The organism is Enterobacter sp. 725m/11 (genome assembly GCF_011683705.1).
Classification (GTDB): domain Bacteria; phylum Pseudomonadota; class Gammaproteobacteria; order Enterobacterales; family Enterobacteriaceae; genus Enterobacter; species Enterobacter bugandensis.
Map to the genome: position 1 here is coordinate 112622 of NZ_JAAQOK010000003.1, position 48541 is coordinate 161162.

Here is a 48541-nt window from a genome sequence, read left to right on the forward strand (position 1 = left end):
CCTTTTTCAACGAAAATAGCCGGAATGTGACTGTTTGGTTAGGTTGCGAACAGCGTGACCGAATATTCGGCAATTATTGGTTATTAATCGGTTTTTGGTGGTGAAATGTGAGGCAAAAAAAACAGGCCCCTGAGGGGCCTGTTTGAAATCGTTGTGATTATTTGTAGGCGGACTGGTGAACGCCTACCGCACGCCCCGATGGATCGTTCATCGCCTTGAAAGATTCATCCCATTCAATGGCTTTTGCGGATGAACAGGCTACTGACGGACCGCCAGGAACACACTCGGCAGCGCTCGGCACCGGGAACAGCTCTTCAAAGATCTCACGGTAGAGGTACGCTTCTTTCGAGCCCGGCGTGTTGTACGGGAAGCGGAAGCTTGCGGTTTCCAGCTGTTGGTCAGAAACCTGCTTCGCTGCCACCTCTTTCAGGGTGTCGATCCAGCTGTAGCCAACGCCATCAGAGAACTGCTCTTTCTGACGCCATGCCACGCTCGCCGGCAGGTAAGATTCAAAACATTCACGCAGGATATGTTTTTCCATTTTGCCGTTGCCGCACATTTTATCCTGCGGGTTGATGCGCATCGCCACGTCGAGGAATTTCTTATCCAGGAACGGCACGCGCGCTTCCACGCCCCAGGCCGACATCGCTTTGTTGGCACGGGCACAGTCGAACATATGCAGCGCCTGCAGCTTACGCACGGTCTCTTCATGCAGCTCTTTGGCGTTTGGCGCTTTATGGAAGTACAGGTAGCCGCCAAACACTTCGTCAGAACCTTCGCCGGAGAGCACCATCTTGATGCCCATCGCCTTGATCTTACGCGACATCAGGTACATCGGCGTGGAGGCGCGAATGGTGGTCACGTCATAGGTTTCAATGTGATAGATCACATCGCGGATCGCATCCAGGCCTTCCTGCACGGTGAAGTGAATTTCATGGTGCACGGTGCCGAGGTGGTTTGCCACTTCCTGCGCGGCTTTCAGATCCGGTGCCCCTTCCAGGCCCACGGCAAAGGAGTGCAGCTGCGGCCACCAGGCCTCGGAGCGCTCCTGATCTTCCACGCGACGAGCCGCGAACTTCTTGGTGATCGCGGAGATCACGGAGGAGTCCAGACCGCCGGAGAGCAGTACGCCGTAAGGCACGTCTGACATCAGGTGGCTTTTCACGGAATCTTCCAGCGCCTGACGCAGCTCGGCTTTATCCGTCACGTTGTCTTTCACCGCGTCATAATCGAACCAGTCGCGCTGGTAGTACGAACGGATTTCACCGTCTTTACTCCACAGATAGCTGCCCGCCGGGAACTCTTTGATGGTGCGGCAGACCGGCACCAGGGCTTTCATCTCTGAGGCAACGTAGAAGTTGCCGTGTTCGTCGTGGCCCATGTACAGCGGGATAATGCCGATATGGTCACGGCCAATCAGGTAAGCGTCTTTTTCGCTGTCGTACAGGGCAAAGGCAAACATACCCTGCAGGTCGTCCAGGAACTCGGGGCCTTTCTCCTGATACAGCGCCAGGATCACTTCACAGTCAGAGCCGGTCTGGAACGCGTAGCGGTCGCCGTACTCGGCGCGCAGCGCCTGATGGTTGTAGATCTCACCGTTGACAGCCAGCGCGTGCGTTTTTTTCTCGTTATACAGCGGCTGTGCACCGGCGTTGACGTCAACAATAGACAGACGTTCGTGAGCCAGAATCGCTTTGTCGCTGGCGTAAACGCCTGACCAGTCCGGGCCGCGATGGCGCATCAGGCGGGACAATTCGAGTGCTTTTTTACGCAGTTCGCCCGCGTCAGTTTTAATATCCAGTACGCCAAAAATTGAACACATAACCTTCTCCGTTAACCCTGTTGCATTGTGATGTTGCTTGCTTATGAAAATGCCGCAAAAGGGGGGAGGGGCGCAAGGGTTTTACGGGCCAAAACGGAAATAGTGCAATAGTGATTGCGGAATAGTGAAAAAAGAGTACGTCACGCATCCTTTTATTGATGATTATGCAATGAAAATGGTTTTTTGTTAGATGGTGTTTTGTTTATATAAGCTGAAAATGAAAAACCACGCCCTGGGACGTGGTTCAGAATCAAATAACGTCGATTTCGTCGACAGAGGGGTAAATCCAGCTAGGTCGGAAGGGCATCGTATCGATGTCATCAAGCTGCGAGACGCCAGAAAGTACCAGGATGGTTTCAAGCCCTGCCTGGAAGCCAGCCAGAATATCGGTGCGCAGGTTGTCGCCAACAATGACGGTTTCTTCTGAGTGTGCCTGCATCGTATTCAGCGCGGCGCGGATGATCCACGGGCTCGGTTTGCCGACAACAAAAGGCTTACGGCCCGAGATTTTTTCAATACCGGCGCACAGCGCGCCGCAGGCCGGATAGAAACCACGGCCGTGCGTATCCGGGTTGGTGGCGATAAAGCGTGCACCGTTGGCGACAAAGTAGGCTGCTTTATGCATCATCTCCCAGTTAAAGGAGCGCGTTTCACCCACGATCACAAAGTCCGGGTTCACATCGGTAATGGTAAAGCCTGCTTTATACAGCTCGTGGATCAGCGCGCCTTCACCGACCACGTAGGCTTTTTTTCCTTCCTGACGCTTCAGGAAATCCGCCGTTGCCATTGCGGAGGTATAAAACACGCTGTCCGGCACGTCGACGCCTGCGGTGGCAAAGCGGTTCGCCAGATCCTGACCGGTTTGGGAAGGGTAGTTCGTGAGTAGAACCAGTGGCATTCCTTTGTCGATGATGCGGTGAAGAAACTCCGCAGCACCCGGCACGGCAACGTTGTCGTGCATCAGCACGCCGTCGATATCACAAATTACATTCTTAATGGTCATGGACATTCCGACATCAAAAAAAGAAGGCGTTACTATAAGGTCCGATCAGGATTCCAGCAAATGCTGGAGCAGGATCCCGTTGAGCATGGCGCGCTTGACCAGCGCAAACGCGCCAATCGCCGAGCGATGGTCAAGCTTCGAACGAACCACCGGGAGGTTCTGTCGGAATGCTTTCAGCGCCTGGGTGTTGATACAGCCTTCGATGGCGGGCAGCAGCACCTTTTCCGCTTCAACAATCTCTCCGGCGATCACCACTTTCTGCGGGTTAAACAGGTTAATGGCGATGGCGATGGTTTTCCCCAGATGGCGACCTACCTGCTCGATCACCTCACAGGCCAGCGCGTCGCCTTTATTGGCGGCTTTGCAGATGGTGCCTATCTTGCAATCGTCCAGCGTGACGCGGCTTTGATAACCCTGCTCAAGCAGGTGGCGAACGCGCTGCTCGATGGCCGTGTTGGCGGCGATGGTTTCAAGGCAGCCGAAGTTGCCGCAGTGGCAGCGTTCGCCGAGCGGTTCAACCTGGATGTGGCCGATCTCGCCAACGTTACCGTTACGACCAATAAAAATACGGCCATTGGAGATAATGCCTGCGCCCGTACCGCGGTGTACGCGCACCAGAATAGAGTCTTCACAGTCCTGACTCGCACCAAAGTAGTGCTCAGCCAGCGCTAAAGAACGAATATCATGGCCGACAAAGCAGGTCACCTTAAAGCGTTTTTCCAGCGCGTCGACCAGCGCCCAGTTCTCAACCTGAATATGCGGCATGTATCGGATCACACCGCTTTCCGGGTCGACCAGGCCCGGCAGAATGACGGAGATGGCGATCAGTTCGCGGATCTTGCGCTGACAGCTTTCAATAAAGTGCGCGATAGTATTCAGCAGCGCGTGTTCCAGCGTCTCCTGGGTGCGCTCGGGCAGTGGGTAGTGCTCTTCCGCAATGGCTTTGCTGCTCAAATCGTACAGCGTGAGCGTGGTGTCATGACGACCAAGCCGGACGCCAATGGCCTGAAAGTTACGGGTTTCGGTAATGATGGAGATGGCGCGGCGGCCCCCGGTGGAGGCCTGCTGATCGACTTCTTTGATCAAACCGCGCTCAATGAGCTGGCGGGTAATTTTTGTCACGCTGGCGGGAGCAAGCTGGCTTTGTTCGGCTATCTGGATCCGCGAGATTGGACCATGTTGGTCAATCAGGCGATAAACCGCCGCACTGTTAAGTTGTTTAACGAGATCGACATTACCGATTTGAGCTTGTCCGCCTGGTGTCATACTTTTACTTACTCAGTGACGACCTCGTTACCATTAACGATGGTCTTAATAATTTTATAATCGTGTGTGAATGCCGTCAGGTTTGCAACCATACCTGGTGCAATTCCGCCGAGCTGTTTATCCACGCCGATGGCGCGAGCCGGATAAAGGGTGGCCATACGCAGGACTTCATCAAGCGCAATCCCACAATGCTCCACCAGATTACGCACCCCTTCAATCATGGTCAAAGAGGAGCCACTCAGCGTACCGTTTTCATCCACACACAGTCCATTGCGGTAGTATATTGTTTTACCAGCAAAAATGAACTGCTCAATATTTGCACCTGCTGGCGCAGTGGCATCGGTGACCAGGCAGAGCTTGTCACCTTTCAGCCGTTTGGCGTTGCGAATGTTGGTGTAATCAACGTGCATGCCATCAGCGATAATGCCGCAGTAGACGTCTGGTTCGTCGAGAATCGCCCCGACCAGACCCGGTTCACGGCCGGTAATATACGGCATGGCGTTGTAAAGGTGGGTCGCAAAGGTAATGCCGGCACGGAAGCCTGCTTTGGCTTCTTTCAGCGTGGCGTTTGAGTGGCCTGCTGAAACCACAATCCCGGCGGCAGCCAGTTTGCTGATGACCTCAGTACCGGTCATTTCAGGCGCCAGCGTCACTTTAGCGATCACATCAGCATTGGCACACATGTAGTCGACCAGTTGAGCATCCGGCTTGCGCACGTAATCCGGGTTATGCGTGCCTTTTTTCACTATGTTCAGCCATGGCCCTTCCAGATGCAGACCCAGCGCCTGGTTCGGGTGTTTGGCGAGGTATTCGCGCATCACGCGGATACTCTGTTTCATCAGGTCATCACTGCTGGTGATGAGCGTCGGCAGATAGCTGGTGCAGCCTGATTTCTCGTTAGCTTTCTGCATGATTTCCAGCGTTTCAACCGTCACCGCCTCGGCGGTGTCATTGAACTGCACACCGCCGCAGCCGTTAAGCTGCACGTCGATGAAACCGGGGGAGATTACTGCTCCATTGAGTGAGCGCTGTTCTATCTCCGGCGGCAGTTCCGCCAGCGGGCAAACACGTTCAATCAGGCCATTGGCGATAACAATCGCATGGTCATCCAGAATTTCATGGCCGGTATAAATCCGACCGTGGGTTAAAGCGTACATATCGATCCCCGGTTAAAAAAAGCGACCGCCTCTGACAGAAGAGGCGGTTATTCAATTACAGACCTTTGATGTTCTCAGCTTCTAACTCGTTGAAGTATTTCAGCGTTTTCACCTTCAGCTCCATCGTGGACGGTTCGTCGCAGACGATGACTGATTTTGGATGCAGCTGCAGGCAGCTGATGGTCCACATGTGGTTAACGTTGCCTTCAACGGCTGCCTGGAGCGCCTGCGCTTTCACGCCGCCCAGTACCAGAATCATCACCTCTTCGGCATCCAGCAGGGTGCCTACGCCAACGGTCAGGGCGTATTTTGGAACCTGGTTCACATCACCGTCAAAGAAGCGGGAGTTTGCCACGCGGGTGTCATGGGTCAGCGTTTTAATACGGGTACGGGAAGCCAGAGAAGAAGCTGGTTCGTTGAACGCGATATGACCATCGTTGCCCACGCCACCCATGAACAGGTGGATTTTACCGTAAGAACGGATTTTTTCTTCGTACTGACGGCATTCTGCGTCAATATCAGGCGCATTTCCATTCAGCAGGTTAATATTTTCAGCTGGGATATCAACGTGATCAAAGAAATTGCGGTGCATGAAGCTATGGTAGCTTTCAGGATGCTCCTTTGGCAGGCCGACATATTCGTCCATGTTGAAGGTCACAACGTGTTTAAAGCTAACCTGGCCCGCTTTATGCATTTCAACCAGCGCTTTGTACGCGGTCAGTGGGGTACCACCCGTTGGAAGGCCAAGAACGAAGGGACGATCGGCAGTAGGCTTGAAGGCATTAATACGGTTAACGATATGGCGAGCGGCCCATTTACCGACTTGTTCAGCAGTTGCCAGGGGAATCAGTCTCATTGTTCACCTCAAAGTTTAAGTAGAAGAGTGGGCGGATGGGTATCGGAACCTGATGCTTAAGCGTAACCTGGAACCTTTCAGGCCGGATCAATCCGTCTTGATTTTTTGAATGATAAAATAAGTTTTGGCTGTTAGCCAGTGAAAGGGAGGAGGGAATACGATATTTGGTGACAATAATCACAAAAAATAGGTGTTTAATTTGCGATACGAATTAATTTTTCACACACTCAGACTGCCAGTGAATCATCAACTGTATCTATCGTTCGTGACACAATAAAAACATAGTTTATGCGCGAGTCTTAATAATGGGTCTCGTAGGGGGAATAGGATGAATATTTTAGGTTTTTTCCAGCGCCTCGGTAGGGCTTTGCAGCTCCCTATCGCCGTGCTACCGGTTGCAGCGTTGCTGCTGCGATTCGGGCAACCCGATCTTCTTAACGTGCCGTTTATTGCCCAGGCAGGCGGCGCCATTTTTGACAACCTTGCGCTGATCTTCGCCATCGGCGTGGCGTCAAGCTGGTCAAAAGACAGCGCCGGTGCTGCGGCACTGGCAGGGGCGGTAGGTTACTTCATCCTCACGAAAGCGATGGTAACCATCAACCCGGAAATCAACATGGGTGTACTGGCGGGTATCATTACCGGTCTGGTCGGTGGTGCCGTGTACAACCGCTGGGCGGGTATCAAACTGCCTGACTTCCTGAGCTTCTTCGGCGGTAAACGTTTTGTGCCAATTGCGACGGGCTTTTTCTGTCTGATCCTGGCAGCTATCTTTGGCTACGTCTGGCCGCCGGTGCAGCATGCTATCCATGCGGGCGGCGAGTGGATTGTTTCAGCGGGTGCAGTGGGCTCAGGTATCTTTGGTTTTATCAACCGTCTGCTGATCCCAACCGGTCTGCATCAGGTGCTGAACACCATCGCCTGGTTCCAGATTGGTGAGTTCACCAATGCTGCGGGCACCGTATTCCACGGCGACATCAACCGCTTCTATGCGGGTGACGGCACCGCGGGTATGTTCATGTCTGGCTTCTTCCCAATCATGATGTTTGGTCTGCCGGGCGCTGCACTGGCAATGTACCTGGCTGCGCCAAAAGCGCGTCGCCCAATGGTTGGCGGCATGCTGCTGTCCGTTGCGATTACCGCGTTCCTGACCGGTGTAACCGAGCCGCTGGAATTCCTGTTCATGTTCCTGGCGCCGGTGCTGTACCTCATGCATGCGGTCCTGACCGGTATCAGCCTGTTTGTGGCGACCCTGCTGGGCATCCATGCTGGCTTCTCCTTCTCTGCAGGCGCGATCGACTACGTGTTGATGTACAACCTGCCGGCGGCAAGCAAAAACGTCTGGATGCTGGTGGTAATGGGTCTGGTCTTCTTCGTCATCTACTTCGTGCTGTTCACTGCGGTTATTCGTATGTTTAACCTCAAAACACCAGGCCGCGAAGATACCAAAGACGAAGTGGTCACCAACGAAGCCAACAGCAATACCGAAGAGGGTCTGACTCAGCTGGCGACCAGCTATATCGCTGCCGTCGGTGGGACTGACAACCTGAAAGCGATTGACGCCTGTATCACCCGTCTGCGTCTGACGGTGGGTGACTCGGCGCGCGTAAGCGACGCAATGTGTAAACGCCTTGGTGCATCGGGCGTGGTTAAACTGAACAAACAAACTATCCAGGTTATCGTAGGCGCCAAAGCGGAATCCATTGGCGACGAAATGAAGAAAGTGGTTGCCCGTGGCCCGGTCGCGGCGGCATCAGCCGATAGCGCACCTGCGTCGACGGCTGCGCCAGTTGCTAAGCCGCAGGCCGTGCCGAACGCCGTGACGGTGGCCGCGCTGGTCTCTCCGGTAACGGGTGACGTGGTTGACCTTGAGCAGGTGCCTGACGAAGCGTTCGCCAGCAAAGCGGTCGGTGACGGCGTGGCGGTGAAACCAACGGACAAAACCGTTGTGTCTCCGGCGGCAGGCACCATCGTGAAAATCTTCAACACCAACCATGCGTTCTGCCTCGAAACCGAAAAAGGCGCGGAGATCGTTGTCCATATGGGGATCGATACCGTAGCGCTGAACGGTCAGGGCTTTACTCGCCTGGTGGAAGAGGGGGCCGAAGTGGTGGCAGGTCAGCCGATTCTGGAAATGGATCTGGACTTCCTGAACGCCAACGCGCGCTCGATGATTAGTCCGGTCGTGTGCAGCAACATCGACGACTTTAGCGGTCTGGTACTCCAGGCTAAAGGTCAGGTGGTTGCGGGTCAGACACCGCTGTATGAGATTAAAGGCAAGTAATCGCTCCTGAGTAGAGTCATGCCTTAAGCGGCGGGGGATATCCTCCGCCGCTTTTTTTATGGGTAACGTTTTTTCCGTGACATAAAGGTTGTCTCTTCGTCCGGCTTATAAGATCATATGTCGTTATACGTTGTTTACGCTTTGAGGAATCCACGATGAGTGAGGCAGAAGCCCGCCCGAGTAACTTTATTCGTCAGATCATCGATGAAGATCTGGCCAGTGGTAAGCACACCACGGTACATACGCGTTTCCCGCCGGAGCCGAACGGCTACCTGCACATTGGTCACGCGAAATCGATCTGCCTGAACTTTGGCATTGCGCAAGACTACCAGGGGCAGTGCAACCTGCGTTTCGATGACACCAACCCAGTAAAAGAAGACATCGAATACGTTGAGTCCATTAAAAACGACGTGCAATGGCTGGGCTTCAACTGGTCTGGCGATGTCTGCTACTCCTCTGACTATTTTGATCAGCTGTATGCCTACGCGGTGGAGCTGATCAACAAAGGTCTGGCCTACGTTGATGAGCTGTCTGCGGACGAAATCCGCGAGTATCGCGGTACGCTGACTGCACCAGGCAAAAACAGCCCGTTCCGCGATCGCAGCGTGGAAGAGAACCTGGCGCTGTTTGAAAAAATGCGTGCCGGTGGCTTCGAAGAAGGTAAAGCGTGCCTGCGTGCCAAAATCGATATGGCGTCGCCGTTTATCGTGATGCGCGATCCGGTGCTGTACCGCATTAAGTTCGCAGAACACCACCAGACCGGCAACAAGTGGTGCATCTACCCGATGTACGACTTCACCCACTGCATCAGCGATGCGCTGGAAGGCATCACCCACTCGCTGTGTACGCTGGAGTTCCAGGATAACCGTCGTCTGTACGACTGGGTGCTGGATAACATCACCATTCCTGTGCATCCGCGTCAGTACGAGTTCTCTCGTCTGAATCTGGAATACACCGTGATGTCCAAGCGTAAGCTGAACCTGCTGGTGACCGACAAGCACGTTGAAGGCTGGGACGACCCGCGCATGCCGACCATCTCCGGCCTGCGTCGTCGTGGTTACACTGCCGCTTCTATTCGTGAGTTCTGCAAACGTATCGGCGTGACCAAGCAGGACAACACCATTGAAATGGCGTCTCTGGAATCCTGCATTCGTGAAGATCTTAACGAAAACGCCCCGCGCGCGATGGCTGTTATCGATCCGGTGAAACTGGTGATTGAAAATTACCCGCAGGGTGGAAGCGAGCTGGTCTCTATGCCTAACCATCCGAATAAACCGGAAATGGGAAGCCGCGACGTGCCGTTCAGCGGTGAGATCTGGATCGACCGTGCTGACTTCCGTGAAGAAGCCAATAAGCAGTACAAGCGTCTGGTGTTGGGTAAAGAAGTTCGTCTGCGTAACGCCTACGTCATCAAAGCCGAGCGCGTAGAGAAAGATGCTGAAGGTAACATTACCACCATCTTCTGTTCGTACGATGCTGAGACGCTGAGCAAAGATCCGGCAGACGGCCGCAAGGTGAAAGGCGTGATCCACTGGGTGAGCGCTTCCCACGCGCTGCCGGTAGAAATTCGTCTGTACGATCGTCTGTTTAGCGTACCTAACCCGGGTGCGGCGGAAGACTTCCTGGCGACCATCAATCCGGAATCTTTGGTGATCAAGCAAGGTTATGCGGAGCCATCGCTGAAAGCCGCTGAAGCGGGCAAAGCGTTCCAGTTCGAGCGTGAAGGTTACTTCTGCCTGGACAGCCGTTATAGCACGGCAGAAAAACAGGTATTTAACCGTACCGTAGGTCTGCGTGATACCTGGACCAAGATCGGCGAATAATAACGCTTCACTGGTCAATGAGAAACAAACGCCGCTTATAGCGGCGTTTTTTTATTTAATGATCATATCGTTAAAGTAGGCCCATAATTAGGCCAGCTAAAATTTTTGGTCAATGCGGTGCTACTTATTTTTCTAAAGAAAGTTTGTCTGTTTCATAAAAAAGAGAATTAAGACAAATACGGGTTTTATTACGATCTAATACGCCGAAATTACCTGCTCTACCCCCGCCACACCTCGCATCCGGCCAAATGTTACAAAGCACTACCAATTATGTGCACTTCGTCATAATCCTGACTTTTGCCAGCTGAAAAGCATTGATAATTCGCGTCGCGAAAAATAACCTAAAGACGGTAGTTAATTCGAGGGTATTTATAACTACCCCTGGCCTTTTGGTCTTTTATATTTTCGCCGTTTAAGGCGGTTTAATTCGTCAAAGAGGAATAATCTATGCGTACGTTCAGTGGCAAACGTAGTGCGCTGGCGCTGGCTATTGCCGGTGTGACAGCAATGTCGGGCCTGGTGGTGACACCAGAGGCAAAAGCAGCAGGTTTCATCGAAGATTCTACCCTCACTGGCGGTATTTATTACTGGCAGCGTGAACGTGACCGTAAAGATGTCACAGAAGATAAATACAAAACCAACCTCTCTCACTCCACCTGGAACGCCAACCTGGACTTCCAGTCAGGCTACGCCGCCGATATGTTCGGTCTGGATATTGCCGCGTTTACGGCGATTGAAATGGCTGAAAATGGCGACAGCGGCCACCCGAACGAAATTGCCTTCTCCTCCAGTAATAAAGCCTATGACGAAGACTGGTCGGGGGATAAAAGCGGTATCAGCCTTTATAAGGCCGCAGCGAAATTCAAATACGGCCCGGTATGGGCGCGTGGGGGCTATATTCAGCCAACCGGCCAGACGCTGTTAGCGCCGCACTGGAGCTTTATGCCTGGTACCTATCAGGGGGCAGAAGCCGGGGCTAACTTTGACTACGGTGATGCAGGTGCGTTGAGCTTCTCCTATATGTGGACCAACGAGTACAAAGCGCCGTGGCACATTGAGATGGACAAGTTCTACCAGAACGATAAGAAAACCAAAGTCGATTACCTCCACTCGCTGGGCGCGAAGTACGATTTCAAAAACGATCTGGTTCTGGAAGCTGCATTTGGTCAGGCGGAAGGCTATATCGATCAGTATTTTGCTAAAGCCAGCTACAAATTTGATATCGCCGGTAGTCCGCTGAGCACCAGCTACCAGTTCTACGGTACGCGCGATAAGGTCAGCGATGGCAGCGTAAATGACATTTATAACGGTACCGCGTGGCTGCAGGCGTTAACCTTCGGCTATAAGGTCGGTCAGGTTGATTTGCGTCTGGAAGGCACATGGGTGAAGGCGGAAGGGCAGCAGGGCTACTTCCTGCAGCGTATGACGCCGACCTATGCCTCATCCAACGGTCGTCTGGATATCTGGTGGGATAACCGCTCAGACTTCAACGCCGACGGCGAGAAAGCGGTCTTCTTCGGCGCCATGTATGACCTGAAAAACTGGAACCTGCCGGGCTGGGCGGTGGGCGCTTCTTACGCTTACGCCTGGGATGCAAAACCAGCAGACATGGCGACGCCGGATGCGTACTACGATCCAAACTATCGCCTGAAAGAGTCCTCCTACAGCCTGGATGCTATCTACACCCTGCAGGATGGCCGCGCGAAAGGCACGATGTTCAAGCTGCACTTTACGCAGTATGACAATCACTCCGATATCCCAAGCTATGCGGGCGGTTACGGCAACATCTTCCAGGATGAACGTGACGTCAAATTCATGGTTATCGCCCCATTCACCATCTTCTGATGAGCACACCGGCGGGCTGAGTCCCGCCGGTCTGGAGACTGCATATGATGAAAAAAATCGTAATCGTCGCGCTGATGGCATCAGGGCTGGTGGCGTGTGTTCAGACTCAGGCACCGAAAGAGGACGCCCGTCTGAAGGAGGCGTATAGCGCCTGTATTAATACCGCGGAAGGATCGCCTGAGAAAATTGAAGCCTGCCAGAGCGTGCTAAATGTGCTAAAGAAAGAGAAAGCGCATGAGGCGTTCGCGACGCAGGAGAATGTTCGCGTGATGGATTATCAGGCCTGCATCCAGGCACGTAAAACCGGTAACGATCAGGAAGTGGCGAAGCGTTGCGATAAAATCTGGAACGAGATACGCAATAACAACAAATAAGTTGCTCTACGCCCGGTGGCACTTTGCTGACCGGGCTTTTTTCAGGCAAAAAAAAGCCAACCTTACGGCTGGCTCAGAGTATGAACGCTAACTTATTTTGTGTCGTGAGCGTGTTCATTCTCGCGGCAATCCCCTTCAGCGCAGTGACCGTAAAGGTACAGGCTGTGGTTGGTCAGGCGAATGCCATGACGAGCTGCGATTTCACGCTGACGCGCTTCGATGGAATCATCGCTAAATTCAATGACCTTGCCGCAATCGAGGCAGATCAGGTGATCGTGGTGATGCTGCTGGGTCAGTTCGAATACAGATTTACCGCCTTCGAAATTATGACGGGTAACAATGCCCGCGTCATCAAACTGGTTCAGCACGCGATATACGGTGGCCAGCCCAATCTCTTCACCCATGTCGATAAGACGTTTATAAAGGTCTTCCGCACTGACATGGTGATTGTCTGGACCCTGAAGCACTTCCAGGATTTTTAACCGAGGAAGCGTTACTTTCAGGCCAGCCTTCTTTAATGCGGTATTGTTGTCAGTCATGCGGAATCTGTCCTGTTGCTAAACGATTCACTTCTCTGGGAAGTGACAGAAAATGCACCTGGGATAATGCGTCTCATTATAGAACTGCCATGCCTAAATGAAAACTGCAAGTCTCAGGCAAAGTATGCTTATAAAAACGTGGTATCACCTACAAACTTGCTCAAAGGAAACCACATTTTGCCAGGGAGACATTGTACAGGTCTGGGCGAAAAAGTTAAAAGTTTGTAGCAATTAATTTAATCGGTTTTACCTGGAAAAGGGGCGCAACCCGCGTTGCGCCGTAAAAAATCAGGCGTTGAGAATATCGTCCAGATGCAGTTCTTCGCGGATCTGCTTAACCCACTTCTCTACACGCTCTGCGGTCAGTTCTGGCTGACGGTCTTCGTCAATGGCAAGTCCGACAAAATGATCGTCATCGGCCAGGCCTTTAGAGGCTTCGAAGTGGTAACCGGCAGTCGGCCAGTGGCCCACAATAACCGCGCCATTAGGCTCAATGATGTCGCGAATCGTCCCCAGCGCATCACAGAAGTACTCGGCGTAATCTTCCTGATCGCCACAACCGAACAGGGCAACCAGCTTGCCGTTGAAGTCCACCTCTTCCAGCGTCGGGAAGAAATCGTCCCAGTCGCACTGGGCTTCACCATAGTACCAGGTTGGAATACCCAGCAGCAGAATGTCATAGCCCTCGAGATCTTCTTTGCTGCTCTTGGCGATGTCATGCACATCAGCAACGTCTTTACCGAGCTGTTTCTGAATGTTTTTTGCGATATTTTCGGTATTGCCGGTATCACTGCCGAAGAAAATGCCGATGATTGCCATGAGTAAAATAACCTCTTGAAACTTAATGGTATGGTGGCGCAATTCGGCCACGGATAAGGGCAATAATAGCAGAACTGGCAACCCTGCGGAAACCGCTATCGCGCAGGACTGCACTCTGTGCTACATGAAAAGGGCGATAAAGGGGTTTTTCAGACTTATGCCTGGCTGCGCAGCGTCTCAAGTTGGGCGATGAGCATCTCTTCAATAAGCTCGCTGCGGCTGATATTACGCGCCTCTGCCAGCTCGTTAAGCGCATCGACCGCGTCGGCGTTGAGCTTCAGTTCGACACGCTTAAGCCCACGATTTTTATCGCGTTTAAGCTGATTGCGTTTATTGATACGCAGCTGTTCATCGCGCGAAAGCGGATTCGTTTTCGGTCGTCCCGGTCGACGCTCATTCGCGAACAGATCTAGTGTCGTACGGTCCGTTTGTTCTTTGGCCATGATTATGAGACTTCGGGGGAAACACGCCGCCCTGCTAAAGCCCGGGCGATAAGCGCGCCATCATACATCACCAAAAACGGCACGCCAACGACTGGAAGCCCGTCATCTTCCAGTCGCTCTCTTTTTAATCAATTTGCAGTATCAGCGAGATAGCGGCGAATGGCGCGCAGTACAGCATCCGGTTTTTCCGCATGCACCCAGTGTCCGGCACCGGCAATGACGTGGGCGCGCGCCTGCGGGAATTGTGCCAGCAGCGTGTCGCGGTACGCGTCGGTAATATAAGGAGAGTTACCGCCGCGAATAAAGAGGGCAGGATGCGGCCAGGCGGGAACGGTTTCCCAGCCCACGATGTGGTTGTACTGGTCCCACAGCACCGGCACGTTAAAACGCCACTGCCCGTCAACAAACGACTTCAAAAGGAACTGCACCACGCCTTCTTCATCAAGATGCTCACGCATAACCGCTGCAGCCTGCTGACGAGTGGAAACGCCAGCTTCGGTTACGGCATTGATCGCCGCGAAAATCTCATCGTGACGGCGAACGTCGTAATCCACAGGCGCAACGTCAATCACCACAAGCCCGGAAATTCGTTCTGGCGCCAGCGCGGTGAGCGCCATAACCGCTTTACCGCCCATTGAATGCCCGATGAGGGTCACCTTCTGCAGGTTGTGCGCGTCCAGCGTATCCAGCAGATCCTGCGCCATTGCCGCATAGGTCATCTCGTCTGAGCGGCCGGAAAGCCCGTGGTTGCGCATATCGACCTGCAAAATATCGTGATCGGTAACCAAATCACGGGCCAGCACGCCCAGGTTATCCAGGCTGCCAAAAAGTCCATGAACCAGCACGATGGGGGAATTATTGTTCGGCGATTGTGCAGTTTGCGCTCGGGTATTCAATTTCATGGCAAAGTTCTTTTTTTACGTATGTCAGGTTAGGGTATCATGTTGACCATTCTGCCGCCCGGCTGCAAGGTTCCAGTTTAATCTGACTTTTGCCGCCAACCTGGTTTGACGCTATCCGCTGTTGGGATTTGACCTTATAATCCCAATGACTTGTATTCAGATAAGATATCGCACTGGATTAAGATGAAAACAATCGAAGTTGATGACGAACTCTATCAGTATATTGCCAGCCAGACGCGGCATATCGGGGAGAGCGCGTCCGACATTTTACGGCGCATGCTTAAAATTTCCGCCGCTTCACAGCCTGCCACCCCAGTTACCAAAGATGTCGTGTCTCAGCCGAGCGTTGCTGCACAAGCAAAACCTGCCGTGACGCCGGTAAAAGATAAAGTGCGCGCGATGCGCGAACTGCTGCTCTCCGACGAATATGCGGAGCAGAAAAAGGCGGTTAACCGTTTTATGCTGGTGCTGTCTACACTTTACTCCCTGGATAACAAAGCGTTTGCTGAAGCGACCGAGTCGCTGCACGGCCGTACCCGCGTCTATTTCGCGGGCGACGAGCAGACGCTGCTGCAAAATGGCAATCAAACCAAACCTAAACATGTCCCTGGCACTCCGTACTGGGTGATCACCAATACCAATACGGGCCGCAAGTGCAGCATGATTGAACACATCATGCAGTCCATGCAGTTCCCGGCGGAATTGATTGAAAAGGTTTGCGGTACAATTTAACCCTTGCATCATAAGGACCCGGTAATGGCAAATCACAGCCGTGCAGGCCAACCTGCACAACAAAGCGATTTGATTAACGTCGCTCAGCTGACCGCGCAGTATTACGTGCTGAAACCGGTCGTGGGCAACGCAGAACACGCAGTGAAGTTTGGTACATCTGGTCACCGCGGCAGCGCGGCGCGCCACAGCTTTAACGAACCGCACATTCTGGCCATTGCTCAGGCCATTGCGGAAGAGCGCGCTAAAAACGGCGTTACCGGTCCGTGCTACGTGGGCAAAGATACCCATGCGCTGTCTGAACCGGCGTTTATTTCCGTGCTGGAAGTGCTGGCGGCGAACGGTGTGGACGTGATTGTTCAGGAGAATAATGGGTTTACTCCAACACCAGCGGTATCAAACGCGATCCTTGTGCACAACAAAAAAGGTGGCGCGCAGGCTGACGGTATCGTCATCACGCCATCCCACAACCCGCCGGAAGACGGTGGTATCAAATACAACCCGCCTAACGGCGGCCCGGCTGACACTAACGTCACCAAAGTGGTGGAAGATCGTGCAAACGCGCTGCTGGCCGACGGTCTGAAAGGCGTTAAACGTATTTCTCTTGATGAGGCGATGGCCTCCGGCCACGTGAAAGAGCAGGATCTGGTTCAGCCGTTTGTGGAAGGGCTGGCGGATATCGTCGATATGGCGGCGATTCAGAAAGCCGGCCTGAAGCTGGGCGTGGATCCGCTGGGCGGCTCCGGTATTGAGTACTGGAAGCGCATCGCCGAGCACTACAAGCTGGATCTGACCATCGTGAACGATCACGTCGATCAGACCTTCCGCTTTATGCACCTGGACAAAGACGGCGCGATCCGTATGGACTGCTCCTCCGAATGCGCGATGGCGGGCCTGCTGGCGCTGCGCGATAAATTCGACCTGGCGTTTGCTAACGACCCGGACTATGACCGTCACGGCATCGTCACCCCTGCCGGGCTGATGAATCCGAACCACTATCTGGCTGTTGCAATCAACTACCTGTTCCAGCACCGTCCGCAGTGGGGCAAAGAGGTGGCTGTCGGTAAAACGCTGGTCTCTTCTGCGATGATCGACCGCGTGGTGGACGCGCTGGGCCGCAAGCTGGTGGAAGTGCCGGTAGGCTTCAAGTGGTTCGTTGACGGTCTGCACGACGGCAGCTTTGGCTTCGGCGGCGAAGAGAGCGCAGGCGCGTCCTTCCTGCGTTTCGACGGCACCCCGTGGTCAACCGATAAAGACGGCATCATCATGTGCCTGCTGGCGGCGGAGATTACCGCGGTCACCGGTAAAAACCCGCAGGAACACTACAACGAGCTGGCTGCACGCTTTGGTGCACCAAGCTATAACCGTATTCAGGCTGGCGCGACCTCTGCCCAGAAAGCGGCTCTGTCCAAACTCTCTCCGGAGATGGTCAGCGCAAGCACCCTGGCAGGCGATCCGATCACCGCGCGTCTGACGGCGGCACCGGGTAACGGTGCGTCTATCGGCGGCCTGAAAGTGATGACCGAAAATGGCTGGTTCGCCGCGCGTCCGTCCGGTACGGAAGATGCGTACAAGATCTATTGCGAAAGCTTCCTCGGCGCTGAGCATCGCCAGCAGATTGAGAAAGAAGCGGTAGAGATTGTCAGCGAAGTGCTGAAAAACGCATAACTGCGGTTTGTGTGCCGGGCGGCACTGCGTTTGCCCGGCCTACAACAGCGATCGTAGGCCCGGTAAGCGTTAGCGCCACCGGGCTTTTTTTTAGCTGTGTTTGTTCTTCAATTCAAATCTCGGCGACACCAGACCGTACAGCGTCCAGCCCATAAAGGTCACTATCGCCCCGTACAGCATCGCTTCCTGGCCGGACGAGTAGAGCGCATAGAAACTGTATATCGCCCCAACCAGCGCCACGATATTCGCTACTCGCGCTTTGTGCGGATCCACCTTCGCCACCTTCTGAATGATCGCCAGCGCCGCCATCGACAGAATATACGGGATGATGTTCGTCACCACCGCCAGGTTGACCAGCACGTTGAACTGGCTGTTCAGCGACGGGCTGATGGTCATTAGCGATAATCCGCTCTGGAAGATGACAATTGCCAGCATCCCCTGCACCGGCGCATCGGCTTTGGTCACGCGGGAGAAGATTTTCGGGAAATAGCCTTCATCTGCCGAAGATTTAAAAACCTGTGCAATGGTGAACTGCCAGCCAAGCAGCGATCCGCAGCAGGACATCACCATCAACCCCATGATCACTTTCCCGACTTCCGGGGTGAACATCTGCGCAAAGGCCAGTCCGAACGGTGCCGTGGAGTTAGCCAGATCCATGTTTGGCACGATCCCCGCTATCACGTTGGTTGAAACGATATAGATCACCGCCGCGCCCAGCGTCCCGCCGAGAACCGCAATCGGCACGTTCTTCTCCGGGTTTTCCACCACTTCCGCATTTGCGCAGGCGGATTCCAGGCCCAGGAAAGCCCAGAGCGTCATGGCGATAGACGAGCCCACGGCGGTGAAGAACGGCACATGGTGCGGGTTCCAGGAGTTGGCGTACAGCGTCGGGCTAAACCAGAACCAGCCGATGATGCACAGACCGACCACCGGGATGATCACGCCCCAGACGGTGATGCTGCTGAGTTGTCCGGTGATGCGCGCGCCGCCAAAGTTAGCGACGGTACAGATCCACAGCACGCCGATGGTCGCCAGCCCAATTTGCACCGGGCTGAGCGTCGCGCCAAACAGCTCCGTACCGTAGCCCACGGCGGAGATGGCAATCGCCACGTTGGCGATCAGCAGCGATACCCCATAGGTATAGTTCGCCATAAAGTTGCCGGACTTGCCGAAGGCGTACTCGGCATAGCCGCCCATGCCGCCTGACTTGCGGCTGAACATCCCGCACTTGGCAAACGCCCACGCCAGCGCCATCGATCCGACAGCCGTCACCAGCCAGGAGATGATAGAGATGGTCCCCACCTCGGCAAGCTTGGTGGGCAGCATAATAATCCCGGAGCCCATCATGTTAACCATGGTGAGGATAGTCAGCTGCACCACGCCCATCTTATTGGACTTGCTCATAATTTTTCTCCTTTCAGCAGCGATGGCTGAGCAGCGGATTGTTTGATGACGTAGCAGCGAACCTGTTTACGACCCTCACACTCCTCGACGTACACGCCCTGCAGCTCCGGCGCGAAGCCCGGCAGCAGGTTGATGCCTTCTTCCAGCGCGGCAAAGTAGCGCAGCACGGAACCGCCCCAGACTTCCCCTGGAACCACGCACAGTACCCCCGGTGGGTAAGGGAGAGCGCCTTCGGCGGCGATGCGGCCTTCCGCGTCGCGCAGGGAGACCAGTTCGACCTCACCGCGCAGGTAGGCGTAGTTCGCCTCTTGCGGGTTCATCATCACGCGCGGGAAGTGAGACTTGCGGAACATCTCTTTTTGCAGCTGCTTCACGTTGTGACGGGCGTACAGGTCGTGCATCTCCTGGCAGATCTGGCGCAGGGTGTAACCCGCGTAACGTTCCGGATGCTGTTTGTAGAGGGAGGGCAGGACGTCTTTCAGCGGCACATCGCTCTCAAGCAGTTTTTCGAAGCGCACCAGCTGGGCGACCAGCTGCTGCAGCTTGCCCATGTCCTCCGCAGGGGTGAGCAGGAACAGGATCGAGTTGAGATCGCATTTTTCCGGCACGATGCCGTTTTCACGCAGGAAGTTGGCGAGAATGGTGGCAGGCACACCGAAGTCGTCATACTCCCCGGTGCGGGCGTTAATGCCCGGCGTGGTCAGCAGCAGCTTGCACGGGTCGATAAAATACTGATGCTCAGCGTAGCCTTCAAAAGCGTGCCAGCGTTCACCCGGTACGAAATGGAAGAAGCGCAGATCGGTTGCAATCTCTGCCGTGTCCCAGCTTTCCCACGCGCGGCCATCCACCGTCTCGGGCACAAATGGACGAATAAATCGGCAGTTCTCCAGGATCAGCTTGCGCGCCTCAATGCCCGTCACCACGCAGTCCATCCACATGTTGCGGCCGCTTTGCCCCTCATGCATGCGGGCGTTAATGTCCAGCGCGGCAAACAGCGGATAAAACGGGCTGGTGGAGGCGTGCATCATAAAGGCATTGTTGAGCCGCTTATGTGGGACATAGCGCTGCTGGCCTTTGATGTGGCTGTCCTTCTTGTGAATTTGCGAGGTCTGCGAGAAGCCAGCCTGCTGTTTATGCACGGACTGGGTGACCAGAATCCCCGGATCGTTTTCGTTCAGCTCCAGCAGCAGCGGCGAGCAGTCGGCCATCATCGGAATAAACTGCTCGTAACCCACCCAGGCCGAGTCAAACAGGATGTAGTCGCACAGGTGCCCAATCTTATCCACCACCTGACGGGCGTTGTAGATGGTGCCATCGTAGGTGCCCAGCTGGATCACCGCCAGGCGGAACGGACGCGCATCGCGTGCACGGCCAGGCGCCACCTCTGCCACCCGTTCACGCAGGTAGCTCTCCTCAAAGCAGTGCGCGTCAATGCCGCCGATAAAGCCGTACGGGTTGCGCGCGGTTTCCAGATAGACCGGCGTTGCCCCAGCCTGAAGGAGGGCACCGTGGTGGTTAGACTTGTGGTTATTACGGTCAAACAGCACCAGGTCGCCCGGAGTGAGCAGGGCGTTAAGCACCACTTTGTTGGACGACGAGGTGCCATTCAGCACGAAGTAGGTCTTATCGGCGTTAAAGACTTTTGCCGCATGCTGCTGGGCAATGCACGGTGCGCCTTCGTGGATCAGCAGATCCCCCATCGCCACGTCGGCGTTGCACAGATCGGAGCGGAATAACGTCTCGCCAAAGAAATCGACAAACTGATTGCCGGCAGGATGACGGCGGAAAAACTGCCCGCCCTGATGCCCCGGGCAGTCAAACGCGCTGTTGCCCTGCTTCACGTAGTCGACAAGGGCGCGGAAAAACGGCGGGCGCAGCTGGGTTTCATACTTCTGCGCGGCCGCTTCCAGCTGGCGTCCATAAAAGTCTTTGCTGGTGTCTGAATGCTCAAATACGCTGTGAATGCGCGATAAATAATCTGCCGGGATGATCTCTTCTTTGTGCGTCGCCACAAATACGGGAATGCCAAAACCGGTAGCTTCTATTTCTTCCAGGATACCGCTGGCAATATCCGTGACCGCCAGAACAATGGCGGCAACATCAATATAATCAGAAGCGCGGACATCCACCACTTCACGCTGGGTAGTAAAGCAGTCCGGACATGCACGGCTGGCTGCGATTTTTAAATTTTTCATCTTTCTCTCTTTATTTTAGGTAATAAGCGTCCCTCGATTTCTTGCAAGAAAGAAATCGATAATTTTCCGGAAAAAAAGCAATGGGTAGCCGCTGATTAAAATCAGTGAATTGCTTTTTTGATGATTGAAATTCAGTCCGCCCGGTGCGGATGAGTCTGAATCAAGATGAATGAGCGCACGAGTTCACAGGCAATTGCCTGTAAGTTAAGGTTTTTCAGGATAACCTGTAAGCGAGTGCGCCAGAAGTCGAAGGACTACCGGGCATTAAAGAGATGAAAGTCAAAGCAGTTTCGGTGGGCAAACATCATAATATGTGTTGTCCGCCTTATATGGGGCATTAAGCGATTGTTGTTTTCCATGTTTCATTTTCCTTTCAGTAATTGAAAGCATGGTCATTTTATCCAGGCAAAGGCGATTAACCGTGAAGCAGATCACCATTAACCGATCATTTCAGAAATAATTAGTCGCTTTTGATGAATAATGCAGATCAAAATTCTGAATTGTTAGTGTCACGTTAATAGATTGTGTTGTGAATGTTTGATGCGAGCGTAAATAATCAAAAAAATAACGGTTGGGATATTTATGAAATATTTTCTGAGAGGTTTCGTTTTTATTTAAAAATAAATTGAATAGTTATTCAAAGCATAAACCGATAACCGATACCGGTTTCAGTTAATAAATGACGGGGGCGCGCGGGGTCAACTTCAAGTTTCTGGCGAAGATGTCCCATATATATGCGTAAATAGTGACTATGCTCCACCGCGTTGGGTCCCCACACCTGACTTAACAGCTGGCGCTGGGTAAGAACCTTGCCGTGATTATTAAGCAGCACGGCGAGCAGGCGAAACTCGATTGGCGTGAGATGGATTTCTTCTTCACCGCGCACAATACGCCGCGCGGCCAGATCAACCCGGATATCCCCAAACGTGTAGGTTGGGTCAGCAGGCGTGGTTGCGCTGTGGCGGCGCAGGGCCACGCGCAGGCGAGCCTGTAGCTCGCCGATACCAAAAGGTTTTATCAGATAGTCGTCCGCCCCGGCATCCAGCGCGGCGATTTTATCCGTCTCTTCAGTACGGGCGGAGAGCACCAGAATCGGCATCTGGCTCCACTGACGTACCTCGCGGATAAAATCGATGCCGTCACCGTCCGGCAGGCCAAGATCGAGGATTACCAGGTCCGGCTTGCGGGTTGCGGCTTCAATTAACCCCCGCTGAAGCGTACCCGCATCATGAACGCGCAGACCATCGCCTTCCAGCGCTGCGCGCAGAAACCGGCTAATGGCGATCTCATCTTCAACAATCAGAACGTTGATCACAAATCCTCTGGTAATTCATTCAGTTCCGGCGGGGTTTCCAGAGGAAGTGTAACACAAAAACGCGCGCCGCCTTCCGGACGATTCTCCGCGAAAATGGTTCCGCCATGAACATCAATTATTGCCTGACAAATCGCCAGCCCCAGCCCCACGCCCGGGATGGCAGACTCCTTATTGCCGCGTGCGAATTTTTCGAAAATAGCCATCTCCTGTCCGGCAGGAATGCCCGGCCCGGTATCCCAGACGTCAAGACGAAGCGTGTCGTCGTCCACCGTCGCATCCACACCAATCCGGGCGCTGGGACCCGCATATTTGCCGGCGTTTTCCAGCAGATTAATTAACACTCGTTCAAACAGCGGACCGTCGACGTGAATTAACGTCAGGGGCTCGGGCATGTTCAGCGCAATATGCCGCCCACCGAGGCCGGGTTCGAGCATTTTCAGCGCGCTGCCCACCACCTCTTCAAGCGTAAGCCACTCTTTTTTGAGGTTAAAACCGCCCGACTGGATACGCGCCATATCGAGCAGGTTATTCACCAGGCGCGTGGTATTGAGCACGTGCTGACGGATTTCGCTGGCCTGCATGGCGTGTTTTGAACCTTCCGCTGCCAGGTCCAGCGTCAGGATTTCCGACTGGCCAAACAGGACGGTAAGAGGTGTGCGCAGGTCGTGTGATAGCGCCGCCAGCAGCGAGTTACGAATGCTTTCGCGCTCGCTTGCCAGCCGGGCCTGCTCTTCGCTGGCGGTGAGGGCCAGCCGTTCCAGCGCGCTGGCAACCAGCAGCGTAAAGGTCTCCAGCAGTCGCTGTTGTTCGGGGATCATCAGCTGGCGCAGATTAGTGGGCTCCACGATAACCAGCCCCAGGTTTTTATCGGCGCTGCGAAGGGGCAGAATTTGATAGGGCACGCCGGGCAGGGTGTCGGTCCCTGCACCCGCCGGTAGCCCTTTATCAAAGCTCCAGCGGGCGATGGCTTCGTCCCAGGGCGTCATGCCCGAGGCCGACGTCAGCGGGCGCAGCTTGCCGTGCTCGTCCGGGAGTAAAATCAGGTTGCTGGCATGAAAGGTCGAGCGAATAAACTGCTCGCTGGTCTGCACAATATCTAGCGGCGTGCGGCCTACCGCCAGCGATTTCGACATCTCATAAAGATGCCGCGTGCGCTGTTCGCGATAGCGGGCGATACGCGCCTGGTAGCGCACGCCAGCCGTTAAGTTCCCGATCACCAGCCCGACGGTAAGCATCACGGCGAAGGTGAGGATGTACTGTACGTCCGAGACGGCGAGCGTCCCGCGGGGGGCAATAAAGAACAGATCGAAGCTGATGACGTTAATAACCGTCGCCAGTACCGACGGCCAGCGTCCGTAAAAGAGCGCCACCACTACCACGCCCAGCAGGTAGATCATCACCAGGTTGGCCGCGTCGAAGGCAATCAGCCATTTGCTGGCGATTATAGTGATCAGGGCGCAGAGCACGACGGCGACAAGGCAGCCGCGGAGCTGAATGCGCCATTTATCGCTGAAGGCCCGGCTGTCCGGCGCGCGGCTGGGGAGGGGAGCAGGTTTATCATCCAGCGCCACGATCACCAGGTCCAGATCCGGCGCGCGGCGGGCCAGCTTGTCGGCAAAGGATTCGCGGCTAAACCAGCGGCGATGCTGGCGGCGGCCAATGACAATTTTCCCCAGGTTATGCTCCCGCGCGTAGCGCAGAATGGCTTTATCTTCCTGCGGATCGGAAAGGGTAGCGGTTTCGGCACCCAGCTCCTGCGCCAGGCGCAGCGAGCTCAGGATCGCGCGGCGCTGGTTTTCGGGCAGAGCGTGCAGCTGCGGCGTTTCGACATACACCGCATGCCAGACGCTGCCAAATTTGGCCGCCAGGCGCGCAGCGGTGCGGACCAGTTTTTCATTGCCGCTGCCGTGGCCCACGCACAGCAGAATAGCATCCCGCGTGTGCCAGACGCGCTCCTGTCCTTGCAGGTCACGCCAGGCGCGCATCTGATCGTCAACGCGGTCGGCAGTGCGACGCAGGGCCAGCTCGCGCAGGGCAATCAGGTTACCTTTGCGGAAGAAATGTTCGATGGCGCGCTCGGCCTGGCCGGCAATATAAACCTTGCCTTCGTGCAGGCGCTGGCGCAAATCGTCAGGAGGCAGGTCAACCAGCACCACCTCATCGGCAGAATCAAAGAACGGGTCGGGCACCGTCTCGCGCACCTGAATGCCGGTCACGCCGCTGACTACGTCGTTCAGGCTTTCAAGATGCTGAACGTTAACCGTTGTGAACACATCAATGCCGGCCTCGAGCAGCTCTTCAACATCCTGCCAGCGTTTGGGATGGCGTGAGCCTGGCGCATTGCTGTGCGCCAGTTCGTCCATCAGGATAAGGGCGGGACGGCGGGCGAGGGCGGCATCAATATCAAACTCCGTAACTAAACGACCACGGTGGCTGATGCGGCGGGGCGGCTGGGTAGCCAGCCCCTTCAGCAGCGACGCCGTCTCTTTGCGTCCGTGGGTTTCGACCACGCCGATCAGAATATCGAGCCCCTGCGCCCGAAGCCGCTGGGCTTCCGTCAGCATGGCGAAGGTTTTCCCGACGCCCGCGCAGGCGCCAAAGAAAATTTTCAGTTTGCCGCGATGGGCTTCAGCCGTCTGTTCAAGCAGCCTGTCCGGATCCGGGCGCATGGGCTCGTCGGTCATTTAGTTTTTCCTTAGCGCGTCCAGCGCCAGATTCAGCTCAACAATATTTACCACGGGCATGCCGATGAAGCTGACCAGCGGCTTTTGCGTGTGCTCTGCCACCAGCTTGCTCACCTGTTCGACGGTCAACTGACGGGCGGCGGCGACGCGCGGGATCTGCCAGGCCACCGCTGCCGGCGTCAGGCTGTAGTCCAGCCCGCTGGCCGAGGCGGTCACCAGCTCTACGGGCACCTCGCGGCTGGCCTGAGGATTGGCGGCACGCAGGGTTGCCACGCGTTCAGCGACGGCTTTGTCCAGCTCCGGGTTGCTGCCCGCCAGGTTACTGCCGCCGGATGCCATCGGATTATACGGGCTTTCGGCAGTGGCGGAAGGGCGTCCCTGGAAGTAGCGAGCATCCGTAAAGTTCTGACCAATCAGGCGTGAACCGCGGTTTTCGCCGTTTTGTATAATCAGCGAGCCGTTGGCCTGATCCTTAAACCACCACTGGCCCAGCGCGGTGGTTACCAGCGGGTACAGCCCGCCGGTAATGAGAGACAGCAGAATAAACAAAAGTATAGCGGGGCGTAACATCGTCATTTGATTCACCTTTTAAACCAGCCCGAACAGGGTCAACAGCAGGTCGATAGCCTTGATACCGATGAAAGGCACCACCAGCCCCCCCAGGCCGTATATCCACAGGTTGCGGCGCAGCATGGCAGCTGCGGTCAGCGGCTTATAGCTCACGCCCTTCAGCGCCAGCGGAATAAGAAAGACAATGATCAGGGCGTTGAAAATCACCGCGCTCAGAATGGCCGATGCCGGAGAGTGCAGGTGCATCACGTTCAGCGCATTGAGCTGCGGGTAGGTGGCCGCAAAGGCCGCCGGGATAATGGCGAAATACTTCGCCACGTCGTTGGCGATACTGAAGGTGGTCAGCGAACCGCGCGTCATCAGCATCTGTTTGCCGATGTGCACTACCTCAATTAGCTTGGTCGGGTTAGAGTCGAGGTCGACCATGTTGCCCGCCTCTTTTGCCGCCTGGGTACCGGAGTTCATCGCCACCGCCACGTCGGCCTGCGCCAGGGCAGGGGCATCGTTGGTACCGTCACCCGTCATCGCTACCAGACGACCTTCCGCCTGATACTGACGAATCAACGCCAGTTTCGCTTCCGGCGTGGCTTCGGAAAGGAAATCATCCACGCCCGCTTCGGCGGCAATCGCCGCGGCGGTAAGACGGTTATCCCCGGTGATCATCACCGTTTTAATGCCCATTTTACGCAGCTGGGCAAAGCGCTCTTTAATGCCGCCTTTGACGATATCTTTCAGGGCAATTACGCCCAGCACGTTCGCGCCTTCTGCCACCACCAGCGGCGTGGCCCCCTGACGGGCTACGCTTTCGACCAGGTTGTCCACTTCAGGCGGGAAGTGGCCATTGTTGGCCTCAATGTGGCGACGGATGGCGTCAACAGAGCCTTTACGGATCATGCGATCCTGAATGTTAATCCCGCTCATTCGGGTTTGCGCCGTAAACGGCACGAAGGTGGCATGCAGGCTCTGAACGTCGCGCTGGCGCAGGTTAAAGCGCTGCTTGGCGAGAACAACAATGCTTCGGCCTTCCGGGGTTTCATCGGCAAGCGAGGAGAGCTGTGCCGCATCCGCCAGCGTTTTTTCATCCACGCCCGGGGCGGGTAAGAATTCGGATGCCTGGCGGTTACCGAGGGTAATGGTCCCGGTTTTATCCAGCAGCAAGACATCCACGTCACCGGCGGCTTCAACCGCGCGCCCGCTGGTGGCGATAACGTTAGCACCGAGCATACGGCTCATGCCGGCCACGCCGATGGCCGACAGCAGGCCGCCGATGGTGGTAGGGATCAGGCAGACCAGCAGCGCCACCAGCACGGTGATGGTGACCGGAGTGCCGCCATAGGCGGAAAATGGCCACAGCGTCGCGGTTGCCAGCAGGAAGACGATGGTCAAAGCTATCAGCAGGATGGTCAGGGCAATTTCGTTCGGTGTTTTACGGCGCTGAGCGCCTTCCACCATGGCGATCATCCGGTCGAGGAAGGTTTCGCCCGGGTTGACGCTGCACTGGATCACCAGCCAGTCGGAAAGAATGCGCGTCCCACCCGTTACGGAGGCAAAATCACCGCCGGATTCACGGATCACAGGTGCGGATTCCCCGGTAATGGCGCTTTCATCTACCGATGCGCCACCTTCAATGACTTCTCCGTCGCACGGGATGATGTCGCCAGCTTCCACCAGCACCACATCACCTTTACGTAGTTCATCCGCCGGAACGTGGTCCATCTGCGCGCCGTATTTCGGTTCACGTAATTTCCGCGCAAACGCCGTTTTTTTCACCCCTTTCAGGCTGTTGGCCTGCGCTTTACTCCGGCCTTCCGCCAGCGCTTCGGCAAAGTTGGCGAATAGCACGGTAAACCACAGCCACAGGCTGATGGCCCCGGTGAACATCGCGTTTCCCGGCATGTGACCCGTCCCCATGGCAATCGCCAGTGCGGTGGTCAGGACGCTGCCGGCCCAGACGATAAACATCACCGGGTTGTGCCATTGCACGCGCGGGCTCAGCTTTTTGACCGCATCCATAAGCGCCTGACGAACTAACGTCGGTTCGAGCAGGGCCAGTTGTTTACGACTCATGACAAATACTCCGCAAAATCAGCGTAAAGAGAGAGTTTCCGCGACCGGGCCTAACGCGAGGGCGGGGATAAAGGTCAGGGCGCCGACCAGCAACACGGTGCCCGTCAGCAGGCCGATAAACAGCGCGCCGTGGGTCGGTAACGTCCCGGTGGTGGTCGGTTGGATTTTTTTATTTACCAGCGATCCGGCAATCGCCATAACCGGCACAATGATCCCGAAGCGGCCCACGAACATGCAGAACGCCAGCAGACAGTTCCAGAACGGAGAGTTGGCGCTTAAGCCTGCAAAGGCACTACCGTTGTTGTTGGCGGCCGAGGAGACGGCATACAGCACTTCGCTAAAGCCGTGAATGCCCGGATTAAAGATGCCGCTGCGTCCGGCCTCGGTCATCAGGGCCAGCGCGGTGCCGAGCAGCACAAGCGCCGGGGTGACCAGAATCGCCAGCGCGGTTAATTTCATCTCGCGAACGTCGATTTTTTTACCGAGGTATTCCGGGGTGCGGCCAATCATCAGACCGGCAATAAACACCGCCAGCAGCACGAACAGGAGCATGCCGTAAAGACCGGAGCCCACGCCGCCAAACACCACCTCGCCGATCTGCATCAGCCACATCGGGATCATGCCGCCCAGCGCGGTGAAAGAGTCATGCATGGCGTTTACCGCCCCGCACGAGGCTGCTGTGGTGACGACTGCATAAAGGCTACTGGCAAGAATGCCGAAGCGGCTCTCTTTGCCTTCCATATTAATAGTGCTGTTCGCCCCAAGCAGCATGAAATGGGGGTTGCCGCTCCATTCAGCCCACATCACCAGCGCCACGCAGACCACGAAGATCAGCGACATGGTCCAGAGCAGTGTGCGGCCCTGACGGCGATCGTTGACCACATCACCAAAGGCGAAACAGAGCGCGGCGGGGATCAGGAAGATCGCCAGCATCTGCACAAAATTGGTCAGGGCTGTAGGGTTTTCAAACGGATGCGACGAGTTGGCGTTGAAGAATCCGCCGCCGTTGGTGCCGAGCATCTTGATGGCTTCCTGCGACGCCACTGGCCCCATCGGCAGGAGCTGTTTTGCCCCTTCCAGCGAGGTATAAGGCGCGTAAGGCAGCAGGTTTTGCAGGGCGCCCTGCTGAATAAAGAACAGCGCGATAAGCAACGCAATCGGCAGCAGGATCCACAGCGTAATGCGCGTCAGATCCACCCAGGCGTTACCCAGGGTACCGATTTTCTGACGTGCAAACGCGCGCGTCAGCGCGAAAATTACCGCGATACCGCTGGCGGCAGAGAGGAAGTTCTGCACGGTTAATCCAGCCATCTGGCTGAAATAGCTAAGCGTGGTTTCACCGGCATAGGACTGCCAGTTGGTGTTGGTAACAAAACTGACCGCCGTGTTCAGCGCAAGATGCCAGGACAGGCCCGGTAACCCTTGCGGATTCAGCGGCAGGCTACCCTGCAGCATCAGCATGGCAAAAAGCGCAATGAGCCCAACGATGTTCAGCAGCAGAATGGCGATCAGATATTCACGCCAGTTCATCTCCCGATCGACTATCCCCAGTACGCGCCAGATCCCTTTTTCAACGCTTCCCGTGCCGGGCAGGGGGACGTTGTTGATCAATCGCGCCAGTCCCGTTCCCAGCGGTCTTGCCAGAACGAACAATACCACTAAGAAGCTGGCAATAAGCAAAAACGCCTGAGCAGCCATCAGAATGCCTCCGCGTTAATCAGGGCATAGACCAGATAACCCAATAACAGGAACACCAGCACGATGCCGGCAATAAGACCTGCACTCACAATCCACCTCCGGGTGACTTTTGTTGTTGTGCTAACGGTAGGATTTATGGCGCAAAGATTTCGCAAAAATCAGAAGGGTGGGTGTAAAAAAAGTATAAAAATGGCAAAGCCCACAATTTAACTATTGATAAGTAAATCGTTAACTTTTTTGTAACTTAATTACGGCGCGAATGTAAATATTCACTAAATGGATAAAAATAAGTGGTCGGATGAGTAGTAAAATTACAAACAAAGCGATATTATTTTAGCCAGGTCACAGATTTCACATTTTCCGGAGAAGGTTTCCGGCCAACTACAGGGGAGAAAAATATGGATCTTTATAAAGAGTATCCGGCTCATATCGTGTTCATGCGTCGCACTTTCGCCGTAGTGGCTGGCGTGCTGGCCCTGCCGGTGATGCTGTTCTGGAAAGATCGCGCGCGTTTTTACAGCTATCTGCACCGCGTCTGGGCGAAAACCAGCGAGAAGCCGGTGTGGATGGATCAGGCAGAGAAAGCGACCTGCGATTTCTATTGATACAACGCTGACGCGTAGCCATAAAAAAACCGCCAATAGCAATATGGCGGTTTTTTTGTCCCTCAGGATTCGCGGTCCGTTGGGTAGTCTTCAAGCCCTCGTCAGAGGCTTCCAAGAATATCTCGGGTCCTTAAGTAATCAAACTGCCACTCCCTAAATATATTCTTAAAAACCTTTTCTGTGGATTACGTTTTACGCCAGGGCCAACTACTATGCAGCGTCCCTTTCCGCCATCTCGCACATGGGCACCGGTCCCGGGAAAGGCGTCACCACAACCGTAAGTCAGGCTCTCGTCAGGGCTTGTGTCCACCGATTTATCACCGGTGGTGAACGGTGGAGCGGTTAGCAGCAGGGACCGCATAGTGAAACGCTATATATGCATCGCGTTCATTGTCGCCAGCGTACTCGTTGTAAAGAGTGATGAACCTAATGCGTTTGTCGCTTTAACCACGATAGCGCAGGACAAGTAGCGTTAAGGCCGCCCCGGGCGGCCTTTTTTATTTCATCCCGTCTACACTTCATGGCAAAGTAGTTCAATGCATGCTTTTTCCTTGTACGGCATGCCCTTATGGACATAATGGACAATAGCCTGGAGTTTTATGCCCACCCATCTGGTTTGGTTTCGCGCGGATTTGCGCGTACATGACAACATCGCTCTCGCGGCAGCCTGCCGCTCTGATGACGCCAGCGTGCTGGCGCTATTTATCGCCACGCCTGAGCAGTGGCAGCAGCATGATATGGCTCCGCGGCAGGCGGCTTACCTCAAATCACACCTGAACGAACTGCAGCACGCGCTTGCCGAGAAAGGCATTCCGCTGATCTACAAAGAGGTCAGCGATTTTACCGCGCAGCTTCATATGCTGCAGGAGATATGCCAGCAGAACGGCGTCACGCATCTTTTTTATAACTACCAGTACGAACTGAACGAACAGCAGCGGGACCGCCAGCTGGAGAAAATGCTGGGAGAGGTGGTTTGTGAGGGATTTGATGACAGCGTGATGCTGGCTCCGGGCAGCGTTATGACCGGCGGTCACGAAATGTATAAAGTGTTTACGCCGTTTAAAAATGCTTTTGTTAAGCGCCTGAAAGAGGCGCTGCCGGAGTGCGTACCCGCGCCCGCCGCCAGAGGAGAGGCTATAACCGATCTCCCCGAATTAACGTTCAACTATCCCCAACGGGCATTTGATGAACTTCTGTTCCCTGCCAGTGAGAAGGCCGCTATTGCGAAGCTGCGCCAGTTTTGCAAGCAGGGCGCGGGAGAATACGACGCGCGCAGGGATTTCCCGGCAATTGAAGGGACAAGCCGGTTATCGGCCTGCCTGGCGCTGGGCGTGCTCTCTCCTCGCCAGTGTTTGCATCGTCTTCTGGCCGAACAGCCGCAGGCGCTGGACGGTGGTGCGGGCTCGGTGTGGCTGAACGAACTTATCTGGCGTGAATTCTACCGCCATCTGATGACGTACCATCCCAATCTCTGTAAGCATCGTCCGTTCATTCCGTGGACCGACAGCGTAAAATGGCAGCACGATGAGGCACTTTTACAGGCCTGGCAAAAAGGGGAGACGGGCTATCCGATTGTGGACGCCGCTATGCGCCAGCTAAATGAAACCGGGTGGATGCACAATCGTCTGCGAATGATTACCGCGAGCTTCCTGGTGAAAGATCTGCTTATCGACTGGCGAATCGGAGAGCGCTATTTTATTTCTCAGCTGATCGATGGCGATCTGGCAGCGAATAACGGTGGCTGGCAGTGGGCGGCCTCTACCGGCACCGATGCGGCTCCCTATTTCAGGATTTTTAATCCGACCACGCAGGGGCAAAAATTTGATGCCAACGGCGACTTTATTCGCCGCTGGTTGCCCGCGCTCAGGAACGTTCCTGAAAAAGCGATCCATGACCCGTGGGCATGGGCGGATAAACAGGGCGTAAAGCTCGATTATCCCCGCCCGATTGTCGACCATAAACAGGCGCGCGTCGCCACGCTGGCGGCGTACGAAGCCGCACGAAAAGTTTGAGAGAATGATGATGAAAAACAGTGAACTGGAACGCCTGATTAACGAAAAACTTAATACCGCCTCCTTTAGCGACTATGGCCCGAATGGCCTGCAGGTCGAAGGGCGCGAAACGGTGCAGAAAATCATCACCGGCGTGACGGCAAGCCAGGCGCTGCTGGATGAGGCGGTGCGTCAGGAAGCCGACGCGGTGATTGTCCATCACGGTTACTTCTGGAAAAACGAATCGCCGATTATCCGCGGCATGAAGCGCAACCGCCTCAAAACGCTGCTGTCGAATGATATCAACCTGTACGGTTACCATCTGCCGCTGGATGCGCATCCTGAACTGGGAAATAACGTCCAGCTGGCACAGCTGTTAGGGATTACCGTGATGGGTGAAATCGAGCCGCTGGTGCCGTGGGGCGAACTGTCGATGCCGGTACCGGGGCTGGAGCTGGCCTCGTGGATCGAAGCGCGGCTGGGGCGTCGTCCGCTGTGGTGCGGAGATACCGGGCCGGATACCGTGAAGCGCGTGGCGTGGTGTACCGGCGGCGGCCAGGGCTTTATCGACAGCGCCGCGCGCTTTGGTGTTGATGCGTTTATTACCGGCGAAGTCTCCGAGCAGACGGTTCACTCTGCCCGCGAGCAGGGGCTGCATTTTTACGCGGCAGGCCACCACGCTACCGAGCGCGGCGGTATTCGCGCCCTCAGCGAGTGGCTGACGGAAAATACCGATCTGGATGTGACCTTTATTGATATTCCTAATCCGGCCTGATGAGAGGTAGTTAAGTGCAGCGAGCGCGTTGTTATCTTCTGGGTGAAACCGCGGTAGTTCTGGAGCTTGAGCCTCCCGTGACGCTTGCCACGCAAAAGCGTATCTGGCGCCTGGCACAGCGACTGCCCGAGCTACCCGGCGTGGTTGAAGCTATTCCGGGTATGAATAATATCACCGTGGTGCTACGCGATCCGCACACCGGGGCGCTGGATGCCATTGAGCGTCTTCAGCGCTGGTGGGAAGAGAGCGAGGCGCTGGAGCCAGAATCGCGGGCGATTGAGATCCCGGTTGTCTATGGCGGCAAAGGTGGTCCTGACCTTGGCGTGGTGGCCGAACACTGTGGATTAACAGTAAAGCAGGTTGTGGAGCTGCACAGCTCGGTGGATTACGTCGTCTGGTTTCTGGGTTTTCAGCCGGGCTTTCCGTATCTGGGCGGATTATCTCCCCGGCTGCATACCCCTCGTCGGGCTGAGCCGCGCCTGAGCGTACCCGCAGGAACGGTGGCGATTGGCGGTGAACAAACCGGAGTTTATCCGCTTACTTCACCGGGCGGCTGGCAGCTTATCGGGCACACCTCTATGCCACTATTTAAACCGGGGCAGGAGGCACCGATCCTCCTGCGTCCGGGTGATACCCTGCGCTTTATCCCGCAGAAGGAGGGGGTATGTTAACGCTTATTCGCGCGGGGCTTTATACCTCCGTTCAGGATGCCGGACGCTTTGGCATGCGCCAGTCCGGCGTGAGCTACTGCGGTGCGCTCGATCGTCCTTCGCTGGAGATTGCCAACCTGCTGGTAGGCAACGCGGGCAGCACGGCGGCGTTAGAAATTACGCTGGGTCAGTGCGTTATTGAATTTGGTGAGGAGACCTGGTTCGCCTTAACCGGCGCGGGCTGTGACGCGACGCTGGACGGCAAAGCGGTGTGGACCGGCTGGCGATTGCGGGCGAAAGCCGGGCAGCGTCTGACGCTTAAGCGTCCTCTACACGGCGTGCGCAGCTATCTTGCCGTGGCGGGGGGCATCGACGTGCCGGAGGTGTTGGGGTCGTCCAGCACCGACCAGAAAGCGGGAATGGGCGGCCATGAAGGACGGCTGCTGCGCGACGGCGATCGTCTTGCGATTAAGCCATCAGCGCGCCATTTCACCACCACGCAGGGCGTGAAGCAACTGCTGTGGGGGAACGTGATCCGCGCCTTGCCGGGACCGGAATATCAGGAGTTTGATGAAGCCTCAAAAGAGTCTTTCTGGCGTTCGCCGTGGAAAATCAGCCCGCAGAGTAACCGTATGGGTTACCGGCTTCAGGGGCAGCCGCTGACCCGCACGACTGACCGGGAGCTGCTTTCCCACGGGCTGCTGCCGGGGGTGATTCAGGTGCCGGGCAACGGGCAGCCCATCGTACTGATGAACGACGCGCAAACTACCGGCGGCTATCCGCGTATTGCCTGCATTATCGAAGCGGATCGCTACCATCTGGCGCAAATCCCTCTCGGTCAGCCGATTCATTTCGTGCAGTGTACGCTGGAGGAGGCGCTAAAGGCGCGGCAGGATCGGCAGCGCTATCTCGAACAGCTGGCGTGGAGGCTCGATGGTAAAGATTGATTTAAACGCCGATCTGGGGGAGGGCAGCAGCGCCGATGCGGAACTGATGACCCTGGTCTCCTCGGTCAACATCGCCTGCGGTTTTCACGCGGGCGATGCGCAAACCATGCTGGAGAGCGTGCGTAATGCCATTAAAAACGGCGTGGCGATTGGCGCTCACCCGAGCTTCCCGGACCGGGACAACTTTGGCCGTACGGCGATGGATCTGCCCCCTGAGACGGTCTACGCTCAGGTGCTCTACCAGATCGGCGCGCTGGAGGCGATAGTGCGCGCTGAGCATGGCGTGCTGCGTCACGTCAAACCGCACGGCATGCTCTATAACCAGGCAGCGAAAGATCCGGCGCTGGCGGAGGCGATTGCCCGCGCGGTGCGGGACTGCAATCCGCAGCTGATTCTGGTTGGCCTGGCGGGTAGCGAGCTTATTCGTGCCGGAGAACGGCTGGGGCTGACGACGCGGCAGGAAGTCTTTGCCGATCGGGGATACATGCCGGACGGCAGCCTGGTGCCGCGCACGCAGGCTGGTGCGCTGATTACTGACGAAAATAAAGCGTTGGCGCAGACGCTGGCGATGGTGCGCTTCGGGCGGGTGACCGCCGTGGATGGAACATCCGCAAATGTTCAGGCCGATACGGTGTGTTTACACGGCGACGGGGAGCATGCGCTCCAGTTTGCGCGACGCCTGCGGGCGGCGTTCTCTGAAGAGGGCATTCTCGTCAGCGCAGATTGATTATAAAAGGACAATGACATGCCTGAAGGTCCGGAGATCCGCCGCGCGGCGGATAGCCTGGAGGCGGCGATAAAGGGCAAACCCCTGACCGATGTCTGGTTTGCCTTTCCTCAACTTAAGCCGTTTGAAACAGAGCTGGTGGGACAGACGGTGACCCATATTGAAACGCGCGGCAAAGCGTTGCTCACGCATTTTTCCCATAACCTGACGTTATATAGCCATAACCAGCTCTACGGTGTGTGGCGCGTCGTCGATGCGGACGAGCAGCCGCAAACGACGCGCGTGCTGCGCGTCCGGTTACAAACGGCGGATAAGGCGATCCTGCTCTATAGCGCCTCTGATATCGAAATGTTAACGCCGGAGCAGCTGCTGACGCATCCGTTCTTACAGCGCGTCGGGCCGGACGTGCTGGACATGCGCCTGACGGCGAGCGACGTTAAAGCCCGGCTATTGTCTCCCCAATTCCGCAACCGCCAGTTTTCCGGGCTGTTGCTCGATCAGGCGTTTCTTGCCGGGCTGGGAAACTATCTGCGGGTGGAAATCCTTTGGCAAGTGGGGCTGGCGCCGCAGCGCAAGGCCTCTCAGCTTAGCGAGGAACAGCTGGACGCGCTGTCGCACGCGCTGCTGGATATTCCGCGGCTGTCGTACAACACGCGCGGCCTGGTAGATGAGAACAAACATCACGGGGCGCTGTTCCGCTTTAAGGTGTTCCATCGGGCGGGGAAAAAGTGCGAGCGTTGTGGTGGGGTGATTGAGAAGGCTACGATCTCTTCCAGACCGTTTTACTGGTGCCCCCGGTGCCAGATGTAAAAAAGCCGGGTGGCGGAGGTAAAAGCAAAACGGCAACGAAAGTTGCCGTTTTTAATGTTTTCACCCTCTCCCTGTGGGGGAGGGCATCAGGCCGCACCCAACGTTTTTTAGCGCTTCAGGTCAGACTTAAAATCACGCTGCTCGTAGCCGGTGTACAGCTGACGAGGACGGGCGATTTTCATGCCTTCGCTGTGCATTTCGTTCCAGTGCGCAATCCAGCCCACGGTACGCGCCATGGCGAAGATCACGGTGAACATGGAAGACGGAATGCCCATCGCTTTCAGAATAATGCCAGAGTAGAAATCGACGTTCGGGTAGAGTTTCTTCTCGATGAAGTACGGGTCGTTCAGCGCGATGTGTTCCAGCTCCATCGCCACTTCCAGCAGATCGTCTTTGGTGCCCAGCTCTTTCAGCACTTCGTGGCAGGTCTCACGCATAACGGTTGCGCGCGGGTCGTAGTTTTTGTAAACACGGTGACCGAAGCCCATCAGGCGGAAGGAGTCATTCTTGTCTTTCGCGCGACGCACGAACTCTGGAATGTGCTCAACGGTGCTGATCTCTTCCAGCATCTTCAGCGCCGCTTCGTTCGCGCCGCCGTGCGCCGGTCCCCACAGGGAGGCGATGCCCGCAGCGATACAGGCGAACGGGTTCGCGCCTGAAGAGCCTGCGGTACGGACAGTAGAGGTAGAGGCGTTCTGCTCGTGGTCAGCGTGCAGGATCAAAATACGGTCCATCGCACGTTCCAGCACCGGGTTCACTTCATACTCTTCGCACGGCGTGGAGAACATCATGCGCAGGAAGTTGCCGGCGTAGGAGAGGTCGTTACGTGGGTACACAAACGGCTGGCCGATGGAGTATTTGTAGCACATCGCCGCCATGGTCGGCATTTTGGACAGCAGGCGGAACGCCGCGATATCACGGTGACGCGGGTTATTCACGTCAAGTGAGTCGTGGTAGAACGCCGCCAGCGCACCGGTAATCCCGCACATCACCGCCATTGGGTGAGAGTCACGACGGAACGCATGGAACAGACGGGTAATCTGCTCATGGATCATGGTGTGACGGGTTACGGTGGTTTTGAATTCATCGTACTGCGCCTGCGTCGGCTTTTCGCCGTTCAGCAGGATGTAGCACACTTCCAGGTAGTTGGATTCGGTGGCTAACTGATCGATGGGGAAGCCGCGATGGAGCAGGATACCTTCGTCACCGTCAATGTAGGTGATTTTGGATTCGCAAGATGCGGTAGAGGTAAATCCAGGGTCAAAGGTAAATACCCCTTTGGAACCCAGCGTACGGATATCAATAACATCCTGACCGAGCGTGCCTTTTAGCACATCCAGTTCAATAGCATCATCACCATTTAGGGTGAGTTTTGCCTTTGTATCAGCCATTTACGGTCTCCTTAGCGCCTTATGCTTAAGACTGCTTTTACCGGATTTGCCTTCAGCTGTTAATCACCGTTACCAGATTGTTATTTGGCTTACCGCTCAGCTCACGAGGAGTAACCAGGGTACAGAGCTATGGCGCCTTGCAGGTAAACGAATGAAATATCAGTGAAACAACAGCAAATCAGCGTTTTTGCAGTCCGAATTATTCAAACCTGTATATCACTAATAACTGTCCTGATAACTTCGGTCAATACCATCACACTGTTACATAACTATTTGTCAGGTGAAAGAGAGACCTCATAACTTTTGCGCATTATATGCCTTTTCTGATGACGTTTGTAACAATATTGTTTAACATTTGTCAAATCAGATGATTAAAAATTAAAAAGATGTTGTTATCGTGACCCTGATCACTGTTCCAGAGAAAACCCAACAAACTGTATGTAGGTTAATTGTAATGATTTTGTGAACGGCCTATACTGCCGCCAGGTCTCCGGAACACCCTGCAATCCCGAGCCACCCAGCGTTGTAACGTGTCGTTTTAGCATTTGGAAGCAATGTTTTGCATGACGCGCAGTTATAGAAAAGGAACGCTGCTTGACCCGCATCGCAGTCCGGAGGAAGGAAACAATAAGAACAGCATGTGGGCGTTATTCATGATAAGAAATGTGAAAAAACAAAGACCTGTCAATCTGGATCTCAAAACGATCCGGTTCCCCGTAACAGCAATAGCGTCCATTCTGCACCGTGTTTCTGGTGTGATTACGTTTGTGGCGGTCGGTATTTTGCTGTGGTTACTGGGCACCAGCCTCTCTTCCCCTGAAGGATTCCTCCAGGCCTCGGCCATCATGAATAGCTTCTTCGTGAAATTTATCATGTGGGGCATTCTCACCGCGCTGGCCTATCACGTTGTTGGCGGCGTACGCCACATGCTGATGGACTTTGGCTATCTGGAAGAGACGTTCGAGGCCGGGAAACGTACCGCGAACATTTCATTTGTGATCACTGTCGTGCTTTCACTTCTCGCAGGAGTTCTCGTATGGTAAGCAACGCCTCCGCATTAGGACGCAACGGCGTACATGACTTCATTCTGGTCCGCGCTACCGCCATCGTCCTCACGCTTTACATCATCTATATGATCGGTTTCTTCGCGACCAGCGGCACGCTGACGTGGGAAATCTGGAGTGGTTTCTTCGGATCGGCCTTCACCAAAGTGTTCACCCTGCTGGCCCTGTTCTCCATCCTTATCCATGCCTGGATCGGCATGTGGCAGGTGTTGACCGATTACGTTAAACCGCTGGCGATTCGCCTTCCGCTGCAACTGATTATTGTTGTTGCGCTGCTGGTTTACGTCATTTATGGATTTGTTGTGGTGTGGGGTGTGTAATGAAACTGCCAGTCAGAGAATTTGATGCTGTTGTGATTGGTGCGGGTGGCGCAGGTATGCGCGCCGCACTGCAAATTTCCCAGAGCGGCCAGACCTGTGCGCTGCTCTCTAAAGTGTTCCCGACCCGTTCCCACACTGTGTCCGCGCAGGGCGGTATTACCGTTGCGCTGGGTAACTCCCATGAAGATAACTGGGAATGGCACATGTACGACACGGTAAAAGGTTCCGATTACATCGGCGACCAGGATGCCATCGAATATATGTGTAAAACCGGCCCGGAAGCGATTCTGGAGCTGGATCACATGGGTCTGCCGTTCTCCCGTCTGGAAAATGGCACCATCTATCAGCGTCCGTTTGGCGGCCAGTCGAAAAACTTCGGCGGCGAGCAGGCGGCACGCACCGCGGCGGCGGCTGACCGTACTGGTCACGCGCTGCTGCACACCCTGTATCAGCAGAACCTGAAAAACCATACCACCATCTTCTCCGAGTGGTATGCGCTGGATCTGGTGAAAAACGCCGATGGCGCAATTGTTGGCTGTACCGCGCTGTGCATCGAAACCGGTGAAGTGGTTTACTTCAAAGCCCGCGCGACCGTGCTGGCGACCGGCGGTGCAGGCCGTATTTACCAATCCACCACCAACGCCCACATTAACACCGGTGACGGTGTTGGTATGGCTATCCGCGCGGGCGTGCCGGTGCAGGACATGGAGATGTGGCAGTTCCACCCAACCGGTATCGCCGGTGCGGGCGTGCTGGTCACCGAAGGCTGCCGCGGTGAAGGTGGCTACCTGCTGAACAAACACGGCGAGCGCTTCATGGAGCGTTATGCCCCGAATGCGAAAGACCTGGCGGGTCGTGACGTGGTGGCGCGTTCCATCATGATCGAAATCCGTGAAGGCCGCGGCTGCGATGGCCCATGGGGTCCACACGCGAAGCTGAAGCTCGACCATCTGGGTAAAGAAGTGCTGGAATCCCGTCTGCCGGGCATCCTGGAACTGTCCCGTACTTTCGCGCACGTCGATCCGGTGAAAGAGCCGATCCCGGTTATCCCAACCTGCCACTACATGATGGGCGGTATTCCGACCAAAGTGACCGGTCAGGCGCTGACCGTGAACGAGCAGGGCGAAGACGTGGTTATTCCTGGCCTGTTCGCGGTGGGCGAAATCGCCTGCGTATCCGTACACGGTGCCAACCGTCTGGGCGGTAACTCGCTGCTGGACCTGGTGGTATTTGGTCGTGCGGTGGGTCTGCATCTGCAGGAGTCCATTGCCGAGCAGGGCGCGCTGCGTGATGCAACCGACGACGAAATCGACGCCTCTCTTGAACGCCTCAACCGCTGGAACGGTAACCGTAACGGCGAAGATCCGGTGGAAATCCGTAAAGCGCTGCAGGAGTGCATGCAGCACAACTTCTCGGTATTCCGCGAAGGCGATGCGATGGCCAAAGGCCTAGAGCAGCTGAAGGCGATCCGCGAGCGTCTGAAAAATGCCCGTCTGGACGACACCTCCAGCGAGTTCAACACCCAGCGCGTTGAGTGCCTGGAGCTGGATAACCTGATGGAAACCGCATTCGCAACCGCCATGTCGGCAAACTTCCGTACCGAAAGCCGTGGCGCCCATAGCCGCTTCGACTTCCCGGATCGTGACGATGAAAACTGGCTGTGCCATTCCCTGTATCTGCCAGAGTCGGAAACCATGACGCGTCGTAACGTCAACATGGAACCGAAACTGCGTCCGGCGTTCCCGCCGAAGATTCGTACTTACTAATGCGGAGACAGGATAATGAAACTCGAATTCTCAGTTTATCGTTATAACCCGGATGTTGATGACGCTCCGCGCATGCAGGACTACACCCTCGAAGCGGAAGAAGGTCGTGACATGATGCTGCTGGATGCCTTAATCCAGCTGAAAGAGAAAGATCCTACGCTGTCGTTCCGCCGCTCCTGCCGTGAAGGGGTATGTGGCTCTGACGGTGTGAACATGAACGGCAAAAACGGCCTGGCCTGCATCACGCCAATTTCAGCGCTGCAGCGTCCTGGTCAAAAAATTGTTATCCGTCCTCTGCCAGGCCTGCCGGTCGTGCGTGATTTGGTGGTAGACATGGGGCAATTCTATGCACAATATGAGAAGATTAAGCCTTACTTATTGAATAATGGGCAAAATCCACCCGCTCGTGAGCACTTACAGTCTCCTGAGCAGCGTGAAAAACTCGATGGTCTGTACGAGTGTATTCTCTGCGCATGCTGTTCAACGTCCTGCCCGTCGTTCTGGTGGAACCCGGACAAGTTTATCGGCCCTGCGGGTCTGCTGGCTGCCTATCGCTTCCTGATCGACAGCCGAGACACCGAAACCGACAGCCGTCTGGAAGGATTAAGTGACGCTTTCAGCGTATTCCGCTGCCATAGCATCATGAACTGCGTCAGTGTGTGTCCGAAGGGGCTGAACCCGACGCGCGCCATCGGCCATATTAAGTCGATGCTGCTGCAGCGCAGTGCGTAAGTTGTGAGAGGGGAGCGCTGTTCCCCTCACCCTAAACCCTCTCCCAAAGGGAGAGGGAATAATTGCAGAAACCTTTAAAAACTGCCCTGAAGTCTAGACAGTTTCTAAAGGTTCCTTCGCGGGCCAAATGAAAAGAGCTCGCAGGTGAACCCCGGCACGTACACGCGGTGTGCGTGGTAGTTTCTACGGCGAAAGTAAGCATAAAAATGCTTAAGGGATCACGATGCAGAACGGCGCAATGAAAGCCTGGCTGGACTCTTCTTACCTCTCTGGTGCCAACCAGAGCTGGATAGAACAGCTCTATGAAGACTTCTTAACCGATCCTGACTCAGTGGACGCAAACTGGCGTTCCATGTTCCAGCAGTTGCCTGGTACAGGGGTCAAACCGGATCAATTCCATTCCAAAACACGTGATTATTTCCGTCGTCTGGCGAAGGATGCCTCACGTTACTCTTCTGCGATTTCCGACCCTGACACCAATGCGAAGCAGGTTAAAGTCCTGCAGCTTATCAACGCTTATCGCTTCCGCGGTCACCAGCATGCGAATCTCGATCCGCTGGGACTGTGGCAGCAGGAACGTGTGGCCGATCTCGATCCGGCGTATCACGATCTGACCGAGGCCGATTTCCAGGAAAGCTTTAACGTAGGTTCCTTTGCTATCGGCAAAGACACGATGAAGCTGGGCGATCTGATTGACGCGCTCAAGCAAACCTACTGCGGCTCCATCGGCGCGGAATATATGCACATTACCTCTACCGAAGAGAAACGCTGGATCCAGCAGCGCATCGAATCCGTAGCGGGCCACGCGACCTTCTCGGCCGACGAGAAGAAACGCTTCCTCAGCGAACTGACCGCAGCGGAAGGGCTTGAGCGCTATCTGGGCGCGAAGTTCCCGGGCGCAAAACGCTTCTCGCTGGAAGGTGGCGACGCGCTGGTGCCGATGCTGAAAGAGCTGATTCGCCACGCAGGCAAGAGCGGCACCCGTGAAGTGGTGCTCGGCATGGCGCACCGTGGTCGTCTGAACGTGCTGGTCAACGTGCTGGGTAAAAAACCGCAGGACCTGTTCGACGAATTCGCGGGCAAACATAAAGAACACCTCGGCACCGGCGACGTGAAGTACCACATGGGCTTCTCGTCAGATATCGAAACCGAAGGCGGTCTGGTTCACCTGGCGCTGGCGTTCAACCCGTCACACCTGGAAATCGTCAGCCCGGTGGTTATCGGTTCCGTGCGCGCGCGTCTGGATCGTCTGGACGAGCCGAGCAGCAATAAAGTGCTGCCAATCACCATTCACGGTGATGCGGCGGTCACAGGGCAGGGCGTGGTTCAGGAAACCCTGAACATGTCGAAAGCGCGTGGTTATGAAGTGGGCGGTACCGTTCGCATCGTGATCAACAACCAGGTGGGCTTCACCACCTCTAACCCGCTGGATGCCCGTTCTACCCCGTACTGCACCGACATCGGTAAGATGGTACAGGCGCCAATCTTCCACGTTAATGCGGATGACCCGGAAGCCGTTGCTTTCGTTACTCGTCTGGCGCTGGACTTCCGTAATACCTTTAAGCGCGATGTGTTCATTGACCTCTTCTGCTACCGCCGTCACGGCCACAACGAAGCGGATGAGCCAAGTGCAACCCAGCCGCTGATGTACCAGAAAATCAAAAAACACCCGACGCCGCGCAAAATCTATGCTGACAAGCTGGAAAGCGACAAGGTGGCGACGCTGGAAGATGCGACCGAAATGGTCAACCTCTACCGCGACGCGCTGGATGCGGGTGAATGCGTGGTGAAAGAGCTGCGCCCGATGAACATGCACTCCTTTACCTGGTCGCCGTACCTCAACCACGAGTGGGATGAGAGCTACCCGAACAAGGTTGAGATGAAGCGCCTGCAGGAGCTGGCTAAACGCATCAGCACCGTGCCGGATGCTATCGAGATGCAGTCTCGCGTGGCGAAAATCTACGCCGACCGTCAGTCCATGGCGGCAGGCGAGAAGCTGTTCGACTGGGGCGGGGCGGAAACGCTGGCCTACGCAACGCTGGTTGACGAAGGCATTCCTGTTCGTCTGTCCGGTGAGGACGCGGGCCGTGGGACCTTCTTCCACCGTCACGCAGTGGTTCACAACCAGTCTAACGGTTCAACCTACACTCCGCTGCAGCACGTGCATAACGGTCAGGGCCAGTTCAAGGTCTGGGACTCCGTGCTGTCTGAAGAAGCGGTCCTGGCATTCGAATACGGCTACGCCACTGCGGAACCGCGCACCCTGACCATCTGGGAAGCGCAGTTCGGCGACTTCGCCAACGGTGCGCAGGTCGTTATCGACCAGTTCATCTCCTCCGGCGAGCAGAAGTGGGGCCGCATGTGTGGCCTGGTGATGCTCCTGCCGCACGGTTATGAAGGCCAGGGTCCGGAGCACTCCTCCGCGCGTCTGGAACGTTATCTGCAGCTCTGCGCCGAGCAGAACATGCAGGTCTGCGTGCCGTCCACCCCGGCGCAGGTCTACCACATGCTGCGTCGTCAGGCGCTGCGCGGTATGCGCCGTCCGCTGGTGGTGATGTCGCCGAAATCCCTGCTGCGTCATCCGCTGGCGGTGTCCAGCCTGGAAGAGCTGGCGAACGGTACCTTCCTGCCGGCCATCGGTGAAATTGACGAGCTGGATCCGCAGGCCGTGAAGCGTGTGGTGATGTGTTCTGGTAAAGTTTATTACGACCTGCTGGAACAGCGCCGCAAGAACGATCAGAAAGATGTCGCCATCGTGCGTATCGAACAGCTTTATCCGTTCCCGCATCAGGCGATGCAGGAAGTGCTGAAACAGTACGCTCACGTACATGATTTTGTCTGGTGCCAGGAAGAGCCGCTCAACCAGGGCGCATGGTACTGCAGCCAGCATCATTTCCGTGAAGTGATTCCATTTGGGTCAGCCCTGCGCTATGCAGGTCGCCCGGCCTCCGCCTCTCCGGCGGTAGGGTATATGTCCGTTCACCAGAAGCAGCAACAAGATCTGGTCAATGACGCGCTGAACGTCGATTAATTAAAGGATACATAATGAGTAGCGTAGATATTCTTGTTCCCGACCTGCCTGAATCCGTAGCAGATGCGACCGTCGCTACCTGGCACAAAAAACCAGGCGATGCCGTTAAGCGCGATGAAGTGCTGGTAGAAATCGAAACTGACAAAGTGGTACTGGAAGTACCGGCTTCGGCGGATGGCGTTCTGGACGCGGTGCTGGAAGATGAAGGCACCACCGTCACCTCTCGTCAGATCCTGGGACGCCTGCGTGAAGGCAACAGCGCGGGCAAAGAGTCCAGCGCGAAGTCTGAAGAGAAAGCCTCTACGCCGGCTCAGCGCCAGCAGGCTTCTCTGGAAGAACAGTCTAACGACGCCCTCAGCCCGGCGATCCGTCGCCTGCTGGCTGAACACAGCCTTGACCCGGCAGCCATCAAAGGCACCGGTGTGGGCGGTCGTCTGACCCGCGAAGACATCGACAAGCACCTGGCGAAAGCGCCTGCTCAGGCGGAAGCGAAAGCCCCTGTGGCCGCGCCGGCAGCTCAGCCTGCTCTGGGTGCCCGCAGCGAAAAACGCGTACCGATGACCCGCCTGCGTAAGCGCGTGGCCGAGCGTCTGCTGGAAGCGAAAAACTCCACCGCGATGCTGACCACCTTCAACGAAGTGAACATGAAGCCAATCATGGATCTACGTAAGCAGTACGGTGACGCGTTTGAAAAACGTCACGGTATCCGTCTGGGCTTTATGTCCTTCTACGTGAAGGCGGTGGTTGAAGCGCTGAAACGCTACCCGGAAGTGAACGCGTCTATCGATGGCGATGACGTGGTTTACCACAACTACTTCGACGTCAGCATGGCGGTTTCTACCCCACGCGGCCTGGTGACCCCGGTTCTGCGTGATGTGGATACCCTGGGTATGGCTGATATCGAGAAGAAAATCAAAGAGCTGGCCGTGAAAGGCCGCGACGGCAAGCTGACCGTAGACGACCTGACCGGCGGTAACTTCACCATTACCAACGGCGGCGTATTCGGCTCGCTGATGTCTACCCCGATCATTAACCCGCCGCAGAGCGCGATCCTGGGTATGCATGCCATTAAAGATCGCCCGATGGCGGTTGACGGTAAAGTTGAGATCTTGCCGATGATGTACCTGGCGCTCTCTTACGACCACCGCCTGATCGACGGCCGCGAGTCCGTGGGCTTCCTGGTAGCCATTAAAGAGCTGCTGGAAGATCCAACGCGTCTGCTGCTCGACGTCTAGTAACGATTTAGCATCACCTGCCCCGTGGACCGGCACACGCTGCGCCGGTCTACAGGTTTGAAGATAACGATTACCCTGAAGGATGGATAGAACACATGAACTTACATGAATATCAGGCCAAACAGCTGTTTGCCCGGTATGGCTTACCGGCTCCGGTGGGTTATGCCTGTACTACCCCGCGTGAAGCAGAAGAAGCCGCATCTAAAATCGGTTCCGGCCCGTGGGTAGTTAAATGTCAGGTTCACGCTGGTGGCCGTGGTAAAGCGGGCGGTGTGAAGGTTGTTAAGAGCAAAGAAGAGATTCGTGCGTTTGCTGAACATTGGCTCGGCAAGCGTCTGGTGACCTACCAGACAGATGCGAACGGCCAGCCGGTTAACCAGATCCTGGTCGAAGCGGCGACCGACATCGCGAAAGAGCTGTACCTGGGTGCGGTGGTTGACCGTAGCTCCCGTCGCGTGGTGTTCATGGCATCTACCGAAGGCGGCGTGGAAATTGAAAAAGTGGCGGAAGAGACCCCGCACCTGATCCACAAAGTGGCTATCGACCCGCTGGCGGGCCCAATGCCTTATCAGGGTCGCGAGCTGGCGTTCAAGCTGGGTCTGGAAGGCAAGCTGGTTCAGCAGTTCACCAAGATCTTCATGGGCCTGGCGACTATCTTCCTTGAGCGCGATCTGGCGCTGATCGAGATCAACCCGCTGGTGATCACCACCCAGGGCGACCTGATCTGCCTCGACGGCAAGCTGGGCGCTGACGGCAACGCGCTGTTCCGCCAGCCGGATCTGCGCGAAATGCGCGACCAGTCTCAGGAAGATCCGCGTGAAGCACAGGCTGCTCAGTGGGAGCTGAACTACGTGGCGCTGGATGGCAACATCGGCTGCATGGTTAACGGTGCGGGCCTGGCGATGGGCACCATGGACATCGTTAAGCTGCACGGCGGTGAGCCGGCGAACTTCCTTGACGTGGGCGGTGGCGCAACCAAAGAGCGCGTAACCGAAGCGTTCAAAATCATCCTCTCTGACGACAACGTTAAAGCGGTACTGGTTAACATCTTCGGCGGCATCGTTCGTTGCGACCTGATTGCAGACGGCATCATCGGTGCGGTAGAAGAAGTGGGTGTTAACGTTCCGGTGGTTGTGCGTCTGGAAGGTAACAACGCTGAACTCGGCGCGAAAAAACTGGCTGACAGCGGCCTGAATATTATTGCAGCGAAAAGTCTGACGGATGCAGCTCAGCAGGTTGTTGCCGCAGTGGAGGGGAAATAATGTCAGTTTTAATTAATAAAGATACCAAGGTTATCTGCCAGGGCTTCACCGGTAGCCAGGGGACTTTCCACTCCGAACAGGCGATTGCCTACGGCACGCAGATGGTTGGCGGCGTAACGCCAGGTAAAGGCGGCACCACGCACCTCGGCCTGCCGGTGTTCAACACCGTGCGTGAAGCGGTAGAAGCGACGGGCGCAACCGCGACCGTGATCTACGTTCCGGCACCGTTCTGCAAAGACTCCATTCTGGAAGCGATCGACGCAGGCATCAAGCTGATCATCACCATCACCGAAGGCATCCCGACCCTGGATATGCTGACCGTGAAGGTGAAGCTGGACGAAGCAGGCGTGCGCATGATCGGCCCGAACTGCCCAGGCGTGATCACTCCGGGCGAATGCAAAATCGGCATCATGCCTGGCCACATTCACAAGCCGGGCAAAGTGGGCATCGTTTCCCGTTCCGGTACCCTGACCTATGAAGCTGTTAAGCAGACCACGGACTACGGCTTCGGCCAGTCCACCTGCGTGGGCATCGGCGGTGACCCAATCCCGGGATCTAACTTCATCGACATCCTGAAGCTGTTCCAGGAAGATCCGCAGACCGAAGCGATCGTGATGATCGGCGAGATCGGCGGTAGCGCGGAAGAAGAAGCGGCTGCTTATATCAAAGAACACGTGACCAAGCCAGTCGTGGGCTACATCGCGGGCGTGACCGCGCCGAAAGGCAAGCGTATGGGCCACGCGGGCGCGATCATCGCCGGTGGTAAAGGTACGGCTGATGAGAAGTTTGCTGCGCTGGAAGCCGCAGGCGTGAAGACCGTTCGCAGCCTGGCGGATATCGGCGAAGCACTGAAATCCATCATTAAGTAAGTCCTCTCTGCTCCCCGAACGGGGAGCGATGAAGTATAAAAATGTCCGTTTCGACATGGTTGGCCGCTGTAAAGCGGCCTTTTTTATTGCCTGCGTCTGGCGACGAGAGTGAACTTGTAGTCGTCGGTATTGAACACGTTGCGGCTGTATTCAAACACCCGTCCGTCTTTCAGGAACCCGCGGGAGACTTTTTCCAGGATCGGCTTTGCCGGATCGAGCGACAGCGCGGCGATCGCCTCCTCTGACGGCATGATCGGCATCAGCTCCTGCTCGCTGCGATCGATAACCAGCTTTTTGATCTGCTCAACGTAGTGATATTTCGAATTCTCCATCACTTCCCAGGTGAGGTCGGGAAACATGGCCAGCGGCATCCATGTCTCCTCCAGGTTCACCGGCTTCTGCTTGATGAAACGCACGCGCTTAACGTGCCAGACCTTATCTTCCACGCTAACCGCTAATGTTGCCGCCAGCCGCGCATCGGCTTTCACCACTTCAAAGATTTTGACATCACTGTGCGTATCGACATGACGATCCGCCAGCTTTTCGTAAAAGCCGGTGAGCTGATAAATATCGTAATTGACGCGCTCCTCTTTTTTTACATAAGAGCCGCTGCCCTGAATACTTTCGATGATCTGCTCATCGGCGAGCAGTTTCAGGGCCTGCCGCACGGTGACGCGGCTGACGCGAAACGCCTCCTGAAGACTGGACTCCGTCGGCAGCGCGTCTCCGGGTTTTAATTCCCCGGCGTTGATTTTCTCGCGGAACGCATCGGCTATCTGCCGGTACATCGGTTTGTTGCCCATTTTATCGCGCCTGCTTAATACCTTTTCAGGGAATTATGCATTCAACTGATGATTTGTAAATAATACCTGTCTCTTATACACATCTGACGCTGCCGACGACGGA

General features: G+C 55.7%; 41 protein-coding genes. 21 read left to right on the top strand and 20 right to left on the bottom strand.

Features of this window, described 5'->3' with window-relative positions:
• Positions 1-157 precede the first annotated feature (157 nt).
• The 5 genes from asnB to nagB all read right to left on the bottom strand — a co-directional run bounded on the left by asnB (position 158) and on the right by nagB (position 6104).
• Entirely contained in the window at positions 158-1822 is a 1665-nt protein-coding gene (gene asnB / locus HBA26_RS02240; RefSeq protein WP_126345035.1) for an asparagine synthase B, read from the bottom strand.
• Positions 1823-2072: 250 nt separating this feature from the next.
• On the bottom strand, positions 2073-2825 hold the full coding sequence (gene nagD / locus HBA26_RS02245; protein WP_028012353.1) for a ribonucleotide monophosphatase NagD: 753 nt from the start codon (positions 2823-2825) through the stop codon (positions 2073-2075).
• A 45-nt stretch (positions 2826-2870) separates the two neighbouring features.
• On the bottom strand, positions 2871-4091 hold the full coding sequence (locus HBA26_RS02250) for an N-acetylglucosamine repressor (protein ID WP_028012354.1): 1221 nt from the start codon (positions 4089-4091) through the stop codon (positions 2871-2873).
• An 8-nt stretch (positions 4092-4099) separates the two neighbouring features.
• Positions 4100-5248 (bottom strand): N-acetylglucosamine-6-phosphate deacetylase, encoded by a 1149-nt coding sequence (nagA, locus tag HBA26_RS02255; protein WP_126345034.1) that lies wholly within the window; start codon positions 5246-5248, stop codon positions 4100-4102.
• A 55-nt stretch (positions 5249-5303) separates the two neighbouring features.
• Positions 5304-6104: a glucosamine-6-phosphate deaminase gene (gene nagB / locus HBA26_RS02260; RefSeq protein WP_028012356.1), complete on the bottom strand. Its 801-nt coding sequence runs from the start codon at positions 6102-6104 to the stop codon at positions 5304-5306.
• A gap of 328 nt (positions 6105-6432) precedes the next feature.
• On the opposite strand from nagB, the gene nagE reads away from it, so the two are divergent.
• The 4 genes from nagE (at position 6433) to chiQ (ending at position 12427) form a co-directional block, all read left to right on the top strand.
• Entirely contained in the window at positions 6433-8385 is a 1953-nt protein-coding gene (gene nagE, locus HBA26_RS02265) for a PTS N-acetyl glucosamine transporter subunit IIABC (protein WP_028012357.1), read from the top strand.
• Between the two features lie 155 nt (positions 8386-8540).
• Positions 8541-10208, top strand: a complete 1668-nt coding sequence (gene glnS, locus HBA26_RS02270) for a glutamine--tRNA ligase (protein WP_126345033.1) — start codon at positions 8541-8543, stop codon at positions 10206-10208.
• A gap of 447 nt (positions 10209-10655) precedes the next feature.
• The gene (gene chiP, locus HBA26_RS02275; protein ID WP_028012359.1) at positions 10656-12053 is read left to right on the top strand and encodes a chitoporin; all 1398 of its coding nucleotides are present in this window, start codon (positions 10656-10658) and stop codon (positions 12051-12053) included.
• Positions 12054-12100: 47 nt separating this feature from the next.
• A complete protein-coding gene (gene chiQ / locus HBA26_RS02280; RefSeq protein WP_028012360.1) occupies positions 12101-12427 on the top strand; it encodes a ChiQ/YbfN family lipoprotein in 327 nt (108 codons plus the stop codon).
• A 92-nt stretch (positions 12428-12519) separates the two neighbouring features.
• Here the strand turns inward: chiQ and fur are convergent, their stop codons facing one another.
• The 4 genes from fur to ybfF all read right to left on the bottom strand — a co-directional run bounded on the left by fur (position 12520) and on the right by ybfF (position 15130).
• Entirely contained in the window at positions 12520-12966 is a 447-nt protein-coding gene (gene fur, locus HBA26_RS02285; protein WP_028012361.1) for a ferric iron uptake transcriptional regulator, read from the bottom strand.
• Positions 12967-13254: 288 nt separating this feature from the next.
• Positions 13255-13785, bottom strand: coding sequence for a flavodoxin FldA (gene fldA / locus HBA26_RS02290; RefSeq protein ID WP_008501067.1), 531 nt, complete (start codon positions 13783-13785; stop codon positions 13255-13257).
• A 155-nt stretch (positions 13786-13940) separates the two neighbouring features.
• Positions 13941-14228 carry a LexA regulated protein gene (ybfE, locus tag HBA26_RS02295; protein ID WP_014883017.1) on the bottom strand — a complete coding sequence of 96 codons (288 nt, stop codon included), beginning with the start codon at positions 14226-14228 and terminating at the stop codon, positions 13941-13943.
• Positions 14229-14356: 128 nt separating this feature from the next.
• A complete protein-coding gene (gene ybfF / locus HBA26_RS02300; RefSeq protein WP_059355280.1) occupies positions 14357-15130 on the bottom strand; it encodes an esterase in 774 nt (257 codons plus the stop codon).
• Positions 15131-15313: 183 nt separating this feature from the next.
• Here ybfF and seqA point away from each other — a divergent pair, with 183 nt between their 5' ends.
• A complete protein-coding gene (gene seqA / locus HBA26_RS02305) occupies positions 15314-15862 on the top strand; it encodes a replication initiation negative regulator SeqA (protein ID WP_028012363.1) in 549 nt (182 codons plus the stop codon).
• Positions 15863-15886: 24 nt separating this feature from the next.
• Complete coding sequence (gene pgm / locus HBA26_RS02310; RefSeq protein ID WP_028012364.1) at positions 15887-17527, top strand: phosphoglucomutase (alpha-D-glucose-1,6-bisphosphate-dependent); 1641 nt, start codon at positions 15887-15889, stop codon at positions 17525-17527.
• A 90-nt stretch (positions 17528-17617) separates the two neighbouring features.
• Here pgm and potE read toward each other — a convergent pair whose 3' ends face one another.
• The 9 genes from potE to kdpF all read right to left on the bottom strand — a co-directional run bounded on the left by potE (position 17618) and on the right by kdpF (position 29549).
• Positions 17618-18931, bottom strand: coding sequence for a putrescine-ornithine antiporter (gene potE, locus HBA26_RS02315; protein ID WP_045630860.1), 1314 nt, complete (start codon positions 18929-18931; stop codon positions 17618-17620).
• Positions 18928-21126, bottom strand: a complete 2199-nt coding sequence (gene speF / locus HBA26_RS02320; RefSeq protein WP_126345032.1) for an ornithine decarboxylase SpeF — start codon at positions 21124-21126, stop codon at positions 18928-18930. Before speF ends, potE begins: the two co-directional genes overlap by 4 nt.
• A 254-nt stretch (positions 21127-21380) precedes the next feature.
• Entirely contained in the window at positions 21381-21485 is a 105-nt protein-coding gene (gene speFL, locus HBA26_RS02325) for a leader peptide SpeFL (RefSeq protein ID WP_003858645.1), read from the bottom strand.
• 278 nt (positions 21486-21763) lie between these two features.
• Positions 21764-22441, bottom strand: a complete 678-nt coding sequence (gene kdpE / locus HBA26_RS02330; RefSeq protein WP_008501074.1) for a two-component system response regulator KdpE — start codon at positions 22439-22441, stop codon at positions 21764-21766.
• The gene (kdpD, locus tag HBA26_RS02335; protein WP_126345031.1) at positions 22438-25125 is read right to left on the bottom strand and encodes a two-component system sensor histidine kinase KdpD; all 2688 of its coding nucleotides are present in this window, start codon (positions 25123-25125) and stop codon (positions 22438-22440) included. Before kdpD ends, kdpE begins: the two co-directional genes overlap by 4 nt.
• Positions 25126-25701 carry a potassium-transporting ATPase subunit KdpC gene (gene kdpC, locus HBA26_RS02340; RefSeq protein WP_045261086.1) on the bottom strand — a complete coding sequence of 192 codons (576 nt, stop codon included), beginning with the start codon at positions 25699-25701 and terminating at the stop codon, positions 25126-25128.
• A gap of 12 nt (positions 25702-25713) precedes the next feature.
• Positions 25714-27762, bottom strand: coding sequence for a potassium-transporting ATPase subunit KdpB (gene kdpB / locus HBA26_RS02345; protein ID WP_028012370.1), 2049 nt, complete (start codon positions 27760-27762; stop codon positions 25714-25716).
• Between the two features lie 18 nt (positions 27763-27780).
• Positions 27781-29460: a potassium-transporting ATPase subunit KdpA gene (kdpA, locus tag HBA26_RS02350; RefSeq protein WP_126345030.1), complete on the bottom strand. Its 1680-nt coding sequence runs from the start codon at positions 29458-29460 to the stop codon at positions 27781-27783.
• On the bottom strand, positions 29460-29549 hold the full coding sequence (kdpF, locus tag HBA26_RS22835) for a K(+)-transporting ATPase subunit F (protein ID WP_014069365.1): 90 nt from the start codon (positions 29547-29549) through the stop codon (positions 29460-29462). The genes kdpA and kdpF overlap by 1 nt, the downstream gene beginning before the upstream one ends.
• A 309-nt stretch (positions 29550-29858) precedes the next feature.
• Between kdpF and HBA26_RS02360 the strand changes: the two genes are divergently transcribed.
• From HBA26_RS02360 to nei, 7 genes are all read left to right on the top strand, one after another.
• Positions 29859-30065, top strand: a complete 207-nt coding sequence (locus HBA26_RS02360; RefSeq protein WP_014069366.1) for a YbfA family protein — start codon at positions 29859-29861, stop codon at positions 30063-30065.
• 599 nt (positions 30066-30664) lie between these two features.
• Positions 30665-32077 carry a deoxyribodipyrimidine photo-lyase gene (phrB, locus tag HBA26_RS02365; protein WP_126345029.1) on the top strand — a complete coding sequence of 471 codons (1413 nt, stop codon included), beginning with the start codon at positions 30665-30667 and terminating at the stop codon, positions 32075-32077.
• A gap of 10 nt (positions 32078-32087) precedes the next feature.
• Positions 32088-32831, top strand: coding sequence for a type 2 GTP cyclohydrolase I (locus HBA26_RS02370; RefSeq protein WP_028012373.1), 744 nt, complete (start codon positions 32088-32090; stop codon positions 32829-32831).
• 14 nt (positions 32832-32845) lie between these two features.
• Entirely contained in the window at positions 32846-33502 is a 657-nt protein-coding gene (pxpB, locus tag HBA26_RS02375) for a 5-oxoprolinase subunit PxpB (protein ID WP_100170594.1), read from the top strand.
• Positions 33496-34428 carry a 5-oxoprolinase subunit PxpC gene (pxpC, locus tag HBA26_RS02380; RefSeq protein ID WP_028012375.1) on the top strand — a complete coding sequence of 311 codons (933 nt, stop codon included), beginning with the start codon at positions 33496-33498 and terminating at the stop codon, positions 34426-34428. Before pxpB ends, pxpC begins: the two co-directional genes overlap by 7 nt.
• Entirely contained in the window at positions 34415-35155 is a 741-nt protein-coding gene (gene pxpA / locus HBA26_RS02385) for a 5-oxoprolinase subunit PxpA (protein WP_059355292.1), read from the top strand. Before pxpC ends, pxpA begins: the two co-directional genes overlap by 14 nt.
• Before the next feature lie 18 nt (positions 35156-35173).
• Positions 35174-35965 carry an endonuclease VIII gene (nei, locus tag HBA26_RS02390; protein WP_049138485.1) on the top strand — a complete coding sequence of 264 codons (792 nt, stop codon included), beginning with the start codon at positions 35174-35176 and terminating at the stop codon, positions 35963-35965.
• A 107-nt stretch (positions 35966-36072) separates the two neighbouring features.
• Here the strand turns inward: nei and HBA26_RS02395 are convergent, their stop codons facing one another.
• Positions 36073-37356, bottom strand: a complete 1284-nt coding sequence (locus tag HBA26_RS02395; RefSeq protein WP_028012378.1) for a citrate synthase — start codon at positions 37354-37356, stop codon at positions 36073-36075.
• A 638-nt stretch (positions 37357-37994) separates the two neighbouring features.
• On the opposite strand from HBA26_RS02395, the gene sdhC reads away from it, so the two are divergent.
• The 8 genes from sdhC to sucD all read left to right on the top strand — a co-directional run bounded on the left by sdhC (position 37995) and on the right by sucD (position 47635).
• Positions 37995-38399: a succinate dehydrogenase cytochrome b556 subunit gene (sdhC, locus tag HBA26_RS02400; RefSeq protein ID WP_026080740.1), complete on the top strand. Its 405-nt coding sequence runs from the start codon at positions 37995-37997 to the stop codon at positions 38397-38399.
• The gene (sdhD, locus tag HBA26_RS02405) at positions 38393-38740 is read left to right on the top strand and encodes a succinate dehydrogenase membrane anchor subunit (protein ID WP_003858621.1); all 348 of its coding nucleotides are present in this window, start codon (positions 38393-38395) and stop codon (positions 38738-38740) included. Before sdhC ends, sdhD begins: the two co-directional genes overlap by 7 nt.
• Positions 38740-40506: a succinate dehydrogenase flavoprotein subunit gene (sdhA, locus tag HBA26_RS02410; RefSeq protein ID WP_041910764.1), complete on the top strand. Its 1767-nt coding sequence runs from the start codon at positions 38740-38742 to the stop codon at positions 40504-40506. Before sdhD ends, sdhA begins: the two co-directional genes overlap by 1 nt.
• Positions 40507-40521: 15 nt before the next feature.
• The gene (gene sdhB, locus HBA26_RS02415) at positions 40522-41238 is read left to right on the top strand and encodes a succinate dehydrogenase iron-sulfur subunit SdhB (protein WP_008501090.1); all 717 of its coding nucleotides are present in this window, start codon (positions 40522-40524) and stop codon (positions 41236-41238) included.
• Positions 41239-41461: 223 nt separating this feature from the next.
• On the top strand, positions 41462-44269 hold the full coding sequence (sucA, locus tag HBA26_RS02420) for a 2-oxoglutarate dehydrogenase E1 component (RefSeq protein WP_045261080.1): 2808 nt from the start codon (positions 41462-41464) through the stop codon (positions 44267-44269).
• A 14-nt stretch (positions 44270-44283) separates the two neighbouring features.
• Positions 44284-45504: a 2-oxoglutarate dehydrogenase complex dihydrolipoyllysine-residue succinyltransferase gene (gene odhB / locus HBA26_RS02425; protein WP_047367747.1), complete on the top strand. Its 1221-nt coding sequence runs from the start codon at positions 44284-44286 to the stop codon at positions 45502-45504.
• A 95-nt stretch (positions 45505-45599) separates the two neighbouring features.
• Complete coding sequence (sucC, locus tag HBA26_RS02430) at positions 45600-46766, top strand: ADP-forming succinate--CoA ligase subunit beta (protein ID WP_006809579.1); 1167 nt, start codon at positions 45600-45602, stop codon at positions 46764-46766.
• Positions 46766-47635, top strand: coding sequence for a succinate--CoA ligase subunit alpha (gene sucD / locus HBA26_RS02435; protein WP_008501094.1), 870 nt, complete (start codon positions 46766-46768; stop codon positions 47633-47635). The genes sucC and sucD overlap by 1 nt, the downstream gene beginning before the upstream one ends.
• 83 nt (positions 47636-47718) lie before the next feature.
• On the opposite strand, the gene HBA26_RS02440 is transcribed toward sucD, so the two are convergent.
• Positions 47719-48438 (bottom strand): GntR family transcriptional regulator, encoded by a 720-nt coding sequence (locus tag HBA26_RS02440; RefSeq protein ID WP_126345028.1) that lies wholly within the window; start codon positions 48436-48438, stop codon positions 47719-47721.
• Positions 48439-48541: the final 103 nt, after the last annotated feature.

Excerpts from the sequence above, each read along its gene's own strand:
- asnB (WP_126345035.1), bottom strand. The coding sequence starts at position 1,822 with ATGTGTTCAATTTTTGGCGTACTGGATATTAAAACTGACGCGGGCGAA.
- nagD (WP_028012353.1), bottom strand. The coding sequence starts at position 2,825 with ATGACCATTAAGAATGTAATTTGTGATATCGACGGCGTGCTGATGCAC.
- HBA26_RS02250 (WP_028012354.1), bottom strand. The coding sequence starts at position 4,091 with ATGACACCAGGCGGACAAGCTCAAATCGGTAATGTCGATCTCGTTAAA.
- nagA (WP_126345034.1), bottom strand. The coding sequence starts at position 5,248 with ATGTACGCTTTAACCCACGGTCGGATTTATACCGGCCATGAAATTCTG.
- nagB (WP_028012356.1), bottom strand. The coding sequence starts at position 6,104 with ATGAGACTGATTCCCCTGGCAACTGCTGAACAAGTCGGTAAATGGGCC.
- nagE (WP_028012357.1), top strand. The coding sequence starts at position 6,433 with ATGAATATTTTAGGTTTTTTCCAGCGCCTCGGTAGGGCTTTGCAGCTC.
- glnS (WP_126345033.1), top strand. The coding sequence starts at position 8,541 with ATGAGTGAGGCAGAAGCCCGCCCGAGTAACTTTATTCGTCAGATCATC.
- chiP (WP_028012359.1), top strand. The coding sequence starts at position 10,656 with ATGCGTACGTTCAGTGGCAAACGTAGTGCGCTGGCGCTGGCTATTGCC.
- chiQ (WP_028012360.1), top strand. The coding sequence starts at position 12,101 with ATGAAAAAAATCGTAATCGTCGCGCTGATGGCATCAGGGCTGGTGGCG.
- fur (WP_028012361.1), bottom strand. The coding sequence starts at position 12,966 with ATGACTGACAACAATACCGCATTAAAGAAGGCTGGCCTGAAAGTAACG.
- fldA (WP_008501067.1), bottom strand. The coding sequence starts at position 13,785 with ATGGCAATCATCGGCATTTTCTTCGGCAGTGATACCGGCAATACCGAA.
- ybfE (WP_014883017.1), bottom strand. The coding sequence starts at position 14,228 with ATGGCCAAAGAACAAACGGACCGTACGACACTAGATCTGTTCGCGAAT.
- ybfF (WP_059355280.1), bottom strand. The coding sequence starts at position 15,130 with ATGAAATTGAATACCCGAGCGCAAACTGCACAATCGCCGAACAATAAT.
- seqA (WP_028012363.1), top strand. The coding sequence starts at position 15,314 with ATGAAAACAATCGAAGTTGATGACGAACTCTATCAGTATATTGCCAGC.
- pgm (WP_028012364.1), top strand. The coding sequence starts at position 15,887 with ATGGCAAATCACAGCCGTGCAGGCCAACCTGCACAACAAAGCGATTTG.
- potE (WP_045630860.1), bottom strand. The coding sequence starts at position 18,931 with ATGAGCAAGTCCAATAAGATGGGCGTGGTGCAGCTGACTATCCTCACC.
- speF (WP_126345032.1), bottom strand. The coding sequence starts at position 21,126 with ATGAAAAATTTAAAAATCGCAGCCAGCCGTGCATGTCCGGACTGCTTT.
- speFL (WP_003858645.1), bottom strand. The coding sequence starts at position 21,485 with ATGGAAAACAACAATCGCTTAATGCCCCATATAAGGCGGACAACACAT.
- kdpD (WP_126345031.1), bottom strand. The coding sequence starts at position 25,125 with ATGACCGACGAGCCCATGCGCCCGGATCCGGACAGGCTGCTTGAACAG.
- kdpC (WP_045261086.1), bottom strand. The coding sequence starts at position 25,701 with ATGACGATGTTACGCCCCGCTATACTTTTGTTTATTCTGCTGTCTCTC.
- kdpB (WP_028012370.1), bottom strand. The coding sequence starts at position 27,762 with ATGAGTCGTAAACAACTGGCCCTGCTCGAACCGACGTTAGTTCGTCAG.
- kdpA (WP_126345030.1), bottom strand. The coding sequence starts at position 29,460 with ATGGCTGCTCAGGCGTTTTTGCTTATTGCCAGCTTCTTAGTGGTATTG.
- HBA26_RS02360 (WP_014069366.1), top strand. The coding sequence starts at position 29,859 with ATGGATCTTTATAAAGAGTATCCGGCTCATATCGTGTTCATGCGTCGC.
- phrB (WP_126345029.1), top strand. The coding sequence starts at position 30,665 with ATGCCCACCCATCTGGTTTGGTTTCGCGCGGATTTGCGCGTACATGAC.
- HBA26_RS02370 (WP_028012373.1), top strand. The coding sequence starts at position 32,088 with ATGAAAAACAGTGAACTGGAACGCCTGATTAACGAAAAACTTAATACC.
- pxpC (WP_028012375.1), top strand. The coding sequence starts at position 33,496 with ATGTTAACGCTTATTCGCGCGGGGCTTTATACCTCCGTTCAGGATGCC.
- pxpA (WP_059355292.1), top strand. The coding sequence starts at position 34,415 with ATGGTAAAGATTGATTTAAACGCCGATCTGGGGGAGGGCAGCAGCGCC.
- nei (WP_049138485.1), top strand. The coding sequence starts at position 35,174 with ATGCCTGAAGGTCCGGAGATCCGCCGCGCGGCGGATAGCCTGGAGGCG.
- HBA26_RS02395 (WP_028012378.1), bottom strand. The coding sequence starts at position 37,356 with ATGGCTGATACAAAGGCAAAACTCACCCTAAATGGTGATGATGCTATT.
- sdhC (WP_026080740.1), top strand. The coding sequence starts at position 37,995 with ATGTGGGCGTTATTCATGATAAGAAATGTGAAAAAACAAAGACCTGTC.
- sdhD (WP_003858621.1), top strand. The coding sequence starts at position 38,393 with ATGGTAAGCAACGCCTCCGCATTAGGACGCAACGGCGTACATGACTTC.
- sdhA (WP_041910764.1), top strand. The coding sequence starts at position 38,740 with ATGAAACTGCCAGTCAGAGAATTTGATGCTGTTGTGATTGGTGCGGGT.
- sdhB (WP_008501090.1), top strand. The coding sequence starts at position 40,522 with ATGAAACTCGAATTCTCAGTTTATCGTTATAACCCGGATGTTGATGAC.
- sucA (WP_045261080.1), top strand. The coding sequence starts at position 41,462 with ATGCAGAACGGCGCAATGAAAGCCTGGCTGGACTCTTCTTACCTCTCT.
- odhB (WP_047367747.1), top strand. The coding sequence starts at position 44,284 with ATGAGTAGCGTAGATATTCTTGTTCCCGACCTGCCTGAATCCGTAGCA.
- sucC (WP_006809579.1), top strand. The coding sequence starts at position 45,600 with ATGAACTTACATGAATATCAGGCCAAACAGCTGTTTGCCCGGTATGGC.
- sucD (WP_008501094.1), top strand. The coding sequence starts at position 46,766 with ATGTCAGTTTTAATTAATAAAGATACCAAGGTTATCTGCCAGGGCTTC.
- HBA26_RS02440 (WP_126345028.1), bottom strand. The coding sequence starts at position 48,438 with ATGGGCAACAAACCGATGTACCGGCAGATAGCCGATGCGTTCCGCGAG.